This is a genomic window from Photorhabdus noenieputensis (assembly GCF_018448935.1).
Taxonomy (GTDB): domain Bacteria; phylum Pseudomonadota; class Gammaproteobacteria; order Enterobacterales; family Enterobacteriaceae; genus Photorhabdus; species Photorhabdus noenieputensis.
In genome coordinates, this window is record NZ_RCWC01000013.1 from 32,366 (window position 1) to 90,036 (window position 57,671).

34 protein-coding genes and 1 pseudogene (1 of these 35 cut by a window edge) are annotated in these 57,671 nt (G+C 43.5%); 19 read left to right on the forward strand and 16 right to left on the reverse strand.

The features are described from left to right. From EAE91_RS10980 to dtpB, 9 genes are all read left to right on the forward strand, one after another. Nucleotides 1–333 (forward strand): contact-dependent growth inhibition system immunity protein (locus tag EAE91_RS10980; RefSeq protein ID WP_244868786.1); only part of this gene is annotated, 333 nt, incomplete at its 5' end. A gap of 83 nt (nucleotides 334–416) precedes the next feature. Then, nucleotides 417–710 carry a contact-dependent growth inhibition system immunity protein gene (locus tag EAE91_RS10985; RefSeq protein ID WP_214054355.1) on the forward strand — a complete coding sequence of 98 codons (294 nt, stop codon included), beginning with the start codon at nucleotides 417–419 and terminating at the stop codon, nucleotides 708–710. 126 nt (nucleotides 711–836) lie between these two features. Next, nucleotides 837–1,157, forward strand: coding sequence for a contact-dependent growth inhibition system immunity protein (locus tag EAE91_RS10990; RefSeq protein WP_214088536.1), 321 nt, complete (start codon nucleotides 837–839; stop codon nucleotides 1,155–1,157). 45 nt (nucleotides 1,158–1,202) lie between these two features. Continuing rightward, on the forward strand, nucleotides 1,203–1,511 hold the full coding sequence (locus EAE91_RS10995; RefSeq protein WP_214088537.1) for a contact-dependent growth inhibition system immunity protein: 309 nt from the start codon (nucleotides 1,203–1,205) through the stop codon (nucleotides 1,509–1,511). A gap of 45 nt (nucleotides 1,512–1,556) precedes the next feature. Beyond that, the gene (locus tag EAE91_RS11000; protein ID WP_214088538.1) at nucleotides 1,557–1,871 is read left to right on the forward strand and encodes a hypothetical protein; all 315 of its coding nucleotides are present in this window, start codon (nucleotides 1,557–1,559) and stop codon (nucleotides 1,869–1,871) included. 362 nt (nucleotides 1,872–2,233) lie between these two features. Continuing rightward, nucleotides 2,234–2,980 carry an SDR family oxidoreductase gene (locus EAE91_RS11005; RefSeq protein ID WP_214088539.1) on the forward strand — a complete coding sequence of 249 codons (747 nt, stop codon included), beginning with the start codon at nucleotides 2,234–2,236 and terminating at the stop codon, nucleotides 2,978–2,980. Nucleotides 2,981–3,564: 584 nt separating this feature from the next. Continuing rightward, on the forward strand, nucleotides 3,565–5,127 hold the full coding sequence (hpaB, locus tag EAE91_RS11010; RefSeq protein ID WP_214088540.1) for a 4-hydroxyphenylacetate 3-monooxygenase, oxygenase component: 1,563 nt from the start codon (nucleotides 3,565–3,567) through the stop codon (nucleotides 5,125–5,127). A 19-nt stretch (nucleotides 5,128–5,146) separates the two neighbouring features. After that, nucleotides 5,147–5,665: a 4-hydroxyphenylacetate 3-monooxygenase, reductase component gene (gene hpaC / locus EAE91_RS11015; RefSeq protein WP_214088541.1), complete on the forward strand. Its 519-nt coding sequence runs from the start codon at nucleotides 5,147–5,149 to the stop codon at nucleotides 5,663–5,665. Nucleotides 5,666–5,997: 332 nt separating this feature from the next. Beyond that, entirely contained in the window at nucleotides 5,998–7,467 is a 1,470-nt protein-coding gene (dtpB, locus tag EAE91_RS11020; protein WP_214088542.1) for a dipeptide/tripeptide permease DtpB, read from the forward strand. Nucleotides 7,468–7,687: 220 nt separating this feature from the next. Here the strand turns inward: dtpB and mtr are convergent, their stop codons facing one another. The 9 genes from mtr to EAE91_RS11065 form a co-directional block, all read right to left on the reverse strand. Then, nucleotides 7,688–8,932, reverse strand: a complete 1,245-nt coding sequence (mtr, locus tag EAE91_RS11025) for a tryptophan permease (RefSeq protein ID WP_214054367.1) — start codon at nucleotides 8,930–8,932, stop codon at nucleotides 7,688–7,690. Between the two features lie 69 nt (nucleotides 8,933–9,001). Next, entirely contained in the window at nucleotides 9,002–10,342 is a 1,341-nt protein-coding gene (locus EAE91_RS11030; RefSeq protein WP_214088543.1) for an amidase family protein, read from the reverse strand. An 18-nt stretch (nucleotides 10,343–10,360) separates the two neighbouring features. Continuing rightward, nucleotides 10,361–12,061, reverse strand: coding sequence for an NAD(P)/FAD-dependent oxidoreductase (locus tag EAE91_RS11035; RefSeq protein WP_214054369.1), 1,701 nt, complete (start codon nucleotides 12,059–12,061; stop codon nucleotides 10,361–10,363). Between the two features lie 8 nt (nucleotides 12,062–12,069). Further along, nucleotides 12,070–12,552: an aromatic-ring-hydroxylating dioxygenase subunit beta gene (locus EAE91_RS11040; RefSeq protein WP_214054370.1), complete on the reverse strand. Its 483-nt coding sequence runs from the start codon at nucleotides 12,550–12,552 to the stop codon at nucleotides 12,070–12,072. Further along, nucleotides 12,545–13,186: an SRPBCC family protein gene (locus EAE91_RS11045; RefSeq protein WP_214088544.1), complete on the reverse strand. Its 642-nt coding sequence runs from the start codon at nucleotides 13,184–13,186 to the stop codon at nucleotides 12,545–12,547. Before EAE91_RS11045 ends, EAE91_RS11040 begins: the two co-directional genes overlap by 8 nt. Beyond that, nucleotides 13,083–13,838, reverse strand: coding sequence for a Rieske 2Fe-2S domain-containing protein (locus tag EAE91_RS11050; RefSeq protein WP_214088545.1), 756 nt, complete (start codon nucleotides 13,836–13,838; stop codon nucleotides 13,083–13,085). Before EAE91_RS11050 ends, EAE91_RS11045 begins: the two co-directional genes overlap by 104 nt. A 13-nt stretch (nucleotides 13,839–13,851) precedes the next feature. Further along, nucleotides 13,852–14,793: a flavin reductase family protein gene (locus EAE91_RS11055; RefSeq protein ID WP_214088546.1), complete on the reverse strand. Its 942-nt coding sequence runs from the start codon at nucleotides 14,791–14,793 to the stop codon at nucleotides 13,852–13,854. A 14-nt stretch (nucleotides 14,794–14,807) separates the two neighbouring features. Next, entirely contained in the window at nucleotides 14,808–15,212 is a 405-nt protein-coding gene (locus EAE91_RS11060; protein ID WP_214054373.1) for a hypothetical protein, read from the reverse strand. Then, nucleotides 15,191–16,558: an MFS transporter gene (locus EAE91_RS11065; RefSeq protein WP_214054374.1), complete on the reverse strand. Its 1,368-nt coding sequence runs from the start codon at nucleotides 16,556–16,558 to the stop codon at nucleotides 15,191–15,193. Before EAE91_RS11065 ends, EAE91_RS11060 begins: the two co-directional genes overlap by 22 nt. Nucleotides 16,559–16,650: 92 nt before the next feature. Here EAE91_RS11065 and EAE91_RS11070 point away from each other — a divergent pair, with 92 nt between their 5' ends. The 5 genes and pseudogenes from EAE91_RS11070 (at nucleotide 16,651) to EAE91_RS11095 (ending at nucleotide 28,727) form a co-directional block, all read left to right on the forward strand. After that, nucleotides 16,651–17,538 carry a LysR family transcriptional regulator gene (locus tag EAE91_RS11070; RefSeq protein WP_214088547.1) on the forward strand — a complete coding sequence of 296 codons (888 nt, stop codon included), beginning with the start codon at nucleotides 16,651–16,653 and terminating at the stop codon, nucleotides 17,536–17,538. A 608-nt stretch (nucleotides 17,539–18,146) separates the two neighbouring features. Next, nucleotides 18,147–24,763: pseudogene (locus EAE91_RS11080) on the forward strand (Tc toxin subunit A-related protein). Nucleotides 24,764–25,025: 262 nt separating this feature from the next. After that, nucleotides 25,026–26,384, forward strand: coding sequence for a VRR-NUC domain-containing protein (locus EAE91_RS11085; RefSeq protein ID WP_214088549.1), 1,359 nt, complete (start codon nucleotides 25,026–25,028; stop codon nucleotides 26,382–26,384). 14 nt (nucleotides 26,385–26,398) lie between these two features. After that, complete coding sequence (locus tag EAE91_RS11090; protein WP_214088550.1) at nucleotides 26,399–27,544, forward strand: DUF3396 domain-containing protein; 1,146 nt, start codon at nucleotides 26,399–26,401, stop codon at nucleotides 27,542–27,544. A gap of 37 nt (nucleotides 27,545–27,581) precedes the next feature. After that, nucleotides 27,582–28,727, forward strand: coding sequence for a DUF3396 domain-containing protein (locus EAE91_RS11095; RefSeq protein ID WP_214088551.1), 1,146 nt, complete (start codon nucleotides 27,582–27,584; stop codon nucleotides 28,725–28,727). Nucleotides 28,728–28,859: 132 nt separating this feature from the next. Here the strand turns inward: EAE91_RS11095 and EAE91_RS11100 are convergent, their stop codons facing one another. Continuing rightward, nucleotides 28,860–29,579, reverse strand: coding sequence for a class I SAM-dependent methyltransferase (locus EAE91_RS11100; protein ID WP_214088552.1), 720 nt, complete (start codon nucleotides 29,577–29,579; stop codon nucleotides 28,860–28,862). Nucleotides 29,580–30,441: 862 nt separating this feature from the next. Here EAE91_RS11100 and EAE91_RS11105 point away from each other — a divergent pair. The 5 genes from EAE91_RS11105 to EAE91_RS11125 all read left to right on the forward strand — a co-directional run bounded on the left by EAE91_RS11105 (nucleotide 30,442) and on the right by EAE91_RS11125 (nucleotide 52,440). Beyond that, entirely contained in the window at nucleotides 30,442–37,083 is a 6,642-nt protein-coding gene (locus EAE91_RS11105; protein WP_214088553.1) for a Tc toxin subunit A-related protein, read from the forward strand. Between the two features lie 472 nt (nucleotides 37,084–37,555). Next, on the forward strand, nucleotides 37,556–44,464 hold the full coding sequence (locus EAE91_RS11110; RefSeq protein WP_214088554.1) for a Tc toxin subunit A-related protein: 6,909 nt from the start codon (nucleotides 37,556–37,558) through the stop codon (nucleotides 44,462–44,464). A gap of 56 nt (nucleotides 44,465–44,520) precedes the next feature. Continuing rightward, the gene (locus EAE91_RS11115) at nucleotides 44,521–48,966 is read left to right on the forward strand and encodes a SpvB/TcaC N-terminal domain-containing protein (protein ID WP_214088555.1); all 4,446 of its coding nucleotides are present in this window, start codon (nucleotides 44,521–44,523) and stop codon (nucleotides 48,964–48,966) included. A gap of 52 nt (nucleotides 48,967–49,018) precedes the next feature. Continuing rightward, on the forward strand, nucleotides 49,019–49,339 hold the full coding sequence (locus tag EAE91_RS11120; RefSeq protein WP_214088556.1) for a phage holin family protein: 321 nt from the start codon (nucleotides 49,019–49,021) through the stop codon (nucleotides 49,337–49,339). A 188-nt stretch (nucleotides 49,340–49,527) separates the two neighbouring features. Then, nucleotides 49,528–52,440: an RHS repeat protein gene (locus tag EAE91_RS11125; RefSeq protein ID WP_214088557.1), complete on the forward strand. Its 2,913-nt coding sequence runs from the start codon at nucleotides 49,528–49,530 to the stop codon at nucleotides 52,438–52,440. Between the two features lie 288 nt (nucleotides 52,441–52,728). Here EAE91_RS11125 and EAE91_RS11130 read toward each other — a convergent pair whose 3' ends face one another. From EAE91_RS11130 to EAE91_RS11155, 6 genes are all read right to left on the reverse strand, one after another. Further along, on the reverse strand, nucleotides 52,729–53,148 hold the full coding sequence (locus EAE91_RS11130) for a LysR family transcriptional regulator (protein WP_244868787.1): 420 nt from the start codon (nucleotides 53,146–53,148) through the stop codon (nucleotides 52,729–52,731). A 436-nt stretch (nucleotides 53,149–53,584) separates the two neighbouring features. Continuing rightward, entirely contained in the window at nucleotides 53,585–54,373 is a 789-nt protein-coding gene (locus EAE91_RS11135) for a DUF4123 domain-containing protein (RefSeq protein WP_214088558.1), read from the reverse strand. A gap of 75 nt (nucleotides 54,374–54,448) precedes the next feature. Then, nucleotides 54,449–54,592, reverse strand: coding sequence for a hypothetical protein (locus tag EAE91_RS11140; RefSeq protein ID WP_214088559.1), 144 nt, complete (start codon nucleotides 54,590–54,592; stop codon nucleotides 54,449–54,451). 101 nt (nucleotides 54,593–54,693) lie between these two features. Further along, complete coding sequence (locus EAE91_RS11145) at nucleotides 54,694–55,434, reverse strand: hypothetical protein (protein WP_214088560.1); 741 nt, start codon at nucleotides 55,432–55,434, stop codon at nucleotides 54,694–54,696. A 34-nt stretch (nucleotides 55,435–55,468) separates the two neighbouring features. After that, nucleotides 55,469–56,197, reverse strand: coding sequence for a hypothetical protein (locus EAE91_RS11150; RefSeq protein ID WP_036780727.1), 729 nt, complete (start codon nucleotides 56,195–56,197; stop codon nucleotides 55,469–55,471). Further along, a protein-coding gene (locus tag EAE91_RS11155) for a lipase family protein (RefSeq protein ID WP_214088561.1) crosses the window boundary here: on the reverse strand, nucleotides 56,194–57,671 show its 3' portion. Its footprint extends 412 nt past the window's final position; 1,478 of the gene's 1,890 nt are visible here — the last part of the coding sequence; the start codon falls outside the window, past its right edge; the stop codon is at nucleotides 56,194–56,196. The genes EAE91_RS11150 and EAE91_RS11155 overlap by 4 nt, the downstream gene beginning before the upstream one ends.

Sequence of the window (57,671 nt, forward strand, 5' to 3'; positions counted from 1 at the left end):
GCTAAAATTAAAATGACCGGACAATATCCATTTCTAGATATTTTAATGCATGCTTATTTTAATCAGGACTTCGATATAATATCAGGTCCCGAGCTTGATGATGTTATCAATGATTTTCTTCATGTCGCAACTCTGGGAATGATAAAAGGGTTAATAGAAGAAATCAATGATCTTATTGACATTTCCGAAGATGTAGAGAGTACATTTGATTATCATTACCATGATGCTGACGTTCTCCCAGAAGTATGGAATATGACAGCACTTGAATTTTTAGAGCATGTATCAAAAAAAGCACAGGATTTTTTAAACGAGCATACTGAAAAAGATGAGTAATTAAGGCATTCTGAATTTAACGGTAAACAATACTATATACTAACAGCATTCCCAAAATTTGATTAAAATTTGTGGAGAAGAAAATGGAACTAAATCGTTTAATGTACGCCTACTTCAATCAAGACTTTGATATAATATCTGGCCCTGAGCTTGATGATGTCATAAATGATTATCTTGACACTGCAAATGACAAGATGAAAAGAGAACTAATAGAAGAAATTGATTCTTTTATCCATAACTCAAAAAATGTAGAAGAAGAGTTTAAACTTGTCTATTCTGATTCTGATTTTGATCCTGATTTATGGGAAATTACTGCATTAGATTTTCTAAATCATGTATCCAAAAGAGCACAAGATCATCTAGATAAAAATAAATAATTACAGGATTTTTAATTCAAAAATAAACAAGGAAGTTTAATCAATAAGAATAGTTTATATATTTCAAGCAATTCTATTGATTTCGATTACTAGGAGATCGCAATAATATGAAAGGCCAAAATTAAAATGACCGGACAATATCCATTTCTAGATATTTTAATGCATGCTTATTTTAATCAGGACTTCGATATAATATCAGGTCCCGAGCTTGATGATGTTATCAATGATTTTCTTCATGTCGCAACTCTGGGAATGATAAAAGGGTTAATAGAAGAAATCGATGATCTTATTAACATTTCCGAAGATGTAGAGAGTACATTTGATTATCATTACCATGATGCTGACATTCTCCCAGAATGGTGGGGTATGACAGCACTTGAGTTTTTAAAGCATGTGTCAAATAAGTCACAAGATTATTTAAACGAACATACTGAACAAGATGAATAGTTAAAATATTCTTAAATAAAAAAATAAACAAAGAGGTTTAATTCAATGGAAAAAGAAATAGAAAGAAAATATATCGATGATTTAATACTGACTTATTTTTATCAAGATTATCTGTTATTTGGTGAAACAATAGATGAAATAGTAACTGATTATCTAAACTGTCAACAGCCAATAACTATAATAAGTTTAATAAGAGAGATTAATAATTTCATTCGTAATTCTGATGACGTAGAAAAAGACTTTCAGAGCTTGAATTACGATGAATTTGTTCCTGAATTATGGGACACCACGGCGTTAGATTTTCTAAATCATGTATCCAAATTAGCACAAGAATATTTGGATAAAGATGACTAATCATAGTAATTTTTAATGTGACAGTAAATAAAGAGGTTAAATATAATGGACATGAGAGAAAAATGGCTGTACATAGATAAGATGAAAAATGCTGTTGAGAAGAATGATTATGAATCATTTCAAAGAATATTCAATGAGCTGCAAGGAAATTATCTTAATATTGCACCACTAATGTTATTAAAAAATATTAATAATCTTATCCTTGGTGCTAGCAATATAAAAGGATGTTTTAGAACTCATTATTATGGCGCAGCTAATCCACAGTTATGGGACACTATTTCCGCCGTATTAGAACATCTGAATGAGTCATCTAAAATAATGCAAAGTTATATAGATAAACACCATGAAAAGGATAAATAAATCAACCTTGAATCTATAGAATATTCAAATAAAAAACGCTTTTGAAGGTAATTAATTATATATTATACTTTAAAAGCGTTATTTATTAACCAAACCTTAAAAACATTAATTACAAACAAATTCATTTTGTCGTCAATAAAAACAAAGATATACATGTTATTAAAGATATTTATATAATATCCATAACATAATACTTAGATTATTTCACCTTTAACTAGAAGAAATTATAGAAATAACAACAAAAACATTATAAACATTCCCATAAAATATGAAAAAAATTTGCTTTTCATTCAGTTTTTCTTTACTAATACTGGTTCATTTTATATTTAATTTCTTAATATAAAACTTTAAATGAGAATATTATGCAAAAAATTACATTAATTACGGGCGGATCACGCGGCATTGGTCACGCAACGGCTTTTTATCTGGCAGAGAAAGGGCATCACATTTGCATTGGCTACCACACTAATCAAGATCAAGCTCGGGAAGTCACAGAAATCATCCATAATATCGGCAGTAAAGCCATCGCCATTCAGGTCGATGTCGCTGATGAAAAACAAGTTGTAGAACTCTTCCAAAGAACTGATGCCGAACTCGGATGCATAACAGGTTTGGTAAATAACGCCGGAATACTTAAACCACAAGCATCGATTGAACAATTAACCGCTCTTCGCTTGCATGATATTTTTGCCACCAATGCCATAGGCAGTTTTCTCTGTGCACGGGAAGCGGTTAAAAGAATGTCTTTCCGACATGGAGGAAAAGGTGGCTCAATTGTCAATGTTTCATCCGCAGCATCCCGACTGGGAGCACCGCACGAATATATAGATTATGCCGCATCAAAAGGAGCGATCGATACTTTGACTATTGGTCTGTCTCTGGAAGTGGCAGATCAGGGAATTCGGGTCAATGCCGTTCGTCCTGGATTCATTTATACCAATATGCACGCCGATGGTGGCGAGCCAAATCGAGTTGATCGGGTGAAAAACTCCCTCCCGATGAAACGCGGTGGACAACCGAAAGAAGTTGCACAGGCTATCGCCTGGTTGCTGTCGGATGAAGCTTCATATGTAACCGGAAATTTTATTGATCTGGCCGGAGGGAAATAACATTTAAAACAAGTAAATATTGAGCTGAATTTACCAATAACCAATATATGGACACATGGAAAAGAAACCAGAAGAATGAAAGATAGCCCATATTTTCAATTGTCTCTAGTCAATATTCACGATGTACTATTAATCAGTATATACCCTATGAATTTCAAGATGCATCGCGACGGCAAGGGAGCGAATCCCCGGGAGCATAGATAACTATATGACCGGGGTGATCGAGTGCAGCCAACAAAGAGGCAACTTGAAAGATAACGGGTATAACTATTATCCCACTAAAGGTGACTGTATAAACGGTCACCAAACTCAATAATAAAATCACTACGAATTTGATTAACCCAACCTGCAAAAAACAGACCTCGAAATAACAATCACAAAAATATCGGCTGGATCACACTTTAAATAACAAACCATTCTTCCCAACGAAAAGTACCAGCGAACCTTCCGAAAATCTATTCAAGAAACGCCGTTATAAAGCTTCAATTAAGAAACACAAAACAAACATTAAATTAACATTTCCGTGCCAATATTGATTATCTTATATCAAGACAGGCGCTTTTTATGACGACTGTGAGGTAGACATGAAACCAGAAGATTTTCGCGCCGACAAAAAACGTCCTTTCACCGGTGAAGAGTACCTGAAAAGCCTTCAAGATGGCCGCGAAATTTACATTTATGGCGAACGCGTAAAAGATGTCACTACCCATCCCGCATTCCGCAATTCTGCTGCTTCAATCGGTCAGTTATACGATGCCCTGCATGCCCCGGAAACCCATGATACCCTGTGCTGGAATACCGATACCGGCAACAACGGGTATACTCACAAATTCTTCCGCTTTGCCACCAGTGCGGATGAGCTGCGCCAACAACGTGATGCTATCGCTGAATGGTCACGTCAAACCTATGGCTGGATGGGCCGTTCACCTGACTATAAAGCGGCTTTCGGTAACGCACTCGGCGCATTCCCTGAATATTATGGCCAATTCGCTGATAACGCCCGTATCTGGTACAAACGTATTCAAGAGGCAGGCGTCTACTTTAACCATGCCATTGTTAATCCACCCATCGATCGCCATAAACCCGCCGATCAGACACGTGATGTCTATATTAAACTAGAAAAAGAAACTGATGCCGGTATCATCGTCAGCGGCGCAAAAGTGGTAGCAACTAATTCAGCTCTGACTCACTATAACTTTATCGGTTTTGGCTCCGCACAAATCATGGGGGATAACCCTGATTTCGCCCTGATGTTTGTCGCACCAATGGATGCGGAAGGCGTGAAACTGATCTCCCGCGGCTCCTATGAATTGGTAGCAGGTGCGACAGGTTCCCCGTTCGATTATCCCTTATCCAGCCGTTTCGATGAAAACGATGCGATTCTGGTGATGGATAAGGTACTTATTCCTTGGGAAAATGTCCTGATTTACCGTGATTTTGACCGCGCACGCAACTGGGCAGTTCAAGCGGGTTTCGCCAATCTGTTCCCATTACAGGCTTGTGTACGGCTGGCAGTGAAACTGGATTTTATTACTGCCCTGCTACAAAGGAGCCTGGAATGTACCGGCGTAATCGAATTCCGAGGTGTTCAGGCTAACTTGGGTGAAGTGGTTGCATGGCGTAACCTGTTTTGGTCACTGAGTGACGCGATGTGGGCAGAAGCCAAACCGTGGAAAGGCGGCGCTTATATGCCGGATACTCAGGCAATACAAACTTATCGCGTTATGGCACCAACAGCCTACACTAAGATTAAGAATATTATTGAAAGTAACGTCACCAGTGGCCTAATTTATCTACCATCTAGTGTACGTGATATGCATAACCCAGAAATTGATAAATATCTGGCCCGGTATGTTCGGGGTTCCAACGGTATCGATCACGTTGAACGTATTAAGATTTTAAAACTGATGTGGGACGCCATTGGCAGTGAATTTGGTGGCCGTCACGAGTTGTATGAAATCAACTATGCCGGTAGCCAGGATGAAATTCGGATGCAATGTCTGCGCCATGCTCATGGCTCCGGCAATATGAAAAAAATGATGGATATGGTTGATCGCTGCCTTGCCGATTATGATCAACATGGCTGGCGTAGACCACATTTATACAACAATAGCGATATTAACCAGTTAGATAAGCTGCTGAAATAATCGGTAGCAGGAGGCCAATATGTCTGTAGAAAATGAACATCGCCTGCGTTTCAGGGATGCGATGGCGAGTCTGTCAGCAGCGGTGAATATCGTCACCACCGATGGCCATGCCGGATGCTGTGGCATCACTGCCACAGCGGTATGCTCAATCACCGATACGCCACCCACGCTGATGATATGCCTTAACCGCAGCAGTGCTATGAATACCGTTTTTCAGGAAAATGGCCGCCTGTGTGTAAACATTTTAAACCATGAACAAGAATTGATGGCACGCCACTTTGCCGGTATGACCGGAGTCAGCATGGAAGAGCGTTTTCGCTGGAATATCTGGCAGACAGGGCCATTAGGTCAACCGGTGTTAACCGGCACCCTCGCGAGCCTTGAAGGTGAAATTGAACAGGTTCAAGAAGTGGGGACGCATAACGTGTATCTGGTTCAGATTAAACATATCACGGTAAGCGAACAAGGCCACGGCCTCATCTATTTCAAGCGTAATTTCCGTCCAGTTATGTTGGAGATTGAAGCTGCCGCAGTTTAACTGCCTCTCCACCAGGCAGTGATTGTTCTTCCACTATTCGGGCCTCAAACGGCCTGAATAGCACTCCTTTGTCAATGCCTCCATCCAGCCCTTTGCCTGATCATTTTTAGCATTCACTTGATGAATATACTATTAAATTCAATATAAATATCTTTATGTTAGTGTGATCAGCCACCAGGAACATATTTTAACCATATAATAATCTACTGCCCTCCGATCACGTAAATAAAGTACATAAGGAAATCACTTTAGCGACAAATCATGTCACTGAACGTCACTGTACATTTCCGAGTGTATTTCAACCAATAATAACTAATCAGAGGCAATTAACTATGAATAAACCCGCATCCATCGGTTTATTACAACAACCCAAGCCGTTCTTTATGATTTTCTTCGTCGAGCTTTGGGAACGATTCGGCTACTACGGCGTACAAGGCGTTCTCACTGTCTATTTTGTACAAAAATTGGGATTTTCCCAGGAACAAGCGTTTATTACCTTCGGGGCATTTGCCGCGTTAGTTTTTGGTTTGATCTCTATTGGCGGCTATGTAGGTGACCACTTACTGGGAACTAAACGAACCATTGTGTTGGGTGCCATTGTGCTGGCAATTGGCTACTTTATGACGGGCCTTTCTATCCTACACCCTAATTTAATTTTCTACGCATTGGGAACGATCGCCGTTGGTAACGGCCTGTTCAAAGCCAACCCAGCCAGCCTGCTGTCTAAATGCTATCCCCCCAAAGATCCTCGTCTGGATGGGGCTTTTACGCTATTTTACATGTCAATCAACCTCGGCTCGCTGTTCTCACTCGCTCTCGCTCCCGTTATTGCGGAAAAATTTAGTTACGCCGTTACCTACAATATCTGTGGTATTGGTCTGATTATCGCGTTGTTGGTCTATATTTTCTGTCGTAATACCGTGCGTAATATTGGTTCTGAACCAGACCATCAACGAATCAACTACAAAAACCTATTTCTGGTCGTGGCAGGAAGTGTTGTGATGGTTTACGTCTGTGCATGGATAATGCACAACGTAAAAATAGCCAATATTATGCTGATTACCCTATCTGTCATCGTGGTGTTTATCTTCTTCCGGGAAGCACTCAAACAGGATAAAGTTAGCCGTAACAAAATGTTTGTTGCTTTCATTTTGATGCTTCAAGCTATTGTGTTCTTCATCCTATATGCTCAGATGCCAACTTCTCTCAACTTCTTCGCCATCCACAACGTTCACCATCAGTTGCTTGGTTTTGATATCAATCCGGTCAGCTTCCAGGCCCTTAACCCATTCTGGATCGTTGTTGCCAGCCCAATACTCGCCGCGCTATACACTCACTGGGGCGCTAAAGGTAAGGACCTGACAATGCCGGCTAAATTTGCGGTGGGTATGTTCCTATGCTCTTTAGGTTTCCTGACCGCCGCCGCTGCCGGTTTGTGGTTTGCTGATGAACAAGGTTTAACTTCTGCTTGGTTTATTGTTCTGGTTTACCTCTTCCAAGGCGTCGGTGAATTGATGATCGGTGCGTTGGGCCTGGCAATGATTGCGGCTCTCGTTCCTCAGTACCTAATGGGTTTTATTCTGGGGATGTGGTTTTTAACTCAAGCAACTTCCTCTTTACTCGGCGGCTATGTCGCAGCCCTTACCGCCGCACCGAAAGGTATTACTGACCCATTGCAAACATTACCACTCTATACCAGCGTATTCGGCAAAATTGGGATTGCTACCTTCATTGTCGCTATCATTATGGCGGTCACCGTGCCGGTACTGAATCGTATGATGAGTGAAAAACAAAAAATATGATTTAACCTCTGCAAAAAGATGCCTACAGTCTACGCTGTGACTATCAATAGGATATAAGAACAGGCCGGAAACGGCCTATAGCGGATGATATTTCAACAGACCAGCGAAGATGGCTACCACCAGTTATTCGATGAAGAGAAATACACTTGTACACAATTTGGAAACTGATGGCTAAAGGCTATAAGCGTGCGATTTTTCTGGCAAAAATCGCACGTTTAACTTATTTATATACCGGAAGCCAGCCGAACTGAGTCATGATCCAGACGACAACATTGGCAATACCAAACAACAAGACCAGAATAATCGGTAGTACGCCGCCGCGCAGACGCCATGACATAGTGACGAAACGCTGTCGGGCGCGCAACGCCACCAGTGCTGGGGTAAACACCGCCCATAAGGTAGCAAGCAAACCGGCGAAACCGATAGCGTAGAGAAAACCATCAGGAAACAACAAGGAAAAGGCCAGCGGCGGGCCAAACGTCAGTATGACAGTTTTTAACCGTTGCAAAGGAGCATTGCCCCAGCCCAGACGGTCAGCAAGGTAATCAAACAACCCGAGTGTGACGCCCAGAAACGAGCAGGCTACAGCAAAATGGGAAAAAACCTCCAGCAACACATTAAGGTAAGGGATATGCAGCATCGGCCTCAAGGTGCTAATCAGCGCTTCCACATCACCACCGCGTGCAGCAATCGCCGGGAAATCATGGCGTGATATATTACCCATAGTGCCTGTCAGCCAGATCAGATAGATTGCCAAAGCTAGCAATGTGCCCAACAACAATGACCCCACCACCCGTCGCACATCCTGGCGATAATACGCCACCAGCCCGGCAATGTTGCCGTGGAAGCCAAAGGAAGCCAGACAAAACGGCAGGACCATCAGTGTGTAAGGCAGGTAACTGGCATGGTGATCTACGGCATTGAAGAGTTTCCCCGTGTCTACCTGCTTCAGCAATCCGCCAAAAAGGGAAAAGAAAGTGATAAGTTTCGCTCCCAGGCACAGCAGGATCATTCTTCCCACCATTGCAGTACCAAACCAAACCAGCACAGCAACACAAAGCGTGAATAGTACCTTTGCGCTGCCTACGGAGACGTTCAATCCAAAGCTGTTCAGAGAATGCTTTAGTACCGGCCCACTGGCCGAAATATAAGCATAGGCGAGAATACCGAGTACAAAGGCAATGCTCAACCCGTTAATGATGCTCCATCTTCTGCCAAGCAAATCGCGGGTTAAAGTGTCGTAACCCGAACCAAGAGGGTAGTTGAGGTTCGCTTCCAGAAATAGTAGCCCGGACATTAGCATACTTCCCCAGGCGATCAGCAACAGCACGCCTGACCAAAAATACCATGCGCCAGCCATAACAATTGGCAGGGTGAACATACCGGCACCGACAATGGTGCCGCTGATAATCATAGTGCCCCACAACATAGAGGGCGCCCGGCGTGATGTAAATATCTCGGCCATATGTTTTCCGTTTAAAGGCCGACGGCAGCAGCAGGTTGCGTCGTCGGCAGTATTAAATGCGCACAATTACTACGAGTGATTACCCAGCAGGGAAGCGACCGCTTGAGCCAATGCCAGCAACTTCACATCGTCACCCGGCAAACCCTCCAATGATAACCCGACAGGCAGTTGCCCAGTAGGCACCACCGGCAGAGTGATACTGGGCACCCCCAAATTACTGGCTAAGTCGGTATTGCGCACCAACTGCTCAAAAATACCTTCACAACTGGCTTGATCATGACGTGGTGTGGCACAGGTCACCGTTGGAAAGACCATAGCATCCAGTCGATGTTTTTCAAAAGCAGCCCTCCAGGCATTACGCAGCTTACCAATGGTCATCAACCCTGTCAGATAGTCACTCCACGAGAGGGGAGCTTGCTCCAACTGATTAAGCAAAATACGGCGCACATGCTCATCCTTAAGCTGTCCCAAGATCGAAGTGAAACGTTCTTCTAAGCCATGAGCCAGTAGAAAACGCGGGAAGTCGATAAAAAATTCATAAAAGGGTACAGGGAACTGAATTTCAGCATTCATCTCCCCCCAGTGACGGTCATCCACCGGCACCAACGTAACACCGGCCTCAACCAGCCTTGCCAACGCCACACGGCACGGTTGTTCCACGCTTTCATCCAACCCACTCCACAGAAACGCTTCAGACACGCCAAGACGACGAGGCATGACAGGTAAAGGAACGGTCCCCCTCATCAACTGCGCATCAAGAAACGCAATATCAGCGACCTGAGGGGCAATAAACCCCGGGGTATCTTTGGTATGAGATACTGGGACAATGCCGTCTGTGGGGTAACGCCCCGTGGAGGGACGAAAGCCTGCCACACCGCACAACGCCGCAGGAATGCGCACTGAGCCGCCGGTATCCGTGCCTACTGAAAAGGCCACCACCCCAGCAGCGACAGCGGCAGCACTGCCGCCGCTACTGCCGCCTGCAATATGCGCTTCACTGCACGGGTTGAGTACATGGCCCCAGGTGCCGTTGCATGAAGTGACACCGAAGGATAGCTCGTGCATATTGTTCTTACCAACGAGCTCCGCACCTAGCACTTTCAGCCGGGCGACAATATCAGCGTCACTCGAGGGGAAGAAATCCGCAAGGCCAGGAGTACCCGCTGTGGTAGCGAAACCGACAGCATTAATATTGTCCTTACAGGAAAAAGGCAATCCGCACAGCGGCAGGAGGCCATCTGCTTGTTGGCTCATACTGCCGCCAAGCCGTGCTTCATCCAGCGCGATAAACGCCTTCTGATGACGACTGCGCTGGTACTGTCGCAATCGTTTTTGACGGTTTTGCCTGAAACCATGCGGTGACATATTCATGGCCGCCTCAGCGGCCAGTAACAAAGAAGGGTTTATCATCATCGTCTCTTCATGGGGTTAATAATGATAATGTCGGGACATATTCTCTAGCGGATTGTCAGCCAGTAACCTGCCCCCCAGACTGTGGATCACTGCACAAGCGGCATTAATGCCAGTTTGTACCGCACCTTCAGCCCAACCGCCAGTAAAGGAGCAACTGCAACCCGCCAGGTACAATCCTGTGTCGGTTGCCTTATCTCTGGCGCTCTGAAACTGATAAAACAGCGCTTCCGAATAACGTTCATCGCCAGGATAATTGAGCTTAAAGGCACCCAACGCCTGAGGGTCCGTCAGCCAGTCATATTCAAGAATATAACGAGAATCACCATTCATTGGCATCAAGTAACGGGCAAAATCAGGGGCAGTCTGAGCCAGCTCGGAAACCAACCGCTTCAACCTTGCTGCTTTGTCCTGCAAGGTTACCAGCTTGTGGGAATCATCCTCCCAAGTGTAGCTGATCAACACCACGCCATGACCATCCGGGTTATCTGGCTGATAGTCCAAGCAATAAACCCCTTTAACCAAAGTATCAGAAAGTATGGTGTGTGGCAGCCCCTGTTTTAGCCAGAACTTGTCGCGAGTCAGCACAAATAGCTTGGAAGAACCGATCAGATGGGTTTCATTGACGGCACGTATCACTCCGGCTGGCAACAACCCACGATCGTGTATCAATTGCAAATTCACCTGCATAGCACGAGTGGAAGTCGTGACAATAACGCGATCATTGACGGTGACATTCCCGTCAGCGCAGTAGACAAGGAAGCCGCCTTCATCAAGGCGCTGGATTTTCGTGACCTTCTGATAGCAAATTCGTTGCGCCAGCGACTGGCCGTTAAATTTACTGGCAGCCAGCCTGTCGGTTAAGGTAGAAATCCCCGCCGGTACAAGACGCTGGTCATCTTCCAGACCGTTAACCACCAAACGTAAAATTTCAATAAAAGCTGCTCTAAAAACCGGCTGAAACCCACCAGAACCAATGCCCAGCGAACCAAACAAATGGAAATCCTGCGGTTTCCGCCAAGCTTCTCCTCCGGGTGGGCGACGGCCGGTAAACAACCGAACCAGTGCGGAATAGAAGCAACTGTCGCCAAAGTTATCCAGATAGATCTGCCAAGCCTCACGCGCATCTGTAAGACGACCTTCAATCAACGCCTGGGTAATGTCGTGAGGCGCTGTCAATCGAGTTCCATCATCCAATTCCGCACCTTCGGTCAAAAAGGCTTTCCAGCCCCGATCGACACGTCTAAACAGATCAGGCGGCATGGAGCCGGCACTCCAACTCATCGCTTCACCTTGATAATGAATTTCCGTATCAACAATACCGGGATCAGGAAAGGTGACCGCAGTGTCGATAGCAAACTTTTCCAGATAATGGAAAAGGCCGACTTCAGTAGGAGGAAAACGCATTGCACCCATTTCAGCGATATATTCCGGCATATCAGGATCGAACACTTGGCTGAACAGACGGCCGCCGTGGCGACCAGGCTCAGCCTCGTAAAGCGTTACATGGTTAGCCCCAGCGCGTAGCAATTCATAAGCAGCAATAAGGCCGCTTAAACCGGCTCCTACGATTGCGATCCGACTGTCAGCTACTTCCTGTGACAGTTGGCCCGCAGACCCAAAGTTTTCCGCCCGAATGAGGAAGGAGCCATAATCGTAAAGCAAGTCAATATAGGGGAAAACGCGCAGGCGATCCCCGGAGGTAGTTAATGTTTTCATTATAGAATTTAGATAATTAGTTGCAGACTGTCCAAAGGGCGTTGAGGGTTAACTAATACAACTTTTCTGGCTGTGATTTTCCATTCGCCATTTAGCAAACGAAAATGATGTTCGGTTTGTGCAGCATAATGCCTCTCATTGTCGCTGCGGGTTTCGGTGTAAAGTACCTGGCTGACGCTCCGTGCATCACTGGCGCCGGTTTCACAGAAAATCTGCGGCCGCTGGATAACATGGTGTGAGCGGCTACGTGGTTGCTGCGAGAAATTCCGGGCGTTATTGAGACGGTTAATACGCAGCCGCGTCAAGAAATGATCCTCATACAACAACGATGATGCCGTTAGGGGACTATCCTGATTGCGACTCAGCGGCATCCAGAAAATGTAATCGTCGGCAAGCAGGCTCAACCATGTGTCGTAATCTTGTTCGTCCAGCAGCCAAGCTTCTCTGTAGATGAGATCCGTGAGGATTTCAGCAACATTGTTATTATGCATATTCCATCTCCATCATTTTTTGCCACATGGCGTAAAAGTTACGCATTGCGACTTCACTGGTGCCCGATGTGATGGCCGTTTGTGACCAGCTTTCACCATGTTCGTAGAGACGTGCCACATTAACCCACTCACTGGCTTGGCTTTTCAGACCTTCGGTGGCGCGTTCATACATCTCTACGTCGTCATGTGCGACCATGGAACAAGGAGAGTTGATTAGATTGTTGTACTGTACAGTCCTTTCCAGCATCGCCTGAGGAGCACCAACCAGCTCAAAAATCCAGGATTCCACCACTGTTTCATCCACAGCGATTGGCTGGATGATGCGTAACGTTTGAATTGGCCCTTTTACCATCAGGTTTGGAAAATAGACGGTGTTGTGACGGGTGTCGCCCAGAATCTGAGCTGCCTTTGTCTCCCCGTAGCTGGCAACCATTCGCTCCCAATAACCAGGAATGGCGGAATAATCTTTATGGATGGAGTTGCTGACGCCAGTATGACCATGACCGTTGGGCCAGACACGGATGCCCATATCAGCAAAAAAAAGCGTGTGAAGCCATGAATGGCGAAAATAATTCCACTGCCATTGGCTGTGTGGCCTGTTTATCAACATTTTCCCACAACTTGACCGCTTCACCTGCCGATGACTCATGGGCCACCATAGGGTGGCAAGTGTCGGTTTGGTTATCCACGACCATCTTCCAGTTACAGCGGTGACGGTGACGCAAAGGTAAACCAACTACGCGCAGAGATCCTTCTGGAGAACGATCGACCATGTTATCCAACGTTGACAAAGAGTCGCCAAAGAACGTTTCAAAAGGAAGCCCTTCATCACTTAGACGTACAAAGATAAAGCCTCGGTAATTAACCACGTTCGGTACTCGTTGCATCCCTGCACTCGCCTCGCAGGCGGCGAAAGTACAGGTGGAATACTCTTTTTTCACCGGAATGCTCAACAGCTCGCCCGAAGTCTGAAACGTCCAAGCATGATAGGGGCAACGTAGAAAACGCCCGGTATTCCCTGCTGGCTCTGCCAACACTTTAACCCCTTTATGCGGGCAACGGTTATAAAGAACAACAATCTCGCCATTCTTCTGACGTATCGCAGCCAACGGCTGCATCGCGATTGTAGTAGTCAGATAATCTCCTACTTCCGGGAGTTGGCTGTCATGGCCAAGATAGCTCCAACAGGAAGCAAAAATATATTTTTGTTCGGCAGCAAAGATTGTTTGATCGAGATAGACGGATTTATGAATCTCTCCGCCTTTAAACCGGGGATTTTCGTTCATTTGTTATTATGACTCACAAAGCAATTTTCAGATGCGTACCTTTGGCACGCGAAACACAAGGGTAAATCATGTCGCTGGCGGCGGCCTCTTCTGGACTCATAATGAAATCGTGATGTTCAACCTCGCCTTCCAGCACTTCAAGAGCACAGAGACCGCATTCGCCCCGACGGCAATCTGACAACAGCTCGAGGCCAACTGCCTCCAGCGCATCCAATAGCGACTGGCCGGGAGCCACCTTAACAGTGATGCCTGATTCGACGGCTTCTACTTCATATCCCTCGTTGCCCTCAATACTGACGGGTACCGTACCAAACAGTTCAAAAGCGATCTGACAACGTGGAAAACCCTGGCTGTCGCAATAATGCAGGACATCGTTCAATAAGCGAGCTGGGCCACATACGTGAATACGATCTGCCGCAGTAAGATCTTGCAACAATTGCTGAATCGAGATTTTCTCACCGTCGGCAAAGTGAAAATGACATTGCTCACCAACCAGCTTGATAATTTCATCAGAGTAAATGGCCTGCTCACGCGTGGCGGCGTAATAGTGGAACTGAGGTGTACGGCCAGCCTCGCATTGTCGTGCTACGATGCCGGTGAGCGGCGTGATGCCAATTCCTCCGGCGATAACAATGTTTCTCCCTTTCCCTTCCGCATTGAGGACAGGAAAATGATTAAAAGGACCTTCCAGCGTCACCACATCACCTTCCTGTAACGAAGCCAAATAACGACTGCTTGACGAGCAGTCATTCAAGCGAATGGCAAAGGTGATTTCCCGCGTCTCAGATGAAAACATCACGCAGGAGTAGTGCCGCCAGTCATTTATGGTGGGAATAAACACACGAAAATGACAGCCTGGCGTCAGTTGCGGCGCAGAGCCTTCGGATATTGCCAGGGTGAATTCCCGTACCGAGTCCGACAAACTGTACGCATGAGTGACCAGATATTTCATCATGGTATGGTACGTCCTTATTCCACAGCCGGTGTTTCATGTAGATAATGCCAGCAAGCATTTCCTTCGCTGAAAGTGATAATGACCAGCGACCAACGACGCTCAATTTCGCCATCTCTGGTGTGCGTTTCACGATAGCGCAGGGCAACATGATCATCTGCCGAAATAATAACTTCACAAGCATCAATATCAATCTTTAACCCCGGACGACTACCGATATTATTACGAAACAACGCTTCCACCTGGTTAAGTGTGACACTCTGACAGCCAGTGGTAATCATGGAGAAATCAGGACTGAAACTCGCCAGCAATTTCTCCATAGACGCATTACCTTTTTGCTGATTATTGGTAAAAACGTCTTCAATCCATTGATGAAGTTCAATAACGCTCTGACGGGCAATTAACTCTCGCTCTTCTCGCATATCTTCTCCGCATGTTTTTTTAGTTGACGCAACTTAATTAACGGCAGCAAGCCGAATAATGCTGCAATAATAAAGGTTAAGTGATAAGCGCTGGCGGAAATATACTCCCGCTGCAACAGATTAAAAATCATGGTAAAAAGGGCCGCGCCTGTGCTGAATGACATCTGTCGATTAAGATTCCAGATCACGCTGGCGCGAGAGAGCGCCTCATCTTCAAAATCCATCAATGCGGTAGTCTGCGCGGTATTGGCGCCAATACCACCACCGATACCCATCAGCAAATAAGCAGCAACGAGGCTTGGTAGATCATTTCCATGATTGATAGTGGCCAGTAAAGCGATACCAAGCGCATGGAGCACCAGACCGCAGAAGAAAAGACGTACAGCCCCCAGACGGTTGTATAGGCGACCACAAGTCAGCATGGCGCAAAATGCCCCGACGGCATATAGAATCATCAGAGACCCGGTTTTTTCCGCTGACCAGCCCAACTCCTGTTGTAAATAGAAGATGTTCAGCAAATTGACGCCGGTGAAAACCCCTGGTACTGCATAATAAACCCACACAGAGAAACGCAAACGGCTATTTTTCAATACATTCAAATCAAGGATCGCTTCTCCAGAGCGGCGGAAATGACGCAGGTAGAATAGAACGAACAAGCAACCACAAATTAACGCTATTACCGGCAGGAGCTTCGATGAAGCATCTGCATACATGGAAAGACCAAGCAACAGCGACGCCAGAGAGCAGCTGACCAGCAGTAACCCCTTAAGATCAGGACGCTGGACAGGTTTTTTTTCGCTGTGAATCCAAATCCATGCCAACAGCGCCGCCAACAAACTGAAAGGAATATTGCTAAGAAAAACCCAACGCCAACTGTACTGATCAACAATCATCCCCCCTACGCCTGGGGAGACGGCAGGAGCAATAAGCGCCACAGCCATTACCAGCGTCGAAATTTTTGCACGTTCATGTAGCTTAAACAGGCCAAAAGCCAACGCCTGACCTACAGGGATCAATAGACCACCACCCAGCCCTTGAATGAAACGCCATAGCACCAAACTGTAAAAATGGTTTGCCAACCCAGAAAACAACGCAGCCACAGAGAATAGCAACATTGAAGCGGTCATAATCTGGCGTGTGCCAAAACGACCAGCAAGCCAGTTACTGATGGGAATAACCAGAGTCAGTCCCAAAATATAACTGTTTACGACCCACGCGACACTGGATTCGGAAACAGACATTTCATCGGCAATATCCGGTAAGGCAATTGCCGACATGAAAATATTTACACAGTCTATAAAAAAGCCAACTAGAAAAATCAATGCAATACGATAGCGATAAGTCATTATTTTTCCTCCTGCGTAAATATATAATTTCTTGATTCATTACGTCTATTAATATAAATTTAATACTCCTTTTAAGTTAATTTAACAATAAAATGCAGAATCATTTAAACCGAATCCAGACCTTCCTTTCTGTTGTGGATTGCGGATCTTTTACCCGTGCAGCAGAAAGTCTTTTCATCAGTAAAGCAATGGCAAGTATTCATGTTAAATCGCTGGAAGAGGAATTAGATGTTCCTTTATTACTGCGCAATACCCGAGGGATTGCATTGACAGAAGCCGGAAAGAATTTTTACAACGACTTCAAGGAAATATTTAATAATATTCAGAACGCCTTTGATAATGTAGCCGAACGGCACCACTCTTTGGCTGGCGCACTACGTATTACTGCTACTCCAGAATTTGGTGAAAAGTTTCTTTTACCCTTAATTGGCGAATTCTGCAAAATTTATCCCCAGCTTGAGATCAGTTATTTTGCAGGCTCTTCCCTGAACGATCTCATTGCCGAACGGCTTGATCTTGCTATTCGGCTTGGCACACTACGAGATTCCACCCTGAAAAGCCGACGCCTTACCAGCTATGCTATTCAGCTTGTGGCCTCACCCGGCTGGCTTGAACAACATCAGCTTAAGGAACCAAGCGAGCTGAACAACGTGGACTGGATCGCCAACAGTAATTTACAGGCTCCCACCCAATGGGATCTGGGTCATCCGACCCTACCTACCATCAGCATTCGCGGCAAAGCCAGATATACTTCTAACTCCTCAGAAGCGATACGCTCAATGGCACTCTCAAAGTTAGGTGTGGCGGTGCTGCCTGAATGGATAGTACGTGACGATCTGATGCGCGGTGACCTGGTACAGCTTTTTCCGAATTATCAATTACCGGAACAAGCAGTCACCATTATTTTTCCGAATAATGCCCGAATGCAGCGTAAAAGCCGCATTTTTATTGATTATCTACTGGAAAATTTACGAATTTAGCTATGAGTAAGTATGGAGAAACTGGATGATTTTAATATGGTATTTTTAAATATGACATCCATGTTACCCCACGAAAATATCTGTTCATCAACTTAGTTGATTTTGAGTTGTACCGGATAAAAATACGCTAACATAGCTCAAAGGAAGCGAACTGTGTTAGCAGCAATACTGAATTGGACATATGAGGGGTAATAAATAAACGTTAATTTATTATTTTTCATGGTGCCCCACCATAATGCCCTCCAATTAGCCTTTCATGAGTACCACAAAATATTAATCATCTTATTTTTCATAATATATCATATGAAACAAAAGTAATTATTTCATATTGTTATTACAAATTAATTATATTAGTTGTCATATAATGATAAATTTTGTTATTGCATTCCTACAGCTATTGAGAGAAACAATAGATAATAACTTTATGAAATAGTTAACAGTTGAATAATACCTTTTTATTTTTCAGCCATTTTCAACCTGTTTCATTTTGTTATCAAACGTCATATTTGCTGCCTTCTCTTAATGAACATTAAGCATCTTTTTACGGTATTCATGGGACTCAGGGCAGCATAAGTGTTTTATTTACTTAACATTTAGAAGGAATAATCATGAGCACACTCACTCCCGAACTGACGCAACAGGAACAAAAAGTTAACCGACTGCATGAAGCAAATATTATCAAACGTGCTAATCCCCAATTACAAAATGCAATACATCTTGCTATTACAGAGCATCATGCTGATCAGCAAGGTTATAACAGTAAATTCGGTGGCCGCGCCAGCCAGTATGTCGCCCCCGGCTCAGTTGCTTCTATGTTCTCTCCCGCCGCTTATCTGACTGAACTTTATCGGCAGGCGCGCGGTTTACATGCAGATAATTCCAATTATCATTTGGATAAACGCCGCCCTGATTTAAAATTACTGACACTCAGCCAGCAAAATATGGATGATGAAGTTTCTACACTTTCTCTATCTAATAAAGTGTTGCTGGAAGGGATTAAGACGCTGAACGGGTTGGAAGGCCATACTAGCGTGATGAAAGCGCTATCAACCTTTCGCCCTACGGGTTCGATGCCGTATCACGATGCTTATGAAAATATATTCAAAGTTATTCAGTTACAAAATCCAATATTCGACCAATTTAGCCCATCCCCAGAAACAGATATCGCCAAGTTGAAATATCAAGCTTCCCTATTAGAGATTAATATTTCCATCTCTCCAGAGCTATTTAGTATCCTAACAGAGCAGATTACAGATGACGAAGAAGAGATTAAAACGCTCTATAAAAAAAACTTTGACGATATTCAGCCCTCTTTAATGGCAACGCTAGAATCTCTAAAAAGCTATTATAATTTGACTGATGAAGAAGTTAACCAGTTTATTGACCAACGAAATATTAAGCTAATACATGATGAAATGAATTCCGAATATGGCAGCCAACAACCGGCTCAATATTATCTACTCAGGCTTAATAAAATTATTCTTCTGTCACGAGCCACAGAAATGGCACCAGAATCCCTTAAAAACATTGCCTTTAGTAGAACTTATCAGGCAATATCCCAACCGATAGAAATCGCTCTGGAATATAGCCCTACTATATACGATGATCTGAACGATATACCAGACATCAACCCAGAGATATTAAAGAAAATCTTTCGCGTTAAATACTATATGCAACGCTACAATATTGATGCTGAAACTGCATTGATCCTGTGTAATGCACCAATTTCACAAAATTATTATAGCCGTAGTTCCGATCAATTTAGTCGTTTATTTAATACCCCACCATTGAATGGTCAGGATTTTCACGTTTGGGATGAAGAGATTAATTTAAGCCCAAACAATACAGATAGCTGGCAAAAAGAAGTGCTCAAACGGGCTTTTAATGTCGATGATATTTCACTTTACCAATTACTAAAGATGACTCATTGTGATAATGACAATGGAAAAATAATCAATAATTTAACTAATATTTCTTATCTCTGGCGGATATCCATCAGTTAACTGTTAATGAGCTGAATTTACTGTTGGTTGCCATAGATGAAGGATCAACTCATTTATCTGGGATTAATGATGACAATCTGGTTGTTCTGATCGACAAACTTTATCGCGTTACCCAGTGGTTGCGTACACAGAAATGGAATACGTACCTGTTGTTTATGATGACTACCACCAGCTATAACAAAAACCTGACTCCAGAAATCCAGAACCTGCTAGATGCTGTTTACAATGGTTTGCAAGGCGTTAACAGCGAAAATGAGACAAATCTTCTGTTGAAAATGTCTCCTTATATCGCCGCCGCTCTGCAATTGCCGTCTGAAAATGCCGCTCACTATGTACTCACCTGGGCAGATCAACTAAAACCTGGCGCTGGTGCAATGACCGCAACAAAATTCTGGGAAGGGTTGCAATCTCAACACAACTCAGAACACTCCCCCACTGTAACAGAAGAACAAACAGTCCAATATTGCCAGTGTCTGGCACAACTGGCGCTGATTTATCATTCCATCGGCCTTAGTGAAAACACCTTACGTCTGTTTGTCACACAACCGCAACTCTTTGGCCTTACCGCAGGAACAACGTCAACACACAATGCATTATCGCTGATCATGCTAACCCGTTTTACTAACTGGGTTAACTCTCTGGGTGAAAAAGCCTCTTCTGTATTGGCCGAATTTGAAAAAGGAACATTAGAAGCCAAACAGCTGGCTGATGCCATGAGTCTTGATAAAAATCTACTGGAGCAAGCCAAGACTCAAGCCAAAGTTAATTTCTCCAACTGGACATCTATCGACGCCATCCTGCAATGGATTAATATCGCGCGTCAATTGAACGTTTCTCCGCAAAGCGTTTCAGATCTGGTGAAATTATTAACCACAGCCCTCCCCCAGACCTATGACAAATGGGAAAACGTCGCTGCGACATTAACCGCAGGACTGGACACCCAAAAGGCCGATGCCCTGCATATTTTTCTGGATGAGTCTCGTAGCGCCGCATTGAGTAAATACTATATCGGTCAAGTTGCTAGTCAAAATCCAGCGATTAAAAACCGTGATGATCTGTACCAGTATTTATTGATTGATAACCAAGTTTCCGCCGCCATCAAAACCACCCCGATTGCGGAAGCTATCGCCAGCATCCAACTGTATGTCAACCGGGCATTGAAAAAGATGGAAGGCGATACAATCACAAGTGTCATCTGCCATCCGTTCTTTACCAATTGGGATAAGTACAACAAACGCTACAGCACCTGGGCTGGCATTGCTAAGCTTGTCTACTACCCTGAAAATTATATCGATCCGACAATACGAATTGGGCGAACAAAAATGATGGATACGTTGCTGCAATCCATCAGCCAGAGTCAATTAAATACCGACACGGTAGAAGACGCCTTTATGTCTTATCTGACGTCGTTCGAACAGGTGGCTAATCTGGAAATCATTAGCGCCTATCATGACAGCATCAATAACAATCAGGGATTAACCTACTTTATCGGATACAGTAAAACAGAAGTGAACCAACATTATTGGCGTAGTGTGGATCACAATAAATTCAATGACGGTAAGTTTCCTGCTAACGCCTGGAGTGAATGGCACAAAATTGATTGCCCAATAAATCCTTATAAGAACACTATTCGCCCAGTAATTTTCCAATCTCGCCTGTATCTGATCTGGCTGGAGCAAAAGAAAATTGCTAAACAGGCAGATAATAATCAAACCGTTGAAGATTATCATTATGAACTAAAATTAGCACATATCCGTTATGACGGCACCTGGAATACACCAATAACCTTTGATGTCAGTGACAAAGTATCTAATGTTTTAATACCTGAGTCATTAAAGGAGCAATGGGTAAGATTTAAGGAAATATTGAAACAATCAGAGCAGAATCTGGTACAACTGGAGAAGAGACCAGAGCAGAAGAAACTAGCACCAGCAATAACGGAACTAAAGGAAATAATAGAAGGCCAGAAGAAATCGAAGATACAGATGCAACAGAAGATAGAGGAACTAATGACGCAACCAACAAGGCTCTATTGTGCAAATTATCAAGACGAAGATAAATTACTGGTCATATTTTATAGTAAACAGGATAAAACAAACGAATATGAAAGAGAGATCATAGATATAGTAACAACAGCGGATAAAGCAGTAAAATTAGTAGAAAAATATGATTTAGAAGGAACCTCAATAATAGAAAGAAAAAAAACAAGAATAGAAATAGAAGAAAAACCAGAAGTACTCATGCAAGGGCTACGTATCTCCTCAAACATGTTATTTGAAGATATCAATTCTGACGATGATATAATTCATATTAGTAACCAGTTTGATACCAATATTGAGGGCAATCGCATCATACGGGTTAACAATCGACATGAGATCATTTCATCAGAGACAACTGATGACGATAATATTTTGGTTATTCACCATGATACAAGCGGGGTACAATATATGCAGTTGGGAGGTTATCGTATTCGCCTCAATACGCTGTTTGCCCGTAAATTAATTAATCGCGCCACGGCCGGGATCGATACTATCTTAAGTACAGAGACACAGAAATTGCCAGAACCTCAGTTAGGGAAAGGATTTTTTACTTATCTCACTCTTCCTAAATATGATCAAAACGTACATGGCAATGAGCGTTGGTTTAAAATTCACATAAGGAATGATAATGGATTGATGAAGTTATACTACAAGGGAATATTAACTGATACTGAAACTAGCATCACTCTTTTTATCCCTTGGTCTAATACACAATCGCGTGTCGAAATAGCAGTAGAATATAAGAATAAATTCTATTTTGAACAACAAAAATGGGAAACTGCTTTATTTCATTTTGATGAAATTAATAAGAAAATTGTGTTAGTTAATGACGCAGATAATAAGTCAATAGTGATAAATGATACTGATGCCATCGTCAATAAATATAAAGGTTTTCTTGATGTTTCTATTCTTATCGATCAAAACACAGAACCAATGGATTTCAGCGGTGCTAACAGCCTCTATTTTTGGGAACTGTTCTACTATGCCCCGATGCTGATTGCTCAACGTTTGCTACACGAGCAAAACTTCGATGAAGCTAATCGCTGGCTGAAATATATCTGGAACCCATCTGGTTATATTAAACATGGTCAAATTCAGCATTACCACTGGAATGTTCGCCCGTTGTTGGAAGATACCAGTTGGAACGATGATCCACTCAATTCCGTCGATCCCGATGCTATAGCGCAATATGATCCCATGCACTATAAAGTCGTTACTTTTATGCGCACCCTAGATCTGTTGCTGGACCGTGGAGATTATGCCTATCGTCAGTTAGAACGAGACACGCTCAATGAAGCCAAGATGTGGTATATGCAAGCACTGCATCTGTTAGGCGATAAACCTCATCTATCGTTCAGTTCAGAGTGGAGCAAGCCGAGTTTAGGCGACGCTGCCAGAACGGAAAAACAAGAGCAACACGCCCAAGCAATGGCTGCTCTGCGACAAGGTGATGTTAGTCGGCACAGCAACCCGACAGATCATTTCTTGCCACAGGTCAATAAAGTGATGCAAAACTACTGGCAAAAACTGGAACAACGGCTGTATAACCTGCGTCATAACCTCTCTATTGACGGCCAACCGCTACATCTGCCTATTTACGCTACACCGGCAGATCCAAAAGCATTACTTAGCGCCGCTGTCGCTAGCTCCGAAGGTGGAGTAGCTCTCTCACAGCCATTTATGTCACTGTGGCGTTTCCCACACATGCTGGAAAACGCGCGTGGTATGGTCAGTCAGCTCACTCAATTCGGCTCCACGTTACAAAATATTATCGAACGTCAGGATGCGGAAGCTTTAAACACGCTCTTGTAGAATCAAGCAGCAGAATTGATATTGACTAATCTGAGTATACAGGACAAAACCATCGCAGAGCTGGATGCGGAAAAAACCGTACTGGAAAAATCCAAAGCCGGGGCGCAATCACGCTTTGACAGCTACAAAAAGTTATACGACGAAAATATCAATGCGGGTGAAAACCGGGCTATGGCATTGTATGCCTCCGTTGCTGGCCTCAGCACCGCCCTGCAAGCATCACGTCTGGCAGGCGCTGCGCTTGATCTGGCGCCCAACATTTTCGGCTTCGCTGATGGTGGCAGCCGTTGGGGGACGATTGCCGAAGCGACAGGTAATGTCATGGAATTCTCCGCTAATGTCATGAACACCGAAGCGGATAAAATTAGTCAGTCTGAAACTTATCGCCGTCGCCGTCAGTAATGGGAGATTCAGCGTAATAATGCCGAAGCAGAGATAAAACAAATCGATGCTCAGCTTAAATCGCTAACAGTGCGCCGTGAAGCTGCCGTATTGCAAAAAACCAGCCTGAAAACCCAGCAAGAACAGACTCAGGCGCAACTGACCTTCCTGCAACGTAAATTCAGCAATCAGGCACTGTATAACTGGCTACGTGGTCGGCTGGCCGCCATTTACTTCCAATTCTACGATTTGGCGGTAGCCCGTTGTTTAATGGCTGAATTGGCTTATCGTTGGGAAACTAATGATACCGCTGCGCGCTTCATTAAACCCGGAGCCTGGCAAGGAACCTATGCCGGCCTGCTCACCGGTGAAACCTTGATGCTAAGCTTGGCACAAATGGAAAATGCTCATCTGAAGCGGAATCAACGCGCGTTAGAAGTGGAACGTACCGTTTCTCTGGCCGAATTCTATGCCGGATTATCCAGCGATAAATTCAATCTTGCGGAGAAAATCGCCGAATTGGCGGGTAAAGGATCAGGTAGTGCCGGCAGCGGTAGTAATAAGCTGGCATTCGGCACCGGTACCGATACCAAAACCTCACTACAAGCGTCCATTTCATTATCTGACCTGAACATTCGCAGCGATTACCCAGCATCTATTGGTAAAACTCGTCGTATCAAGCAGATTAGTGTTTCTCTGCCAGCACTGTTAGGACCCTATCAGGACGTACAAGCGATTTTGTCTTATAGCGGAGATGCCACCGGGTTAGCCAAAGGTTGTAAAGCGCTGGCAATTTCTCACGGAATGAATGATAGCGGTCAATTCCAGCTTGATTTCAACGATGGCAAATTCCTGCCGTTTGAAGGGATTACCGTTGATGATAAAGGTACACTAACATTAAGTTTCCCAAATGCCACCAGCAAGCAGAAAGCTATGTTGCAAACATTAAACGATATCATTCTGCATATTCGTTACACGATTCTTGAATAACTACTCAACATAACACGAAAACAGGCCCCAAAACGGGGCCTCAGACCGCTGATAAACCTCATTCAAATAAATTACATCGTCACGTTAATTAAATATTTATAAAAATTACATTCATTAACAGTTTTAAACAGAAATTTACACTTAGTTAAATTATTAACCTTGATATCCATCAGTTCAAAATATAAATTTAGATTAATGTTTGATCACAAATGAAGCAGACGTAAGTCAGCATGAAAAATATGGAATTTACGGAGAAATAAGTATGGCAGTATCCAACAACGGCAAGATGTGCCCGGCTGTCACATCAATCACCTGTACGATGGAAATAGGGGTCTTTCCCGCCGATGAAGACCCTTGCTATCTGGCAGAAAAAGCTGAATACGCTCTGCGTTTGCCGGCAATGATCGTCACCAAAATGGGTGCTATTCGCTTTCTTAATCAAGTCATTATGAGTGGGTTGATTAAGGTTGAGGAACTTAAACATGACTTTTTATGGCCCTATAAAGCAGAAGTGGTGTTTGCTATCCGGGGGAAAAAAGATGTTCCTTTACCCATGCTGGCGACCAGTCAAGTCTCTAAGCAGCGTTATAGCGATAACTTACCGCAATCCAGTAATCCGTTTGCCCGGCCTTCTGCCGCTGATGTGGAGAAATTTGGTGTTAAGCGTATTCGGCGTCCCGATATTATTTTGGTTAAAGATGAAGCTCTCCGCTGGCCGGGCAGAAATGCCACCTACTTTGATGGCTCCGTACACCCTGATAATCTAAAGATGTTAATTGAGGTGAAATTTCCGGGGGATAAGCTTAGTGAGGATCAAGAAAAAGATTATATCCGGATTGCGACCCGCTCTCGCTTCGGCGTGATGCGCATCGACGATAACCGTACAGAAGAGCAAAAACAGTATGATGAAGCATGGCGAAAACTTTATCAGCCCGGCTCCCAACACTATAAAAATCCGATCCCACTGGCCCCGCTGCCGCCCGGTTCGCCGCCTGATGATGAAGCTTTACCCACCCCTCCCGCAGAGGGTGTGCCGGGGACCATTCCGCAACCCCTGACAAAAAATCCACCGCTTCTCAGCACTTCCCGTTGGTCTTTCTTACCCAGCTATGAAGACTGGGTTGTCCTCGGGCAGGAGGTGGCGGGTCTGGCTGAAAATGGGCTGAATTATGTCCGCGACAGTACCCGGGAGCTTCTTGCCCAGTTTGGTTCATGGCTCAATCAAACCGGTAAGTGGGTGTGTGAAGAGATTATTGACCCGATAAGCCATCAGGTTAGCTACGCGTTTTCCTGGGTTAATGAACAAACGGGAAAAATCGTGACCTGGACGGAGAGTGAGATAAAAGCCCGGTGGCAGACTGTGCAAAAAGGCTCAGATATCACCCTGGAAGAGCTAAAAAACATTAGCTGGATGCAAATATTAAAAGAGGTGGGTGAAGGCATGCTGGAAATGGTGGTGATTATTGCCGGTGTTGCTGTTGTTATCCTGGTCACCCTTGCCGTCGCTGCTGCATTGATTGCACTGGTGGAAATTTTAGCCGCTGCTGCTGCGGTAAGCGCCGCTGCGTTAGCCGCCGTCCTGACAATATTGGCGAGTGTGACATTCGCCGCCGCCTCATAATTCATGGAGAAAATATGGAAACTTCAGATTACTTTGCCCAGTTGAAATCACAACTGACCGCATTTACCTTCCTCAATGGCGATGGGCTGACCGTTTCTCGTCTTGGGATTTCTATCACTCTGTTTTTTAAACAAGGCTACACCCCGGAGAAAAAGCAACGCATTCTGGCCTGCTACCGCCGTTTTCGCGAAGAGTTTGGTACTCATCTGCGTTTTCACAGTCATTCACTGAAAGGATTAAGCAAATATTCACCGGAAAATATCATTAAGATAGAGGAAGGCATTCTCGCTAGGAAAAAAAATCAGCCTTGTGGTTGGGTCGTCAGTGATGCAAAAAACGAAGATGAAGCGCCTCGTTATCTGATGCGTTATCTGGATTCTGATGAGGATGATGGTGACGATAGTAGCGCTTACCTGAGTCTGGTGCTGCCCTGGGATTACCTGAAAGAACAAGAAGGCATGGCTCGTTTTATGGCCTGGCTGAATTTTCTATGTGAACAGCTTGAACCTGACTGGGGAGATTGTGGTTACTGTCAGGTCTTACCCAAAGACTACTATGATTATTTTCCCCTGGAGTACCAATTGGCCCTGCGCTACCCTTCCCTGCAAGTCAATTCCACTGTTCACACCACACTGGACGATTATGCCCATTCCATACGAAGCATGAATTGGATCACCCTGCTGTCCAAACGATTTGTAAACCGACTGGGTGGGGAATACTGGATACGTCATGTGCTGCGCCCCTACCGGGATGTGGTGATCAGTTCTTACTCCAATGGTCTGATAATCCGGGCCGGTCAATACCCTGACTTAACGCCGCTACCGGGTAGTGTCCCGGAGAGTTATTTTGCTATTAACCAACTGATACGTCCGATACGCTTTGTTCCTGGAGAAGGTGATTCACTGCATTTTTATGGAGAGGGTCATTTTGATGATATTTCCACACAAGCCTGGTATGCCCGTTATGATCGTGGACCGCTGCAAGTGACCCCTTTGAGAGGTGACCATCCAGCACTGGTCAGCGGGATCTGGCAAACCGACAGCCTACCTGACAGGCAGTATTTCTTTGCTCAGGGAGCGATGGCTTTTGATGTTCCAGGTGCAGAGAAGGGCACAACGATCTGGCATCTGGTACGGGAAGCGGCAAATATGTGGGAATAACAGATTATCCACCGCCTCATAACTCACGGAGAATATGATGGAAACTTTAGATTACTTTGCCCAGTTGAAATCACAACTGACCGAGTTTACCTTCCTCAATGGCGATGGGCTGACCGTTTCTCGCCTTGGGATTTCTATCACCCTGTTTTTTAAACAGGGTTACACCCTAGAGAAAAAACAACGCATTCTGGCCTGTTACCGGCGCTTTCGCGAAGAGTTTGGTACCCATCTGCGTTTTCATCGTCATTCGCTGGAGGGATTAAAAAAATATTCCCCAGAAAATATTGCCAAAGTGGAAGAAGGTATTCTTAATCGGAAAAAAAACCAGCCTTCAAGTTGGGTAGTCAGTGACGCAAAAAATCTCTATGAAGCCCCTCGTTATCTGATGCGTTACCTGGATTCCGATGAGGATGATGGTGACGATGGTAGCTCTTACCTAAGCCTGACACTGCCTTGGGATTATCTAAAAGGACAAGACGGCATGGCTCGTTTTATGGCCTGGCTGGATTTTCTGTGCGAACAACTCGAACCGGACAGTGGGGACTGTGGCTACAGCCTGGTCATCCCCAGAGATTACCATGACTACTTTCCCTTAGAGTACCAGCTAGCGCAACGTTACCCGGCATTGCAGGTTAATTCTGCGGTTCATACAGCCAAATTACAGTATGGACATTCCATCCGTGGCATTAACTGGATCACCCTGCTGTCCAAACGCTTTGTAAACCGACTGGGTGGGGAATACTGGATACGTCAGGTGCTGCGCCCCTACCGGGATGTGGTGATTACTTCTTACCGTGATGGCCTGATTATCCGGGCCGGTGAATACCCGGACTTAACCCCACTCCCGGGCAGTGTCCCGGAGAGTTATTTTGCTATTAACCAACTGATACGTCCGATACGGGTGATACCTCGTGAAGGCCATTCATTGCACTTCTATGGTGAAGGGCATTTTAATTCAACTTCCACCCTAACCTGGTATGCCCGTTATGACCGGGGACCGCTACAAGTGACCCCTTTGAGAGGTGACCATCCGGCACTGGTCAGCGGGATCTGGCAAACCGATAGCCTGCCAGACAAACAGTACTTCTTTGCTCAGGGTGCTACTGCTTTTGATATTGAAGGCGCAGAACCGGGCACAACCATATGGCATTTGATACGGGAAGTGGAAAACAGAGAGGAATAAGAATTCACTGGAGTGCCAGTTTTTCAGTGAAGCTCTCTCAGATCAGCTTACTTTTCGAAACTAGTCATGTGGAATCCCTCACCGGCATTTTTGTCATAAGCAAGGAATTCCCATCGGTCAGATATAAAGCATCTAGAATTTAGTCGCTTTGAACATGGCGAAAGGTGGGTAACATCGTAAATCTTCATTATCCTTTAAAGCATCCGCGTCACTGTGTTCAAAAAGCTCAATAGTTTTGAACCCGGCCTCGTGCAAGATTTTATAATATGTATCTTTATGCCAATGCGTATCTGAAATCTTAAAAATAGTTCCATTTGGCAGATCTAAATACACTGGTTTGGTTTCTCCATCATTGTATTTTTTATTTAGATCGCCGCTCATAAAAGAACTGAACTTAATCCCACAAGAATCCGGATTGGTATCCAATACGTAAAAAATGCCACCAGGTTTTAATGTCCTGTGAACTTCCTTAGCGATTTTCAAAAGATCAGACTTTTTACTGTTAGTAACGAACACGTAACAGCATATAGCTGCGTCGAAAGTATTATCATTGAAGTTAAGAACATCAGTTGTAATTTGATGATAAGAACTATTGCCACGATTGATGTTGCTGGAGGCTTTATCCACCATAGTTTGTGAAATATCGACTCCCGTTACCGTCTTTATGCCTCCAGCAATTAGCCGACGTGACACTTTCCCACCACCACAACCGTAATCAAGAACCGATACGTTTTGCCCCAAGCTCTCCTTAAGGTTCTCAATCAACGGCGTGTACCCAAGTCTCTCCTCCAAAGAATCATCATATTGATCGAATAAGTTTGAAGCCTCTTCATTCATCCAGTCAGTATTCATTTGTCATCTCATATTCATTTGCGTGTAGTAATAACCAAACCCGTTATCTTTCAAGTTTCCTCTTTGTTGGCTGCACTCGCTCACCCCAGTCACATTGTAATCAATTTTCAAGATACAAAGGCTTACGGCGTTTTTTACAAAGAAAAGACATAACTGAGTTAAATAAACAGGTCTAACAGGACCTAAAATAATAAATTGATTTTTGCAATATTGCTTTTTCTTTAAATTGATCACACTCCTCCAAAATATCATCATGAAAAAAATTCAACATCAACATGACACAAATACAACCATGTGTATATAATTATTATCTATATGTTGAGTCCAGTCACAATATTCCTTTTTTTACATGAAATTTCTTGTATATACTTGAATCCTAAATTTTCAAATTAATTGGATATATTATCATTCTAAAAATAGTTTTAAAAAATAATGACTATATTCATTGAAAATCACTACTTTATACAGACTAATATATAGTCGAAATAATGTTTTTTCTAATTATCCCCTTCGCTCATCACAAAACATTAATCACTTTACTTTCCATAAAACACCATTCAAAACAATGGCAATTATTTCATAAAGTTATCATTAATCAAATTAACTATTATTTATGTGATTATAAATTTTGTTATTGCATTGCCACAGGCATTTAGAGAAACAATAGATAATAACGTAACGAAATAGTTAATGGCCTAATGATATCGTTTTATCTACCCGTTATTTTCAGCCTATTTCAACCCGTTATCAGACGTCATATTTGCTGCCTTATTTTAATGAATATCAATAACTTTTTTATTGTATCCATGACACGCAGGGCAGCATAACTACCTTATTTATTTAACATTTAAAAGGAATAAACATGAGCACAATCACGCCAGAACGCCCTGAAATGACACAACAGGCACAAAAAGCAAACCGACTGCATGAGGCGAGTATCCTCAAACGTGCTAATCCCCAATTACAAAATGCGGTGCATCTTGCTTTAACCACACCCCATGCTGACCAGCAAGGTTATAACAGTAAATTTGGTGGCCGCGCCAGCCAGTATGTCGCTCCCGGCGCAGTTGCTTCTATGTTCTCTCCCGCCGCTTATCTGACTGAACTTTATCGTCAGGCACGGGATTTACATGCAGAAAGCTCCATTTATCACCTGGACAAACGCCGCCCAGACCTAAAATCACTGACACTCAGCCAGCAAAATATGGATGATGAAGTTTCTACACTTTCTCTATCTAATAAAGTGTTGCTGGAAGCAATTAAAACGCAGGCCGGACTGGAAGGCCATACTAATGTGATGAAAGCGCTATCAACCTTTCGCCCTACTGGTTCGATACCGTATCACGATGCTTACGAAAATGTACGTAAGGTTATTCAGTTACAGGCTCCGGTATTTGAGCAATTCAATATATCATCGGAAACAACAATCGCTAAACTGAAATACCAAACCTCCCTACTGGGAATTAATATTTCCATCTCGCCAGAACTATTTAATATCCTAACGGAGGAAATTACAGATGACGAAGAGGAAATTAAAAGGCTTTATAAAAAAAACTTTGCCGATATCCAGCCCTCTTTAATGGCAACGCTAGAATATCTAAAAAGCTATTATAATTTGACTGATGAAGAAATTAATCAATCTATTAATCAGCAAAATATTAAACGAATACATAATGAAATGAATTCCGAATATGGCAGCCAACAACCTGCTCAATATTATCTACTTAAGCTTAATAAGATTATTCTTCTATCACGGGCCACAGAAATAGCACCAGAAACTCTTAAAAAAATCACCTCTAGTAGAACTTATCAGGCAATATCCCAACCTATAGAAGTCACCCTAGAATATGACCCTACTATATACGATGAACTGAGCGATATACCAGACATCAACACAGAGATATTAAACAAAATCTTTCGTGTTAAATACTATATGCAACGTTACAATATTGATGCTGAAACTGCATTAATACTATGCAATGCACCAATTGCCCATTCACAAAATTACTATAGCCCTAGCCCCGATCAATTTAGTCGTTTATTTAATACCCCACCATTGAATGATCAAGATTTTCACGTTTGGGATGAAGAGATTAATTTAAGCCAAAACAGTGCTGATAGCTGGCAAAAAGAGGTGCTTAAACGTGCTTTTAATGTCGATGATATCTCACTTTATCAATTACTCAAGATGACTCATCGTGATAATGACAATGGGAAAATAACCAATAACTTAACTAATATTTCGTATCTTTATCTAGCCAAATTACTAGCAAATATCCACCAACTAACTGTTAATGAGCTGAATTTACTGCTGATTGCCATAGGTGAAGGATCAACCAATTTATCTGGGATCAGCGATAACGATCTGTCTGTTTTGATTGACAAACTTTATAGCGTTACTCAGTGGTTGCGTACACAGAAATGGAATATGTACCTGTTGCTTATGATGACCACCACCAGCTATAACAAAACCCCGACGCCGGAAATCCAGAACCTGCTAGATGCTATCTACAATGGTTTGCAAGGCTTTAACAGTGAAAACGAGGCAAATCTTCTGTTGAAGATCTCTCCTTATATCGCCGCCGCTCTGCAATTGCCGTCTGAAAATACCGCTTATTATGTACTCACTTGGGCAGATCAACTAGAACCTGGCTCTGGTGCAATGACAGCAACAAAATTCTGGGAATGGTTGCAAGCTCAACACAATTCAGAGCAATCAACTGCTGTAACAGAAGGACAAGTCGTCCAATATTGCCAATGCCTGGCACAATTGGCACTGATTTATCGTTCCATCGGTCTTAGCGAAAGCACCTTACGTCTGTTTGTCACAAAACCACAATGCTTTGGTCTCACCGCAGGAACAACGTCAACACATAATGCATTATCACTAATAAAGCTGACACGTTTTACTAACTGGGTTAATTCTCTGGGTGAAAAAGCCTCTTCTGTTCTAACCGAATTTGAAAAGGGAACATTAGAAGCCAAACCATTGGCTGATGCCATGAGCCTTGATAAAAATCTACTGGAGCAAGCCAGTACTCATGCACAAGTTAATTTCTCCAACTGGCCGTCTCTCGACAACCTATTACAATGGGTGAATATCGCGCGTCAATTGAACATTTCTCCACAAGGCGTTTCCACACTGGCGCAAGTAATGACCGCAAAATCTCCACCTGACTATAGCCAATGGGAAAAAGTAGCGACCATATTAACCGCCGGACTGGATACCCAACAGGACAATGCTCTGCACACCTTTCTGGATGAGTCTCGTAGTGCTGCATTAAGCGAGTACTATATCCGTAAAGTCGCTAACGCAGATGCAAAAGTTAAAAACCGTGATGACCTGTACCAGTATTTATTGATTGATAACCAAGTTTCCGCCGCCATCAAAACTACCCCGATTGCGGAAGCTATCACCAGCATCCAACTGTATATTAACCGGGCACTGAAAAACATGGAGGGAAACGCAGTTTCGCAGATTGCCAGCCGTTCATTCTTCACTAACTGGGATAAATACAATAAACGCTACAGCACTTGGGCCAGCATTGCTAAGCTCGTTTACTACCCTGAGAATTACATCGATCCGACGATACGCATCGGGCGAACAAAAATGATGGATACATTGCTGCAATCCATCAGCCAAAGTCAATTAAATACCGATACGGTAGAAGACGCCTTTATGTCTTATCTGACGTCATTCGAACAGGTGGCTAATCTGGAAATCATTAGTGCCTATCATGACAACATCAATAGTAATCAGGGATTAACCTACTTTATCGGACACAGTAAAACGGAAGTGAATCAATATTATTGGCGTAGCGTAGATCATAATAAATTCAGCGACGGTAAGTTTCCTGCTAACGCCTGGAGTGAGTGGCACAAAATTGATTGCCCAATAAATCCCTATCAGAACACTATCCGGCCGGTAATTTTCCAATCTCGCCTGTATCTAAGCTGGCTGGAACAAAAGAAAATTGCTAAACAGGCAAAGAATAATAAAACCATCGAAGATTATTATTATGAATTAAAACTAGCACATATCCGTTATGACGGTACCTGGAATACGCCAATAGCCTTAGAAGTACATGACAAAATATCCGCTGTCTTAAAAACATCAGATTTATTGGACCAATTGCAAGAGTACCAAAAGCAATTAGAAGATAAACTGAAAGAACAGCAGGAAGAAGTAGAGCGACTAAAACCAATCACACCACTGAATCCAGTAAGTCCACCAAAACCTATAGAGCCACTAAAATCATTGCAACTATTACCACCGCTAATAGAACAACGGAAAAAACAACTGGCGCAGTGGGAGAAAGAATTGATTGAACAGGGGCAATCAACGACAGAGATCAGCGTAAGGGAAAAACAGTTGGAATTGAACCAACAGGATATTCAGAAGGAGTTGGATCGATTAGAACCAGAGTTAATAAGGAAGCAACTAGGGTTCTATTGTGCAAATCACCAAGACAATAAATTGTTAGTCATATTTTATCAAAAACAGGATACTCTGAATAAATACACAACAAATGCGCCAATAAAAGGGTTATATATTTCCTCAAATATATTACTTGAAAATATAAATCTCGGAGATTACATACCTAACATTCGTAACCAGTTTGATATCGATATTGGAGTCAATAGTATCATTAAGGTGAATAACCGGTATGAAATTTCTTCATCAGTAGAAATAGGTGACAATAATATCCTGACCCTTTACCACGACACAAACGGAGCGCAGTATATGCAGTCAAGAGGCTATCGTACTCGTCTTAATACCCTGTTTGCCCGTAAATTAGTCAGTCGCGCCACCGCTGGAATTGATACTATTCTGAATATAGCGACCCAGAATATTCAGGAGCCTACTTTATGGAATGATAATTTTATTGCAACATTACCAATATATAGCCAAAGTCTGCACGGTAACAGCAAAAATATCACAATAATGTTAGGTAATGACATAAAAAAACCTGACGAAAAAAATATCATTTATCAGGGTGAATTAAAGGACGAAACTCAATTAATTGATCTTTCTAAAACTTATACATCCGTAATAAATGGCAGTAATAGTACTAAGCCAGGAAATAAGATAAAGAATGGCGAATGTTGGATTTATTTATTTGTAAAATACTCTGGAAATCCAATATACATTGGAGAGTTTTGGTTTATTAATAAAACTAATTTTCAAGGTTATTATCCAAAAGGTTATAGAAAAAATATTGATCCTATTTTTACAGAAGATAAATTGGGAACCGAACCAATGGATTTCAACGGTGCTAATAGCCTCTATTTTTGGGAACTATTCTACTATGCCCCGATGCTGATTGCTCAGCGCCTGCTACACGAGCAAAACTTCGATGAAGCCAACCGTTGGCTGAAATATGTCTGGAACCCATCCGGTTATATTGAACATGGTCAAATTCAGCACTACCGCTGGAATGTCCGCCCATTATTGGAAGATACCAGTTGGAACGATGATCCATTAAATTCAGTCGATCCTGATGCTATAGCGCAATACGATCCAATGCACTACAAAGTTGCTACTTTTATGCGCACCCTCGATCTGTTACTGGACCGTGGAGATTACGCCTATCGTCAGTTAGAACGAGACACACTCAACGAAGCCAAGATGTGGTATATGCAAGCACTGCATCTGTTAGGCGATAAACCTGATTTATCGTTCAATTCAACGTGGTGTAAACCGAGTTTAGGTGACGCAGCCAAAATGGAAAAACAGGAGGAACACACCCAGGCAATGGCCGCCCTGCGACAAGGTGATATTAGTCGGCACAGCAACCCGACAGATCTTTTCTTGCCACAAGTCAATGAAGTGATGCAAAACTACTGGCAGAAACTGGAGCAACGGCTGTACAACCTGCGCCATAACCTCTCTATCGACGGCCAACCGCTACACCTGCCTATTTACGCTATACCAGCAGATCCTAAAGCGCTACTCAGCACGACTGTTGCCAACTCACAAGGCGGAAGCAAGTTACCGACGCCATTTATGTCTCTGTGGCGTTTTCCACAAATGCTGGAAAACGCACGCGGTATGGTGAATCAGCTAACACAGTTTGGTTCCACGCTACAAAATATTATCGAACGTCAGGATGCGGAAGCCTTAAACACGCTCTTGCAGAATCAAGCCGCAGAATTGATATTGACCAATCTCAGCGTACAAGACAAAACCATCGAAGAGCTGGATGCGGAAAAAACCGTACTGGAAAAATCCAAAGCCGGGGTGCAATCACGCTTTAACAGCTACAAAAAGCTATACGATGAAAATATCAATGCAGGTGAAAACCGAGTGATGGCATTGCATGCCTCCGTCGCCGGCCTCAGCACCGCCCTGCAAACATCGCGTCTGGCCGGTGCTGCGCTTGATCTGGCACCCAATATTTTTGGTTTCGCTGATGGCGGCAGCCGTTGGGGAGCGATTGCCGAAGCAACAGGTAATGTCATGGAATTCTCCGCCAGTGTGATGAACACCGAAGCGGATAAAATTAGCCAGTCCGAAGCTTATCGTCGTCGCCGTCAAGAATGGGAAATCCAGCGTAATAATGCCGAAGCAGAGATAAAGCAAATCGATGCTCAGCTTCAATCGCTGGCAGTACGCCGTGAAGCTGCGGTGTTGCAGAAAACCAGCCTAAAAACCCAACAGGAACAAACTCAGGCACACTTGGCTTTCCTGCAACGTAAATTCAGTAATCAAACGTTGTACCACTGGTTACGTGGTCGGCTAGCTGCCATTTACTTCCAATTTTACGATTCGGCCGTAGCCCGTTGTCTGATGGCTGAAATGGCTTATCGCTGGGAGACTAATGACACCACGGCAAGCTTTATCAAACCCGGTTCTTGGTTAGGAACACATGCCGGTTTACTCGCTGGTGAAACCTTGATGCTAAATCTGGCACAAATGGAAGACGCCCATTTAAGATGGGATCAACGCGCTCTGGAAGTAGAACGGACCATTTCACTGGCGCAACTCTATGGAGCACTGCCAGAAAAATCGTTTAATTTGGCAACACAGATTTCTACCCTGCTAGCAGGTAGTACAACCGAACCTGTTAACGATAACAGTCATCCCCTTACATTAGAAAACGGCCAACTCAGCGCCAAAATCTCTCTGTCAGGTCTGTCATTACATAACGACTACCCAGAAAGCAATGGCGTAGGCAACATCCGACGCATTAAACAGATCAGTGTCACCCTGCCAGCCCTGTTAGGGCCATATCAGGATGTACAAGCTATTTTGTCTTACGGAGGAAGTGAAACCGGATTAGCTGAGAGCTGTAAATCACTGGCGATTTCTCATGGGATCAATGACAGTGGTCAATTCCAGTTGGATTTCAACAATGGTAAGTTCCTGCCATTTGAAGGGATAGCGATTGACGATACCGGCACATTAACACTCAATTTCCCGAATGCGACAGGCAAACAGCAAGCCATGTTGCAGGCATTGAGCGATATTATTCTGCATATTCACTACACCATTCGTCAGTAACCAGCTCAATCAAATAGTAAAAACAGGCTCCTTGACGGGGGCCTGAACCTTTCACCGCACTCACAGCCTGCCTTTTTACCTATTTATCGCTCGTCATAACAGAAATATTTCCTTTTCTCGTGAGTCCCATTGCCTACTATAAAACATCAACCCTCTTCTTTTTCGTAGCATGCTATATGTAACAAAAGCAATCATTTCATTTCGTTATTGTTAATCAATTATATTACTTATGGTGCAATTATAAATTTTGTTATTGCACCACAACAGCCTTTTAAACAAATAATAACGTTACGAAATAGTTGATAGTAAAATGGTGTTTTCATTTGACCACTGCTTTCAATCTAATTTCAGACCGCTATCAGACGTTACCTGTGCTGCCTTTATTTTACTGAGGATAAATAACCTTATTTATCTACACGATATGCAGGCCAGCATAAATGCTTTATTGACTCAACATTTAAAAGGAATAAGCATGAACATACTCAAGTCCGAATATAAACAAGCGTTAGGAGCAGGTTTTAATAATCTAACCGATATTTGCCATCTCTCTTTTGACGAACTGCGCAAAAAAGTGAAGGACAAACTTTCATGGTCACAGACCCAGAGCTTATATCTTGAAGCACAGCAGGTGCAAAAGGATAACCTTCTACATGAAGCCCATATTCTGAAACGCGCCAACCCTCATTTACAAAGCGCGGTCCATCTTGCCCTGACAACACCTCACGCTGACCAACAAGGTTATAATAGCCGATTTGGTAATCGCGCCAGTCAGTATGCAGCCCCTGACGCCATTTCCTCCATGTTTTCTCCTGCGGCTTATCTGACTGAACTTTATCGCCAGGCACGGAATTTACATGCAGAAAGTTCCATTTATCATCTGGATACGCGCCGCCCAGATCTAAAATCATTGGTACTCAGCCAAAAAAATATGGATACAGAGATTTCTACACTTTCTCTGTCTAATAACATATTGCTGAACAGCATTAAGGCTCAGCTTAAATCGGCAAAACATACTGACGTAATGACAATATTATCAACTTTCCGCACTTCTGGCTCAATGCCATATCACGATGCTTATGAAAGTGTGCGTAAGATTATTCAGTTACAGGCTCCAGAATTTGAACACGTTAGTACATCACCAGAAACGGCAATATCTAAACTGATGCATAAAGCCCATCTGCTAGAGATTAATGCTGCCGTATCTCTTGAATCATTCGAAATTTTAAAGGAAGATCTCAATATAAAAGATGCACGGGCGTTAAGTGAAATTTATAAAAAAAACTTTGGCAATATTCCCTCTCATTCAATTAACAAAACAGCGTATCTAAAAAATTACTATAACCTGACTGATAGAGAATTTAATTATTTCAGCAAAAAAATTAAACAAATAGATGCACTAAAGAGTGATAAAGAGGATATTACCCAACGTTATCTGCTGAAATTCAATAAAGATATTCATCTATATCGGGCAACTAAACTTTCACCAAAACTCCTGAATAGCATTGCCACTGATATTCTCCAAAAAGCTCTGCCAGGAAACCTTAGCCTTAATGACGATCCAGAAACCTATGTAAGCGTATTAAGAAAAACTACTCATGTGAAATACTATATGCAACGTTATGGTATTGATGCTGAGACTGCATTAATATTGTGCAAGGCACCCATTTCACAATATAGCAATGACGACCATCCAAGCCAGTTTGATCGTTTATTTAACTCCCCAAAACTGAATGATCAAGATTTTTCCGCCAATGGTACTCAGAAGATTAATTTAACCCAAAACAGTACTAACGACTGGAACAAAACAGTACTTAAACGTGCTTTCAACGTTAATGACATCTCATTAAATCGACTACTCAAGATTACCTATGGAAACAATACTAACGAAACGATAGTTAACAATAGAGATAATCTCTCTCATCTCTATCGGACAAAATTACTGGCGGATATCCATCAATTAACTATTGATGAATTAGGTTTACTACTGACTGTCATAAATACCAGCGATAAGGATCAAGAAAAAACCAACTTATCTACCATCAGTCATACTGCTCTGGCTACGCTGATTGATAAACTCTATGTCGTGACCAATTGGTTGCGTACACGGAAGTGGAGTGTATATCAGTTATTTGTGATGACCACCACTGACTATAACAAAACCCTGCTCCCGGAAATACACAACTTACTGGATACTATATATAACGGTCTGCAAAATTTTGACAAGAAAAAGGCAAAAACCAAAGAAGAGCTATTAAAAGCCATATCTCCTTATATCGCCGCCACCTTGCAATTACCGTCTGAACATACGGCATATTCCATACTTACTTGGGCAGATAAGCTAGAACCTGGCACAAGAAAAATGACAGCGGAAAAATTATGGAACTGGTTGCGAACAAATCCCGTTACGGCTCAACCAGAATTCCAAAAACAAGCAGAACCCGTGGCCCAGTATTGCCAGTGCCTGGTACAACTGGCGCTGATTTATCGTTCTACCGGTCTTAGCGAAAGCACTTTACGTCTGTTTGTGACAAATCCACAAATCTTTGGTCTTGCCGCGGAAGCAACGTCAACACACAATGTATTATCACTGATTATGCTGACACGTTTTACCGACTGGGTTAACTCACTAGGTAAAAACGCCTCTTCTGTACTGACCGAATTTGAAAAGGGGACATTAACGGAGAATCTATTGGCTAACGCCATGAATCTTGATGAAAAGCTGCTGTCACAAGCCAAGACCCAGGCAAAAATTGATTTATCCAACTGGTCATCTATCAACAACCTATTGCAATGGATTAACATCTCGCGTCAACTGAACATCTCTCCACAAGGTGTTTCCGCACTAGCGGAAGTATTAAACACAGAATCTTCCGCTGGCTATATCCAATGGGAAAATGTCGCTGCGACATCAACCGCCGGGCTGGACACCCAAAAGACTAACGCCCTGCATGCATTTCTGGATGAGTCTCGCAGTGCTGCATTAAGTACATACTATATTTATTCTCATAACCAAAAAGATCGACAAGCAAGAAAACATACGGTAATTAAAGATCGTGATGATCTATATCAATACCTATTGATCGATAACCAAGTTTCCTCAGCCATCAAAACCACGGAGATTGCGGAAGCTATCGCCAGTATCCAACTGTATATTAACCGCGCATTGAAAAATATGGAGGGAGATACCGACACAAGTGTCACTAGCCGTTCATTCTTCACTAACTGGGATAAATACAACAAACGCTACAGCACCTGGGCCGGCATTGCTAAACTCCTTTACTACCCTGAAAATTACATCGATCCAACATTGCGGATCGGCCAGACAAAAATGATGGATACGCTATTACAATCCATCAGCCAGAGTCAATTGAATACCGATACCGTAGAAGATGCCTTTAAATCTTACCTGACATCATTCGAACAAGTGGCTAATCTGGAAATTCTCAGCGCCTATCATGACAACATTAATAATGACCAAGGATTGACCTATTTTATCGGACGCAGTAAAACAGAAGTCAATCAATATTATTGGCGCAGTGTGGATCACAATAAATTCAGTGACGGTAAATTCCCCGCTAATGCCTGGAGCGAGTGGCACAAAATTGACTGTCCAATTAATCCCTACGAAGATACTATCCGACCGGTAATTTTCCAATCCCGCCTGTATATTATCTGGCTGGAACAGAAGAAAATGACTAAACAAGCAGGTGACAAAACTACCTCCGGTTTTAGTTATGAACTGAAACTCGCTCATATTCGTTATGACCGCACCTGGAATACACCAATTACCTTTGATGTAAATAGCAAAATACTTGCTCTAAATTTAAAACCGAATAAAACGTTAGGACTCTATTGTGCAAGTTATCAAAACAAAGATAAATTATTGGTGATGTTTTACCAAAAAGAGCCTGAACAGGCGAGTTATAGCAATGCTACCATGCAAGGCTTATATATCTCCTCTAATATGTCACAGGAAGAGATGGAACCTGATAATTATAAAACTAATATCTATAAACAGCTTGATACCCATACTGCAACTAATAGTGTTATAAGAGTCAATAACCGCTATGCAGAAAGCTACGAAATCCCTTCATCAGTAAACAGTAATAATGGTTATGATTGGGGAGAAGGCTACCTGAGTATGGTATACGGCGGGAGTATTCTGATTACCCGCCCCCAATTAAATGGTTCAAAAATCCACATCTTACCAAAGTTAAGAATTATTCATAATGGATATGAAGGTAGACAACGTAATCAATGTAATCTGATGAAGAAATACGGCAAGCTTGGTGATAAATTTATTATTTATACCACGCTAGGTATTAACCCGAATAATTTATCAAATAAAAAATTCATCTACCCTGTTTATCAATATGAAGGAAATGAAAGTAAGCTTAGTCAAGGAAGACTTCTGTTTTATCGGGATAGTACGACTAACTTTGCAAGAGCCTGGTTCCCTAACCTTCCCTCTGGCTCAAAAGAAATATCTACAGCCAACAGTGGTAGTAATATCAATGGTAACGATGGTTATATTACAAATTCCCTTAATACCGTAGATCCATTTAAACAATATTTCTATATGGATGACCACGGCGGTATTGACACTGATGTTTCGGGGCCAATGTTTATTAATACAAATATTCAGCCTGCAAACGTTAAAATCACAGTGAAAACAGTGAAGGAGGATGGAACATTAACTAGTGAACCATATACAGCGAACGACAAAGTTTCAGTTAAGCCACCACTCAACTTCGAAGAAATGTGTTACCAATTTAATGGTCTCAAAGAAATAGATGTCTCCAAACTAATATTTAAAAATAATGAAGCAAGTATTGATATCACCTTTACCGCATTTGCTGATGCATTTGAAAATGGTCAAGAACGTAGCCTAGGCGAAGAACATTTTAGTATTCGCATTATCAAAAAAGCGGAGACTGATAATGTCCTATCCCTTCACAGCAATTCAAGTGGGGCACAATATATGCAATGGGGAGACTATCGTACTCGCCTTAATACGCTGTTTGCCCGTAAATTAATTAGCCGCGCCAACGCGGGGATCGACACTATTTTGAGCATGGAAACTCAAAATATTCAGGAACCTAAATTAGCAGAAAGTTCCCCTAATGCTATGGAACCAATGGACTTCAACGGCGCTAACAGCCTCTACTTCTGGGAGCTGTTCTACTATACCCCGATGTTGATTGCTCAGCGTTTGCTGCACGAACAAAACTTCGATGAAGCTAACCGTTGGCTGAAATATATCTGGAACCCATCCGGTTATATCGTCAATGGTCAAAAGCAGCATTACCGCTGGAATGTCCGCCCATTACAAGAGGATACTAGTTGGAACAACGATCCGTTGGATGCATTTGATCCCGATGCTATAGCTCAACATGATCCAATGCACTACAAAGTCGCCACCTTTATGCGCACCCTTGATCTGTTGATCGAACAGGGAGATTACGCCTACCGCCTATTGGACCGGGACACACTCGCCGAAGCCAAAATGTGGTATATGCAAGCACTGCATCTATTAGGCGATAAACCTCATCTACCACTCAATTCAACATGGAACGATCCAGAGCTAGAAGAGGCCGCAGATCTTGGAAAACAACAGGCACATGCCAAAGCAATAGCAGATTTACGACACAGCCAGTCCACAAGCGGAAGCAATACAGATCTTTTCCTGCCACAGGTCAACGAAGTGATGTTGAACTATTGGCAGAAACTGGAACAACGGCTGTATAACCTGCGCCATAACCTCTCTATTGATGGTCAACCTTTACATTTGCCTATTTTCGCAACACCGGCAGATCCAAAAGCGCTGCTCAGCGCCGCTGTCGCCAATTCACAAGGTGGCAGCAATCTTCCGTCGGAGTTTACATCAGTTTGGCGTTTCCCACATATGCTGGAAAACGCCCGCAGCATGGTCAGTCAGCTCACCCAATTCGGTTCCACGTTACAAAATATTATCGAACGTCAGGATGCGGAAGCATTAAACACGCTGTTGCAGAATCAGGCGGCGGAACTGATATTGACCAATCTCAGCATACAGGACAAAACCATTGAAGAGCTGGATGCTGAAAAAACTGTACTAGAAAAAAACCGCGCCGGAGCTAAATCGCGTTTTGATAGCTACAGCAAATTCTATGATGAAGACATCAACGCGGGTGAAAAACAGGCGATGGCGTTGCGAGCCTCCGTCGCAGGCATCTCTACTGCACTTCAAGCATCACACCTGGCAGGCGCAGCGCTTGATTTGGCTCCCAACATCTTCGGCTTCGCTGATGGTGGCAGCCATTGGGGAGCAATCGCCCAAGCCACGGGTAATGTCATGGAATTCTCCGCCAGTGTCATGAACACCGAAGCGGATAAAATCAGCCAGTCTGAAACCTACCGTCGGCGTCGTCAGGAGTGGGAAATTCAGCGTAATAACGCTGATGCAGAGTTGAAACAAATCGATGCTCAACTTCAATCATTAGTCGTACGCCGTGAAGCCGCAGTGTTGCAGAAAACTAGCCTGAAAACGCAACAGGAACAAACCCAAGCACAACTGCTGTTCCTACAACATAAATTCAGCAATCAGGCGCTGTATAACTGGCTGCGTGGTCGGCTGTCCGCGATTTACTTCCAGTTCTATGATTTAACGGTAGCCCGTTGCCTGATGGCCGAAATGGCCTATCGCTGGGAGACTAATGACACCACAGCGAGCTTTATCAAACCCGGTGCCTGGCAGGGAGCTCATGCCGGTCTACTCGCCGGAGAAACCCTGATGCTGAATCTGGCACAAATGGAAGATGCCCATCTGAAACAGGAGCAACGCGTACTGGAGGTAGAACGTACCGTTTCGCTAGCTGATATCTATAAACAGAAAGGTCAATTTTCCCTGACCGGGAAAATTGCAGAACTAGTGAAGAATAAATCGGGTACTGCTGGTAGAGGAAGTAATACCCTGAATTTTGGTGAAGGAAATGCCAAAACTTCTCTGCAAGCATCCATTTTGTTATCTGACTTACAAATTCGTCACGATTACCCAGAAAACAGTGGAGTCGGTAACGTCCGACGCATTAAACAGATCAGTGTCACCCTGCCAGCACTGTTAGGCCCCTATCAGGATGTACAAGCGATTCTGTCTTACAGCGGAGAAACCACCTCCAGATTGGCTGAAAGTTGTAAATCATTGGCGGTTTCTCATGGGATGAATGACAGCGGTCAATTCCAGTTGGATTTCAACGATGGAAAATTCCTGCCGTTTGAAGGAATCGACATCGATAAAGGCACGTTGACATTAAGTTTCCCGAACGCAACCGGAAAACAAAAAACCATGCTGGAGAGTCTAAACGACATCATTCTGCATATTCGCTACACCATTCGCCAATAACGATCTCAATTAAGTGCTAAAACAGGCCCCTAAACGGGGCCTGCAAGGAGTCTTTCATGCAAAATTCACAAGATTTTAGTATTACGGAACTGTCATTGCCCAAAGGGGGGGGCGCTATCACGGGAATGGGGGAAGCGTTAACCCCCACCGGACCGGATGGTATGGCCGCGCTATCTCTACCATTGCCTATCTCTGCCGGGCGCGGTTATGCCCCGTCACTCGCCTTAAACTACAACAGCGGTGCCGGTAACAGTCCATTTGGTCTGGGTTGGGATTGCAGCGTTATGACTATCCGCCGTCGCACCCATTTTGGCGTCCCCCATTATGACGAAACCGATACCTTTTTGGGGCCAGAAGGCGAAGTGCTAGTGGTAGCAGATCAACCCCGCGACGAATCCACACTACAGGGTATCAGTTTAAACGCCACCTTCACCGTTACCGGATACCGCTCCCGTCTGGAAAGTCATTTCAGCCGATTGGAATATTGGCAACCCAAGACAACCGGCAACACAGATTTTTGGTTGATATATAGCCCAGATGGGCAAGTACATTTACTAGGTAAATCACCGCAAGCACGGATCAGTGCCCCGTCCCAAACAACACAAACGACACAAACGACACAAACAGCACAATGGCTGCTGGAAGCCTCTGTATCACCACATGGTGAACAAATTTATTATCAATATCGTGCCGAAGATGATACCGGTTGCGAAACTGATGAAATTACGCACCATCCACAAGCTACAGCGCAACGTTATTTACATATCGTCTATTACGGCAACCGTACAGCCAGCGAAACGTTACCCGGCCTGGATGGCAGCGCCCCATCACAAGCAGATTGGTTATTCTATCTGGTATTTGATTACGGCGAACGCAATAACAACCTGAAAACGCCACCTGCATTTTCGGCTACGGGTAGCTGGATTTGTCGCCAAGACCGTTTTTCCCGCTATGAGTATGGCTTTGAGATTCGTACTCGCCGCTTATGCCGTCAGGTATTGATGTATCACCACCTGCAAGCACTGGATAATAAGATAACAGAACACAACGGACCGACGCTGGTTTCACGCCTGATACTCAATTATGACGACAGCGCAATCGCCAGCACACTGGTATTCGTTCGCCGAGTAGGACACGAACAAGACGGTACTGCCGTCACCCTGCCGCCATTAGAATTGGCGTATCAGGATTTTTCACCGCAACATTACGCTGACTGGCAACCAATGGATGTGCTGGCAAACTTCAATGCCATTCAGCGCTGGCAGCTAGTCGATCTAAAAGGCGAAGGATTACCCGGTCTGCTATATCAGGATAAAGGCGCTTGGTGGTACCGCTCCGCACAGCGTCTGGGCGAAATTGGCTCAGATGCCGTCACTTGGGAAAAAATGCAACCTTTGTCGGTTATCCCTTCCTTGCAAAGTAACGCCTCGCTGATCGATATCAACGGAGATGGCCAACTTGACTGGCTTATCACCGGACCGGGATTACGGGGATATCATAGTCAACGTCCAGATGGCAGTTGGACACGTTTTACCCCACTCAACGCTCTGCCGGTGGAATATACTCATCCACGCGCGCAACTCGCGGATTTAATGGGAGCCGGACTTTCTGATTTAGTGCTGATCGGCCCTAAGAGTGTGCGTTTATATGCCAATACCCGCGACGGCTTTGCTAAAGGAAAAGATGTGGTGCAATCCGGTGATGTCACACTGCCAGTGCCGGGTGCTGATCCGCATAAGTTAGTGGCGTTTAGTGATGTATTAGGTTCCGGTCAGGCGCATTTGGTTGAAGTGAGCGCGACTAAAGTCACCTGCTGGCCTAATCTGGGGCGCGGACATTTTGGTCAACCCATTACCCTATCAGGATTCAACCAGCCAGAAACCGAATTTAACCCGGCTCAAGTTTATCTGGCCGATCTGGATGGCAGTGGTCCAACGGATCTGATTTATGTTCACACCAACCGTCTGGATATCTTCCTGAATAAAAGCGGCAATGGTTTTGCCCCACCAGTGACATTGCGCCTGCCAGAAGGCTTGCGTTTTGATCATACCTGTCAGTTACAAGTGGCTGATGTACAAGGGTTAGGCGTCGCCAGCCTGATACTAAGCGTGCCACATATGGCTCCCCATCATTGGCGTTGTGATCTAACCAGCGCAAAACCGTGGTTACTCAGTGAAATGAACAACAACATGGGGGCCAACCACACCTTGCGTTACCGTAGTTCCACCCAGTTCTGGCTGGATGAAAAAGCCGCGGCGCTGGCTGCCGGACAAACACCGGTTTGTCATCTCCCCTTCCCGGTACACACCCTATGGCAAACGGAAACAGCGGATGAAATCAGCGGCAACAAACTAGTCACAACACTACGCTATGCTCGTGGTGCCTGGGATGGGCGTGAACGGGAATTTCGCGGATTTGGTTATGTAGAGCAGACAGACAGCCATCAACTGGCTCAAGGCAACGCGCCAGAACGCACACCACCCTCACTGACCAAAAACTGGTATGCCACCGGACTGCCGGTAATAGATAACACATTCTCGACAGAGTATTGGCGTGGTGATCATCAGGCTTTTGCCGGTTTTTCACCACGCTTTACGACCTGGCAAAATGGTCAAGATGTTCCGCTCACACCGGAAGATGATAATAGTCAGTACTGGCTAAACCGGGCACTGAAAGGTCAACTGCTACGCAGTGAACTGTACGGGGAAGATGGCAGTACACAGGAAAAAATTCCCTACACGGTCACTGAATTCCGTCCACAGGTACGTCAATTACAGCATACCGATAACCGATACCCGGTGCTTTGGTCATCTATAATTGAAAGCCGCAACTACCACTACGAACGTATCGCTAGCGACCCACAATGCAGCCAAGATATTACGCTATCCAGTGATCTATTTGGTCAACCGCTAAAACAGGTTTCGGTACAGTATCCACGCCGACAGCAACCAGCAATCAATCCGTATCCTGATACATTGCCTGATAAGTTGTTAGCCAACAGCTATGATGATCAGCAACGCCAATTGCGGCTCACCTATCAACAATCCAGTTGGCATCATCTGACCGACAATACCGTTCGAGTGTTGGGATTACCGGATAATACCCGCAGTGATATCTTCACTTATGACGCTGAAAATATGCCTGCTGGTGGCTTAAATCTGGAAATCCTGAGTGTTAAAGATAGCCTGATTGCGGATAGTAAGCCGAGTGAATACCTCGGCCAGAAAAAAACCGTTTATACCAATGGGAAAAATGCAACGCCATTGCAAACACCAACGCGGCAAGCGCTGATTGCCTTTACCGAAACAACGGTATTTAGTCAATCCACACTATCAGCGTTTGATGGGAGTATCCCGTCTGCTAAATTGTCAACGACGCTGGAGCAAGCCGGATACCAACAAACAAATTATCTATTCCCACGAACTGGAGAAGATAAAGTCTGGGTGGCCCGCCACGGCTATACTGATTACGGCACAGCCAAACAGTTCTGGCGTCCACAAAAACAGAGCAACACCCAACTCACGGGAAAAATCACACTCACCTGGGATGCAACCCATTGCGTTGTCACACAAACCCGGGATGCGGCTGGACTGACAACCTCAGCCAAATATGACTGGCGTTTTCTGATCCCGGTACAACTCACGGATATTAATGACAATCAGCACCTTATCACGCTGGACGCACTGGGCCGACCCATCACACTGCGCTTTTGGGGAACTGAAAATGGCAAGATGACCGGCTACTCCTCGCCGGAAAAAACATCGTTTTCTCCACCATCCAATGTGGACGATGCCATCATGCGAAAAGGGCCACTCCCCGTAGCACAGTGTCAGGTTTACGTACCAGAAAGCTGGATGCCAGTATTAAGTCAGAAAACCCTCAATAGACTGGCAGAGCAAGACCGGCAAAAGTTATATAACGCCCGAATCATCACCGAAGATGGACGCCTCTGCACACTGGCTTATCGCCGCTGGGCACAACGTCAAAAGGCAACCCCTCAACTCATTAGCCTGTTAAACAACGGACCCCGTTTACCGCCTCATAGCCTTACATTGACTACGGATCGTTATGATCACGATCCTGAGCAACAGATCCGTCAACAGGTGGTATTCAGTGATGGCTTTGGCCGCTTGCTGCAAGCTGCTGCCCGACATGAAGCAGGCATGGCCTGGCAACGCAATGAGGACGGTTCTCTGATTATAAATGTCCAGCATACTAAGAATCGTTGGACAGTGACTGGACGAACGGAATATGACAATAAGGGGCAGCCGATACGTACCTATCAGCCCTATTTCCTCAATGACTGGCGATACGTCAGCAATGACAGTGCCCAACGGGAAAAAGAAGCTTATGCAGACACCCATGCTTACGATCCTATTGGCCGAGAAATCAAAGTTATCACCGCCAAAGGTTGGTTCCGTCGAACCTTATTTACTCCCTGGTTTACTGTCAATGAAGATGAAAATAACACAGCCTCCGAGGTAAATGAGATAAATCTGTAACGTGATCAATCCCGCCTGGCCGACAGGCGGGAAACATAGATAGAGGTGAAAGGTGTTGCTCATAATACCGTCAGATACTCAACTTATTATCTGGTTGATCATTGGTTTTATTGCGGCCTGGGGCGGACTCGTAAGGTACCTCATTGATATGCAAAACAAACAATATAAATGGAGTTGGATCAACGTATTCTGTCAACTCATCATCTCCTGCTTTACCGGTGTACTGGGAGGATTGCTGAGTTTTGAAAGTGGCGGCAGCATCTATATGACTTTTGCAATTGCAGGTCTATTCGGCACAACAGGAAGTACCGGATTGAACTGGCTGTGGCGTCGCTTCATTACGTATCATCATGATCATGGAAGGAAGCAATAAGGCATGCTCACTGCCACAACAAACCATCTGTCTCCCGTTAAACTGGGAAATTATCTACTACACTATCGTAGGAAAACCAAGTAGGAATACTAATATGTGGAAAAACTAATATATGGAAAAACTAACATGCGGATAAAAACCGCGATTGAGAAAGGATTACACACAACAACCCAACAACGAGGTAACTCATGAAAAACATTGATCCCAAACTTTATCAAAAGACTCCCGTCGTCAATGTCCAAGACAACCGCGGTCTGACGATCCGTAATATCGATTTTCACCGTACCACTGCAAACGGTGATACCGATACCCGTATTACCCGCCATCAATACAATGCTCACGGACACCTAAGTCAAAGCATCGATCCGCGCCTATATGAGGCCAAGAAAACCAATAGTACGATCAAACCCAATTTTCTTTGGCAGTATGATCTGACCGGCAATACCCTACGTACAGAGAGCATTGATGCAGGTCGCACTGTCACCCTGAATGATATTGAAGGCCGTCCGCTGCTGACAGTGACTGCAACAGGTGTCATACAAACCCGGCAATATGAAACTTCTTCCCTGCCCGGCCGTCTGTTATCTGTTACCGAACAAACACCCGAGGAAAAAACATCCCGTATCACCGAACGCCTGATTTGGGCTGGCAATACCGAAGCAGAGAAAGACCATAACCTTGCCGGCCAGTGCGTGCGTCACTATGACACGGCGGGAGTTACCCGGTTAGAGAGTTTGTCACTGACCGGTACTGTTTTATCTCAATCCAGCCAACTATTGCTCGACACTCAAGAAGCTAACTGGACAGGTGATAACGAAACCGACTGGCAAAACATGCTAGCTGCTGACATCTACACAACCCTGAGTACCTTCGATGCCACCGGCGCTTCACTCACTCAGACCGATGCGAAAGGGCACATTCAGAGGCTAGCCTATGATGTGGCCGGGCAGCTAAACGGAAGCTGGTTAACATTAAAAGGCCAGACGGAACAAGTGATTATCAAATCCCTGACCTATTCCGCCGCCGGACAAAAATTACGCGAAGAACACGGCAATGGTGTTATCACCGAATACAGTTATGAACCGGAAACCCAACGGCTTATCGGTATCAAAACCCGCCGTCCGTTAGACGCCAATTCGTTAGACTCCAAAGTGTTGCAAGACCTGCGTTATGAATATGACCCGGTGGGCAATGTCATCAGTATCCGTAACGATGCAGAAGCCACCCGCTTTTGGCACAACCAGAAAGTGGTGCCGGAAAACGCCTACACTTACGATTCCCTGTATCAGCTTATCAGCGCCACCGGGCGCGAGATGGCGAATATAGGTCAACAAAGTCACCAATTTCCTTCCCCGGCTCTACCTTCTGACAACAACACCTACACTAACTATACCCGTACCTATACTTATGACCGTGGCGGCAATCTGACTAAAATCCAGCACAGTTCACCGGCGACGCAAAACAACTACACCACCAATATCACCGTTTCTAACCAGAGCAATCGCGCAGTACTCAGCACACTGACCGAAGATCCGACACAAGTAGATGCTTTGTTTGATGCAGGCGGGCATCAGAACACCTTGATACTAGGGCAAAACCTGAACTGGAATCCACGCGGTGAACTACAACAAGTAACATTGGTGAAACGGGACAAGAGCGCCAATGATGATCGGGAATGGTATCGTTATAGTGGTGACGGGAGAAGAATATTAAAAGTCAATGAACAACGGACCAGCAACAACGCTCAAATACAGCGAATAACTTATTTGCCGAGCCTGGAACTCCGTTTAACACAAAACAGCACGACCACAACCGAAGATTTGCAAGTTATCACCGTAGGAGAAGCGGGCCGGGCACAGGTACGCGTATTACATTGGGAGAGCGGTAAACCGGAAGATATCGACAATAATCAGCTACGTTATAGCTACGATAATCTCATCGGCTCTAGTCAACTTGAATTAGATAGCGAAGGACAAATTATCAGTGAAGAAGAGTACTATCCTTATGGCGGCACAGCATTATGGGCAGCCAGGAGCAAAACAGAAGCCAGTTATAAAACCATCCGTTATTCAGGTAAAGAGCGAGATGCCACCGGGCTATATTACTACGGCTATCGATATTACCAACCGTGGATAGGACGCTGGTTAAGCGCCGATCCGGCGGGAACAATCGACGGACTGAATTTATATCGGATGGTGAGGAATAATCCAATTAAATATCATGATACTGATGGTAGAGCCGCTGAAATTAAAGATGTTGAATACACTGTCATATATGGTTTCAGTCATCACCGCGGTTCAGAAATAGGCAAGGCATTAGCGGCTAAGAAAAATCCGGTTACCATCGATGAATATAATGCCGGGCTTGGTATCATGGGTGAATTAAGTCTGTCTGATTATTTTAGAATTTCTCAAGATCTTAAAGAAGACAATCCGCCTAGATTAAATAAGGAAAATATAGCAACCAACTCACTTAAATATCTCGATGCAATAGGTACAGAGGAAAAATCAGCCACTGCTGAAATTAAACAGGAAGCCTATGAACAACAAGAAGCTTATACTAAAGCATGGGGCCTGCATATGATAAATAATAAAGGGAAATTGGATATTCAAAGTAAGATAAAAAGCCTTCTACCGTCAAAACGACTTTTCAGTGGATTATCCGGCCAAAAACGATTCCAGAAATTAGATGCATTTATTTTAAAAAATAGTGATGGTAGCGATTTCACTATTCAAAGGCAGAGAGATATATTAACGAAATTTTCTTCCGCAGGAAGTGCAGGAGAACTTGAAAGCACCTTATCCGCAGCAGACCAATCATGGCTAAAAAATACTATTGCAACGGCATTCTTTAGACAAACAAGTAAATTAGGTATGGATTGGTTTATAAAACAACTAGAATCACCCGATTTCAGATTTGTGATGGCTGGATATAACGGGGAAAAATTGACTATCGAGCAGTTAAAATCAGACCAACCCTGGAAAACAGGAAAAAGAAGGAAAGAAGGTCCGAATGAATATGCCGAAGCAATAACTTTCTCTGAAATCCGCCACGCCTACAGAAAAGGATACAACAGTAAAATAAACTTTATCCAGAAATAATTAGAAGCAAGCCATGAGAGAATATTTATTTCATGGCTTGCTTATTCTTGTTATTTTATTGAATATTAATAAATTATTTTAATATTAAATATCACATAATCATGATAATATTTAAAATATCAAATCAGAAATTAATGAATTTAATGGTTCTTGATATTTATTTCTCAGAGTATAAGCACAATACCTTACCGATGGTGCTGGACGTAATTCAAAATTCAGAAATGCTATATCTTCATCAATATGAGCAGAATAGCGTATTTCATTGGGAATCATTAAAATTATCGCATATTATCTTATTAAATCATCAATTAGAAAATTGTTGATTATACAAATATCGCGGCAATGATAACATTGCACCGCTCTTTTTACGACCGTAGATATCTTATTAACATATTCTCCACTTGTGCCAATAACCAGTTTGTCTCTGTTTGATAATTTATAACTTCTACGACAATTCCAGTTATCCTCAACTTGCTGGATTCTTTCGTAACACGGCAACAGTTCCTGATATAACGCCTTGCCCTCTTCTGTGAGCTTGGTTTTTCCCGGTAATCGCTCAAATAATTGGCATCCCACACGCTGCTCCAGTTGATATACGAGCCTGCTAAGTGGAGAGGGGGTAATACAAAGCGTATCCGCTGCTAACGTGAATGACTCTTTCTTAGCTGACTCCATAAAATACTTTAGTTGCTTTGAACAAAATGTCATCACATACCCTCTTGTTTTCATTCCAGAAATAGAATATTAACCATAGAACATGACAACCGTGTTTCTACTTTGCATTCTTTTACATTAGGGCATGCATTAATTGATATTGGATTTCACCATCCAAATTATTAATATTTATTAAACACATTCACAATCATTATAAAATAAATATAATTTACCACCATATTGGAATAATGATTTTAATGAAAACCCAGATCATTTCATTGAATATAAATATATCTTATCATCATTCATATTTTATATTTCAATTTATTACAAAAATATTTCCATTAAACAAACCAAAATATAACATCAAATAATTTACACCAACCACAACTTATTAATATTTCACAAGAAGAAACTAACCACATTTCTTCTTGTTTAAAATCGCCATAATGATAGGTTTATAAATTCGTAAAATATTGACTATTACTCGCTAATTAATGCCCGTATATTGTTCATCGAGCGTCTGTAAATAATCTGCACTGGTCAGGTGACTAATATTACATCCACTTTCTAAACGCGATTTCAGCCAATCAATAATCCGTTCCTGTAATTTCCCTGCTGGCTTATCCAGCTTATCCAGCTTATCAGCCAATTCACCGTGGTTTTCCCATAAATCGCTAATAAGTGCGAATACCTGACCTTGAAAAGCATAATCAGAATGTAACCAAGCCTCAATTAAATGGTCGCCCAAAACAAAGGGTTGTTCACTGCCACCGTGACCACAATTTTCAGGCCGATAATAAATCTGCGGCTCGGACATATCGATCATGAGTTCACTTACCGGTGTCAAAAATGCCGACCAATCGCTGACTATCATTGCCGGTAATAACTGACCGAGGATACGCGCATCCATACTGCGTAAGAGCACCTGTTTCTCCTGTAATATCACCTGCTGGCGTGAACGCCAATGATTAAGCTGCCGCGCCCATAAATCCTCACTGCGATAAGCCCATCCCCAACTGTTATCGCTCAGAGTTTGGCTATCAAGCAGATGACCGATTACTGACAGACAACCTGACTTAGGCTGAATCAGCCAGGGACTTTGCGCTAGCATGTGATCCATTGGTGTATTGCTGTATAGCGGAAAAGCCTGCTCTACCCAGTCATTACGATAAAAGAGCGACACCGGGTTAGGTTCCGCCAGTGAATTGAGCATAAAGAAAACAGGTGGCTTATTAGGCGTAGTCAGCCATTGTTTCCAGTTCATAGAAGTGTTCATACATCCTCCTGGTTATCGATAATCAAGTTAGCTTCCAATTGAGCCTGCACAGCACAAAGCGGTCTGGCAGGATACTTAAGGCGTGACGCCTTCCACCGTGATCAACTGTTTCTTCTCGTCAGGTGGAAAAGGAAAAAGCCTGTCAAAAAAGGTGTCACCAAACGCCCAGTAAATAGAATAGAGCAATAATAAGGACAGCGTTATCTTCAATATTTTCATACTGATAATTCCTTCTTATCACAGTAATGTTGTAAGGCCAATGTTCCTTGTTCTTCCTACTGGCTCACAGTCAGTGATTTTTACTGGAAACTCTGATAACACTACTTTATTTTCCAGTAATCAATAGAATCTCTGTCTAAATCAATTCTGCCATCAGGATATTCAACTCTTGAAGGTTCTTTGCCTGGTGGAATAATAATTTTAGGCATTTTGGTTTCATCTAACTTAGGTTTATAGGTAATTTTCCATTCAGCACCTGGAGTTAACCTTAATCTAAAGGGACGCATTCCTACTTCACCCTGTAGAAATACTCTGTTTGGACGCCCATAAACTATTTTTAGAATAGGATAAACAACCGGTCTGTAATCTATATTATTCAATGCGTTAGTTTCGCTGAGATATGTCTGGGCTGCATCATTAATGAATACAGTTAAACCTGTTCCCTCAGCTCCTTCCTCTTGAACAGCATCTTTCACTAAATGGCGAATATCAGTATAACCTACAGTCACAAAGGCACGGTTAATTTTCCATTTACATCGGCCTCCGCCATTAAAAGGTAGTTTTGCCTGAAAGTAACCAGTTTGTGGATCGGCCTTCACTTTCAAGCGAAGCCCATTATAGGTTGGCGCCTTATAAGGTGACATGTCAGCATGTAGCTGATATTCAAGGCAATCTTTTGAGATATACTCTGCGGATACGTGAGGTTCAGTATATTTCGGTGCTACCCCTTCTACTGTGATCCACTGATTCTCTTTAGGAGGAGAAAGCGGCTCATTAGGGTCAGCACAGCCTGATATTAAAATCACTGATAAGATCGATAAGTATTGTTTAATATTTATCATGGTAAGTTTTCCTCAATTCCTACAGAAGTAGATATTATTTTATCTTCCAGTAATCTATCGTTTGTCGGCGGAGGTCGATTCTTCCATTGGGATATTCAACCCATTCTCCTCTCCCATTAGTCACCGTGATTTTCGGCATTTTGGTTTCATCCAGCTTGGGTTTATAGGTGATTTTCCATTTAGCGCCCGGTGTTAATTTTAATCTGAAGGGATACATTTTAACTTCACCCTGTAAGGATACGCTTTTCGGAAATCCTTCAACTATTTCTAAAACAGGGTAAATAACCGGACTAAAGTCAATTGTATTCGATGCGGCGATTTCGCTAATATTCGTCTGGACTGCATCATTAATAAATGCGATTAAACCGGTTCCCCCATAGGGTACTGCATCTTTCGCTAGATGGTGGACATTGGTATAGGTTATGGACACAAAGGCCCGGTTAATTTTCCATTTGCACCGGCCACCACCGTTAAAAGGTAGCTTTGTTTGAAAATAACCGGTTTGCGGATCAGCTTTCACTTTCAGGCGAAGCCCATTATAGGTTGGTACTTTATAAGGTGACATGTCAGCATGTAACTGATATTCAAGGCAATCTTTTGAAATATACTCTGCGGATACATGCGGCTGTGTGTATTTCGGCACCACACCTTCTATGATGATCCACTGATTCTCTTTGGGAGGAGAGAGCGGCTCATTAGGATCAGCACAGCCTGATATTAAAATCACGGATAAGACAGATAAGTATTGCTTGATATTGATCATGGTAACTGCTCCTCAATTCCTACAGCGTTATCTATATAGCGTGTTAAGGCTAACGGTCCTTGTTTATCCTGTTGAGTGCGAATTAATGCTTGCTTTAAGTGATGGTCCATTTGTAAAAATAATGCATCGCGTTGCCGAATATCAGCAACAATATCGTTCCTCTCATTCAGCGTTTTTTCAAATAACTGTTCTTGATCTCGGAAAAAATAGTATTTATCCGGTGCAATTAGCTCTGCCAGTCGTGCGCCAATGTAACGGGCGTATTTTAATGAACTGTGATCAGGAAAACCCAAGGCATCTTTTTCAGTTGGATTCTCATTCAACGGAAACCATTTAGCTTTATCTGCATCGCTTATCTGTTTAAAAAATCCTTTTTGAATCTCCCCCGCAGCCTTTAGATTGTGTTCCGTTTCACAGTTTAATGACGGAATTAAATACAATTTTGTTTTGGTGGGTAAAGTGGTTCTAAGTCGTATATGGTTGCTTGGGTTACGCTCTTCCAGCCATTCAATAACCAGATTGATTTTACAAAAGTGCACTATTTTTCCGTGATGCAGGAAAATTTCACCGCTTTTAGTAACATCCAGTAACTCAATAGGGCTGAATAAATAGCCGAGTGGCCCCCAACAATCATATAGCCAGTTATCCAGATTTTTTTCTGGTGGTAAGGAAGGGATTGGGTCATCTTCATTCACATGGCGGTAATGGGTGATATCCGCCAGTTCCCGTACTGCACTGGCAGTTAATACTCGTGGCATTCCATAGCTGTAAAAACATGGATTATGTTCTTTTAGTTGTGCACAGTGCAGTATTGCCAGTGCGCCTCCTAAACTGTGACCACAGACAAATAATCTTTTATTTTTAACCAACTTAGTAATATTGGCGAATACTTTTTGATCTGTATCACTGGGAACTCTTAATTTGCTGACCAAGTTAAATGCTTCCCAGAACCCTTTATGTACTTTGCCGCTGTGAATAAACCCGCTGCACAATGTTTTTTCATCGCAACTTAACTCTAAAGGTTGGTATGTAGCATCTGTCAGAACATCTTCTGTACTGGCGGTACCCCGCCAACTGACAATCACATCATTTTTACTGACCGCATAAAACAATTGGGTATTACCCTGTTTATTGTCCCCTGTTTTAGAATTAATAAATTCCACTTGAGTATAACGTTCACTAAACGGTACATCGTAAACTACAGGCGTTGCCGACAATTCCTCCACTTTATAGGGCAATTTTGAAACATCTACCATCTGCCGGTTAAAAAAATGTTTAACCGAGCCTGCTACGTTGACATCCTCATCGGCATAGGCCAGCACGCTCATCAAACACTGGTTATAAGCATTCACAATGGAATACTCTTTTTGATGATGCAGCAGCAGAACCCAGGCCCGAAATGGGCATACTTCCAGAACATACCGTCGATTCATCGGATAGACCTCATAGCCTTGTGGTTCCGGGTCCGGGAAAT

Coding starts and splice junctions, on each gene's coding strand:
- EAE91_RS10985 (WP_214054355.1), top strand. CDS start 417: ATGGAACTAAATCGTTTAATGTACGCCTACTTCAATCAAGACTTTGAT.
- EAE91_RS10990 (WP_214088536.1), top strand. CDS start 837: ATGACCGGACAATATCCATTTCTAGATATTTTAATGCATGCTTATTTT.
- EAE91_RS10995 (WP_214088537.1), top strand. CDS start 1,203: ATGGAAAAAGAAATAGAAAGAAAATATATCGATGATTTAATACTGACT.
- EAE91_RS11000 (WP_214088538.1), top strand. CDS start 1,557: ATGGACATGAGAGAAAAATGGCTGTACATAGATAAGATGAAAAATGCT.
- EAE91_RS11005 (WP_214088539.1), top strand. CDS start 2,234: ATGCAAAAAATTACATTAATTACGGGCGGATCACGCGGCATTGGTCAC.
- hpaB (WP_214088540.1), top strand. CDS start 3,565: ATGAAACCAGAAGATTTTCGCGCCGACAAAAAACGTCCTTTCACCGGT.
- hpaC (WP_214088541.1), top strand. CDS start 5,147: ATGTCTGTAGAAAATGAACATCGCCTGCGTTTCAGGGATGCGATGGCG.
- dtpB (WP_214088542.1), top strand. CDS start 5,998: ATGAATAAACCCGCATCCATCGGTTTATTACAACAACCCAAGCCGTTC.
- mtr (WP_214054367.1), bottom strand. CDS start 8,932: ATGGCCGAGATATTTACATCACGCCGGGCGCCCTCTATGTTGTGGGGC.
- EAE91_RS11030 (WP_214088543.1), bottom strand. CDS start 10,342: ATGATAAACCCTTCTTTGTTACTGGCCGCTGAGGCGGCCATGAATATG.
- EAE91_RS11035 (WP_214054369.1), bottom strand. CDS start 12,061: ATGAAAACATTAACTACCTCCGGGGATCGCCTGCGCGTTTTCCCCTAT.
- EAE91_RS11040 (WP_214054370.1), bottom strand. CDS start 12,552: ATGCATAATAACAATGTTGCTGAAATCCTCACGGATCTCATCTACAGA.
- EAE91_RS11050 (WP_214088545.1), bottom strand. CDS start 13,838: ATGAACGAAAATCCCCGGTTTAAAGGCGGAGAGATTCATAAATCCGTC.
- EAE91_RS11055 (WP_214088546.1), bottom strand. CDS start 14,793: ATGATGAAATATCTGGTCACTCATGCGTACAGTTTGTCGGACTCGGTA.
- EAE91_RS11060 (WP_214054373.1), bottom strand. CDS start 15,212: ATGCGAGAAGAGCGAGAGTTAATTGCCCGTCAGAGCGTTATTGAACTT.
- EAE91_RS11065 (WP_214054374.1), bottom strand. CDS start 16,558: ATGACTTATCGCTATCGTATTGCATTGATTTTTCTAGTTGGCTTTTTT.
- EAE91_RS11070 (WP_214088547.1), top strand. CDS start 16,651: ATGCAGAATCATTTAAACCGAATCCAGACCTTCCTTTCTGTTGTGGAT.
- EAE91_RS11085 (WP_214088549.1), top strand. CDS start 25,026: ATGGCAGTATCCAACAACGGCAAGATGTGCCCGGCTGTCACATCAATC.
- EAE91_RS11090 (WP_214088550.1), top strand. CDS start 26,399: ATGGAAACTTCAGATTACTTTGCCCAGTTGAAATCACAACTGACCGCA.
- EAE91_RS11095 (WP_214088551.1), top strand. CDS start 27,582: ATGGAAACTTTAGATTACTTTGCCCAGTTGAAATCACAACTGACCGAG.
- EAE91_RS11100 (WP_214088552.1), bottom strand. CDS start 29,579: ATGAATACTGACTGGATGAATGAAGAGGCTTCAAACTTATTCGATCAA.
- EAE91_RS11105 (WP_214088553.1), top strand. CDS start 30,442: ATGAGCACAATCACGCCAGAACGCCCTGAAATGACACAACAGGCACAA.
- EAE91_RS11110 (WP_214088554.1), top strand. CDS start 37,556: ATGAACATACTCAAGTCCGAATATAAACAAGCGTTAGGAGCAGGTTTT.
- EAE91_RS11115 (WP_214088555.1), top strand. CDS start 44,521: ATGCAAAATTCACAAGATTTTAGTATTACGGAACTGTCATTGCCCAAA.
- EAE91_RS11125 (WP_214088557.1), top strand. CDS start 49,528: ATGAAAAACATTGATCCCAAACTTTATCAAAAGACTCCCGTCGTCAAT.
- EAE91_RS11130 (WP_244868787.1), bottom strand. CDS start 53,148: ATGACATTTTGTTCAAAGCAACTAAAGTATTTTATGGAGTCAGCTAAG.
- EAE91_RS11135 (WP_214088558.1), bottom strand. CDS start 54,373: ATGAACACTTCTATGAACTGGAAACAATGGCTGACTACGCCTAATAAG.
- EAE91_RS11140 (WP_214088559.1), bottom strand. CDS start 54,592: ATGAAAATATTGAAGATAACGCTGTCCTTATTATTGCTCTATTCTATT.
- EAE91_RS11145 (WP_214088560.1), bottom strand. CDS start 55,434: ATGATAAATATTAAACAATACTTATCGATCTTATCAGTGATTTTAATA.
- EAE91_RS11150 (WP_036780727.1), bottom strand. CDS start 56,197: ATGATCAATATCAAGCAATACTTATCTGTCTTATCCGTGATTTTAATA.